We start from the raw sequence: 44,036 nt of genomic DNA, 5'->3' as shown, positions 1-44,036 counted from the left end.
GGGTAATGAGGTATGCGTGACAAGCACCAAAACATTGAGGAGCCGTGTGAAAAGAAATTTTCACGCACGGTTTTGAAGACCAGCGGGGTTGGTGACAGTCTCGCTGAGTTTAATTCTATTGGGTGGGCGTATGTTGATTCTCAAGGGAATCTCAAAGCCAAAGGGCAGATACCATTGCAGATGGGTTTACCAAGAAGCAAACAACAGGCTCAAATTGTTGATTCCTGTTTGCAACTAGCAATAAAAGCCACGGAATTTGAATGTCCCGTAGCTTGTGAGGAACTTGATTTCTCAACAAAAAAGCAGTCACTGGGAGAAAAAAGTAAAAAATATGCTCGGATGTTGTCGGGCTGGGCTTATAGTGAGTTCTACAAGCAACTGAGTTCTATTTTGTCGAATCGTGGCATTGAGTTAATTGCAGTCAATCCAGCTTATTCCAGCATTATCGGTTTGGTAAAATACCTGAGAATGTATGGCTTAGCTAGTGATGAAGCGGCCGCACTGGTAATTGCTCGCAGGGCTATGAAATTAAGTGAAAAGATACCTCGCTCCTTAACCGCCTATTCTGAAGTGAATTCAGAAAAGCACGAGGAGAGCGAGTGGAACCAACTGAATAAAAAAATCAAACGTTCCGCTGTAATATCACGTCGTTGTGATTATTATAGCGTTTCTAACTGGAGTTTCTTGGTCACGCCTCAAAACGAGGAAGCGCAAGCGCTAAGAAAGAATGTTTAAAGCTTATACCGTAGAGCTTACCCAGGTTTACCTAGGTTTTTATAAGCGGTTGGTTGCAAAGATACGGTAAAGATTGAGAATGACAACGCTGAGTTAGTAGACATTAGTAGACAATAGAGAAAGAGTCAGAAAATTTTCAACCACAGTAATACCAGTTCAAAAAAAGAACGCAACTGTAGGTAAACTCCCAACCCTTATTGAATAAGTCATTGGCCAGTCTCAAATCTCAAATAGTATAAGCTGGCAATAATTGCAATTTGTAACTTTTCGATCGCACAGCATAGGGGCCCAGCATCTTGATGAATTCGCAGATGACAGCAGAAGTCCACTCAACCAACCAATATCAAGTCGGAGGATATTTGCCTGCCGGTGCGCCCACCTATGTCAGGCGATCGGCAGACAGCGAACTCTACCAAGGACTCAAAGCCGGACAATTCTGCTACGTGCTGAGTTCGCCACAAATGGGAAAGTCCAGCCTGCTAGTGCAAACGGCCAAAAGGTTGCAAGCAGAAGGTACAGCTTTTGCCGCCGTCAACTTGAGAAGCATTAGCAGCCCAGAAATTTCCCTGGAAAAGTGGTATGGTGCGATCGTGCACCGCATCGCCAGCAGCTTGCGCCTCACAAATAGGTTTGATGCCCTCAAGTGGTGGAACGATCGCGAAGTGCTATCCCCGGTGCAGCGATTGGAGATATTTATCGAAAAAGTTTTGCTCAAGTCTCTGCGGCAAAATTTAGTCATTTTGATAGATGACATTGACACCACCAACATCCTCAATTTCAGTACCAGCGATTTTTTTGCCTTGATTCGACGTTGTTATTCCAAGCGGGCAGAGCAACCAGAGTACGATCGCCTGAATTTTGCGGTTTTCGGAGTAGCAGCCCCGTCACAATTGATCCGAGATCCAAGCTGCAACCCTTTTAATATTGGACGACCAATTCATTTAAGTCGATTGCAACTGGACGAAAGTGCGCCACTAGCAAAAGGATTGGCACTCAAAGCTTTTCGCCCCCAAAAAGTGCTCCAAGAAATATTTACTTGGACGGACGGTCAACCTTTTCTGACTCAAAGACTGTGCCAATTGGTGCTTGAATACGGGTCTTTTATTGGCAGAAATTGCGAAGCCGAGCAGGTGGAACAACTGCTCAAACACAGAATTATTAAAAATTGGGAAGACTGGGACGAACCCCCACATTTGACAGCAATTCGCGATCGCATTTTCTACAGCCGCTGCGATCTCACCAAGCTGTTAACACTGTACCAGAAAATTTTGCAACCGCCCGATCCCAAAAAACCGGAAGAAGTGCCAGGAGTTGCTGTCGATTATTCTCCCGAACAAATCGAATTGCAACTGTCAGGATTGGTGGTTAAATCTCATGGCAAATTAATAGTTTCTAACCTAATTTATCAATCTGTTTTCAATCAGTTCTGGGTGGAAAAAGAACTGGGAAATCTGGCTCCGTACCGCGAGGCATTGGCAGCATGGCTGGCTTCGGATCGCGAAGATAGCTCGCAGTTATTGACGGGAGAAGCTTTACAGTCAGCTTTGGATTGGGCGGCAAACAAACAATTAAGCCAAGAACACTATTGGTTCTTGAATCCCGAAACTTTTCAGAAAAAACCGACAGTCGCTGTCGCACAAGTCGTACAAAGCAGCCCAGATATCGGTGCAGAGAAAATTCTCACCCCGCCGGAAGATACTTTTCTATCGGGCAGCAACGAACAGATATTGTACGATCACATCGTCTCCTGCGTGGAACGAGAATCCCCCGCACATATAATCGAGCGGTTCCGCAAACTATTTATCGACGGTATGGGCTACCCCGATCGCGAAATAGAAGCAACTTTGTACAATATCATCTCCGTCAAGCGATCGGATCGCGAGTTTAAATATATCATCCACCGCTGCTGTTACATCCCGATCAACCGCTGGCAATTGCACTCACAGCACAAATTGAGTATTGCAGATTTAGTAGCTTTATTCAAACAGACTTCTCCCCGATTTGGGATGGAATTTTACATAGTCAAGCGCTTGCAAGAACAAATAGAATTTTTTACTAAAAGTGAAGAATTCCAGACCCTAGAGCGCTTAGTAAAAGCAGTAGAACAAGAGCCACAACCGCAGAAACAAGATAGTCATGCTCCTTTGGGCGAATTGATTTGTCGCTATCCTTATTTGTACGGGCATTCTTTGCTGAGCAAGGACAGCGTTGAAGAAGACCAGCAAACCATCAAAAAGCTAGAAATTCAAAGACAGCGACAATTTGAAAAAAACTTGTCTCAATATTTAAATTATTTGGTTGAGCCGAGAAATACAGAAATAGGAATTGTACAGCCGACGCCAAATCCCACACTTTTGAACGATGCGGAATTGCACTTGGCTGTTAGGGAATTTGCTGGAAAAATAACAGACGATCGCAGTTACAAAGAATCGGCTCAATTTTTTTTGAGAGATGCCAGGAAAACTCCATCCTACAGCTCATTTAAAGTGGATTTATATGAATATCTTATATCATCTGTAGAGCCAGAATATGGTGGTCGTCAATTTAATGACAAGTTGTACAAGTACATCAAAAATACATTTCCAGAAAACGACTCGGGGAAATTAAATAATATATTGTTAGCTCGGACTTGCAACCAGTTATTCAACTTTTTAGTAGTGGAAAATTCCCAACATCCCAACCACTACATTTTTTACGACTTAGTATACAACCTCGGCCCCAGCCGGACAATGGGTTTGCTGCTGAAAATATTACTGCTTTCTGGCAAAGTTAAACCTGAGTTGGAAAAGCGATTTTCTATTTTGTTCAATCACTATGAAGGTAAAGCTTCTGATGAAATTATGTGGTTTATAAAATCATTGGAAAATTTAAATGTGGCTTTGGTTGTGAATTTTGGGAAGACGGATTTGTCTTTGGTTAAACAGCATCTGATTTTGAATTGAAAAATAACAAAATTGCTCTGGAAGCGTTATATAATTGTATTAATACCAATTTAATGTGAAGTTGCACAGATCTCGATCCCCCTAAATCCCCCTTAAGAAGGGGGACTTTGAGAAGAATCTTGTTCCCCCCTTGTCAAGGGGGGCTAGGGGGGATCGGAATTCTACGGGGCCTCATAAAAAATCGGTATAAGTCAAAAAAATCAAGGAAAAATAAATGAAAGCCTTTGAAGTCACAGGAACGATCGACGAAAAAGGTCAATTATTGCTCGATCGACCTTTAACGCTAGATACTCCGGGCCCGGTGCGAGTCATCGTCCTTCTTTCGGAACCTACAGATGAAACTGAAGAAGACGCCGACGATACTCCAGTGGAAGAAGTAAAAGCCAGTCTCAAAAGAGCGTTGCAAGAAGCTAAAACTGGACAAACTCGACCAATCTCTGAACTGTGGGAGGGCATCGATGTCGAATGAATCGGAGCTTGTTAGCATCATTGCTGATTTTGATGAAAGCCAGTAGCGGTGTATTATTATTAATTTTATGATTAGCTATCTCAAAGGCACAGTCGCCAATATCGCCAAAGGCAGCAACCGCGTTATCCTGACTCTCGAAGTTAGTGGAATTGGCTATGACATCCAAATTTTGCCGCGCGTGACTGGCCAATTACCAGCATCCGGCGAAGTCGCCCAAATCTTTACCCACCAGCAAGTTAAGGAAGACCAAATCGTATTGTACGGTTTTGGCAGCACGGCCGAACGCGATTTGTTTCGGCAGTTGACGAGTGTTAGCGGTGTGGGTGCACAACTGGCGATCGCACTTCTCGACACTTTAGGAATGCAAGATTTAGTTCAGGCGATCGTCGGCGGTAACACCCGCATTCTCGCCAAAACCCCCGGCGTGGGCACAAAAACCGCCGAACGCCTTGCTTTGGAACTCAAAAGTAAACTCTCGGAATGGAGACAGGAGGCAGGTTTGACAACTTCCGTCGCCGCCGGAGTCCCCGCAGCGATTCAAGAAGAAGTCGAGATGATTTTGCTGGCGATGGGGTACACTGCGGCGGAAGTCTTGCAAGCGCTGCAAACCCTCAGTCAAGACAGCAACTTGTCAAACAAAGCTAATGCGGATGATTGGATTCGTGAGGCGATCGCCTATTTAAGCCGATAATCCCTACCAAATCCAGCAACCGGGGAATCCGAACCCAAATTCTGCCCGACGAACCAACCCATCTGCGGCGAAAATTTGCTCCTTCACCGTTCCGCTGTGATACTATATGGGATTGTGACAATCGTACAAAAAAAACTAAACTCAATTCATGGCTCTTACACAACAGCGCAAACAAGAAATCATGGGCGACTTTCAAACCCATGAAACCGATACAGGCTCAGCAGATGTCCAAATCGCCATGTTGAGCGATCGCATCAGCAAACTCAGCGCCCACCTGAAAATCAACCAAAAAGACTTCGCCTCCCGGCGCGGTTTGATGATGATGATCAGCCGCCGCAAGCGCCTGTTGGCTTACCTGCAAAAGGAAAATGTCGATCGCTACAAAGCATTAATTGCCCGTCTCGGCATTCGCGGCTAAACAGCAAAGCGAAAATTTGCGACAATATTCAAGAATCTTGGACAAACGCCAGCAGGATTTACGCACTGATCGCAAATCCGTTTCAAACCGTTGATTAACCATCAGAGTTGCGTAAACCCTCGCCAAGATTTATTGAATAATTGTTCGAGATTTCAGGTTAAAGAAAAAATATGTCCTCCGAACCACCCACCCAGCGCTTACCCTTTGAACCGGCTTCAAATCGGAAAAAAACCGCTAAAAAGCCCCCAGAAGCCGAAGCAAACCCAGTCACAGAAGAACCAAAATCAGACAAGCAGCCCAAAGCCACCAAAAAAACTGGCCCGCAGGCGCAATCCATCCCAGAAGCAGTCAGCAAACGCATGATCTCCCGCATCGCGGTATTCTGCGGCGCCCCGACACTCCTGGGAATTTCCACATTTTTTGTCAGTTATTTGATAGTCAGCAAAGGCTGGTTTGACTTGCCCAACACAGCAGTATTGTTGGTAAGCATGGGCTGTTTTGGTCTAGGCGTACTGGGATTAAGCTACGGAGTCCTCTCGGCTTCCTGGGATGAAGAAGCTTCAGGAAGCACTCTGGGGTGGGAAGAATTTAATACTAATTTTGGACGGATGCGACAAGCATGGCGCGATGCGAAATCTAAAAGTTAGTCAGTAGTTATTAGGCATCTGGCATAATTCTTGTGGAACAGGCATCTTGCCTGTTCTTGAAAGCCTTTTTAGGAAATATCTAATAGCTTTCTTCCGACGAAGATAATATCCGTTTTTATGCTTTGTCGGCGCGGGCTGTGGCGCAGGTAGAAACTTGGGGATCTGGCCCGCCGGTGACTCAGCCATCGAGTTCGGTCGTTGTCTGAAAGTATTTTTTTTAACACTTGACAACCAGAGAAATTTACCTTAATATGCCTTCATTGCTAGATTACAGTTGTAAATCTACACAAGCAAATACAAAATTGCTGTGTTAGTTACTACGCAAATCAAAGGCATCAGTACCTAGACAATTGAATAGATTAAAGTAGTGTTTTAGCAGTTCGATCATTGAGCGATCCGACCGATACGCCAAATGGCTAAAACATTGATTATCTCGTTGGATCGGTCGTTCCCTTATCCAGTAAGGATTTCAGCTATGTTTGAGACTTAGTTTTAGGCGTAGATAAATCAAAAAATCGTATCGGTCGGAAACGGGTTCTGGAGCCTTTACTGGGTAAGGCTTTCACAGCTAGGGGTCGCAATTCACTTTTCCCCGCAAGGGGATTGAAACTTGAGGAAGAATAAATGTAACTAAAGGGAGACTAGGGTGAGTCGCAATTCACTTTTCCCCGCAAGGGGATTGAAACTATTTTTTTGGTTGACATCTGCAGATATAAAGAGCGTCGCAATTCACTTTTCCCCGCAAGGGGATTGAAACTTGAGATCTTGCAGGCAGTTGGCGATTGTTGTGGTCAGTCGCAATTCACTTTTCCCCGCAAGGGGATTGAAACAAGGACAAACCTATAGATGTAACTAAGTTAGTAGATGTTAAGTCGCAATTCACTTTTCCCCGCAAGGGGATTGAAACAAGAGGAAGGTACCCATATTAGTTATAAGTGATCTACCACAGTCGCAATTCACTTTTCCCCGCAAGGGGATTGAAACCGTTAATCTTTGATTTAACTCTTCCGTTGAAGTATTGTCGCAATTCACTTTTCCCCGCAAGGGGATTGAAACAACATCCCGCGTGCCGGGTCCTTCTCCGATCGATATCGCAAGTCGCAATTCACTTTTCCCCGCAAGGGGATTGAAACCCAAAAAGTGGCTCTTTGGGACATCACAATTTTTCAAGTCGCAATTCACTTTTCCCCGCAAGGGGATTGAAACAAAGATTTGTCCAGAATAATTCTGGTACACATACTGATTGTCGCAATTCACTTTTCCCCGCAAGGGGATTGAAACATGAGCCAGTTGAAGAATAATACTTATCTTATTTATGTCGCAATTCACTTTTCCCCGCAAGGGGATTGAAACTCGGTATAATCCGATTACAAGTTTGCCATTTTGGTTAAGTCGCAATTCACTTTTCCCCGCAAGGGGATTGAAACCATATTCATTGCTGTTGTATGGGTTATCTTCAGTCGCAATTCACTTTTCCCCGCAAGGGGATTGAAACTCTTAGATATATCATAACCTTGAGCTTTAATAGCTGGTCGCAATTCACTTTTCCCCGCAAGGGGATTAAAACTCTGTTGTTGGGTTAATTCCAGAAGAAGCATCTACACCGTCGCAATTCACTTTTCCCCGCAAGGGGATTGAAACTTATATTATCTTGCCAAGCTCCTATTTTGATATAAGTACTATGAGTCGCAATTCACTTTTCCCCGCAAGGGGATTGAAACATTTGCCGACGTGCTTGGGCGCAGGCTTTGATGTATGGAGTCGCAATTCACTTTTCCCCGCAAGGGGATTAAAACTTGCAGGGCGAACATATCTAATTCGCGCTTTATCAGTGGTCGCAATTCACTTTTCCCGGCAAGGGGATTGAAACTCTCCACTTTGTGCACTGGCTGTTTGTGGATGTCGGAGTCGCAATTCACTTTTCCCCGCAAGGGGATTGAAACCTTAGTCCAAGAAATTTTAGTCCAAGAAACCGGGTTTCTATGGGAATTGACGCATCTTCACGAGATTTTACGCAGAAACCCGGTTTCTGAGTCCCTGCGCTGAGTCCGAGAAACCGGGTTTCTATGGGAATTGACGCATCTTCACGAGATTTTACGCAGAAACCCGGTTTCTGAGTCCCTGCGCTGAGTCCGAGAAACCGGGTTTCTATGGGAATTGACGCATCTTCACGAGATTTTACGCAGAAACCCGGTTTCTGAGTCCCTGCGCTGAGTCCGAGAAACCGGGTTTCTATGGGAATTGACGCATCTTCACGAGATTTTACGCAGAAACCCGGTTTCTGAGTCCCTGCGCTGAGTCCGAGAAACCGGGTTTCTATGGGAATTGACGCATCTTCACGAGATTTTACGCAGAAACCCGGTTTCTGAGTCCCTGCGCTGAGTCCAAGAAACCGGGTTTCTATGGGAATTGACGTATTTTCACGAGATTTTACGCAGAAACCCGGTTTCTGAGTCTCTCGCGCTGAGTCCGAGAAACCGGGTTTCTATGGGAATTGACGTATTTTCACGAGATTTTACGCAGAAACCCGGTTTCTGAGTCTCTCGCCCTTAGTAAAAAAAGTCCTTACGACAAACCAGCCGATCGCCCTTATATCTATATTTTCGGATTCCATCCGTGTCATAATGCGTGTCTTAGCGCAACACAACAGAAAATTATGATTATTGTAATGAAAGCCGGCACTCCAGAAGCCGAGATCGATCGCCTAGACGAAGAACTCCGCACTAGCTGGGGTTTGACACCAGAAAAAATCGTCGGGCGTTACAAAACCGTCATGGGTTTGGTGGGCGACACCGTTGAGCTCGAACCGATGCAACTGCGCGAAATGAGCACTTGGATTGAGGAAGTGCTGCGCGTCGAAAAACCCTACAAGCGCGCTTCCCTGGAATACCGCCAAGGTGAACCCAGCGCCGTACCAGTGGCTACTCCCTTGGGAACTGTGACAATTGGTCTAAATCACCCGATCGCAGTTGTAGCAGGCCCTTGCTCGGTCGAAAACGAAGAAATGATAATTGAGACCGCAATGCGCGTCAAAGCTGCTGGCGCTCAATTTTTGCGCGGTGGAGCCTACAAACCGAGAACTTCTCCCTACGCTTTCCAAGGCCACGGCGAGAGTGCTTTGGGATTGCTGGCGGCGGCCCGGCAAGCTAGCGGCTTGGGAATTATCACGGAAGTTATGGATGCGGCGGACTTAAGTGCGATCGTAGAAGTAGCCGACGTAATCCAAGTCGGAGCCCGAAATATGCAGAATTTCTCGCTGTTGAAGAAAGTCGGAGCTCAAGACAAACCGATTTTGCTGAAGCGCGGCATTTCCGCCACCATTGAAGAATGGTTGATGGCAGCCGAGTATATCATGGCTGCGGGCAATCCGAACGTGATTTTGTGCGAGCGCGGAATTCGCGGCTATGACAGGCAGTATACGCGGAATACGCTGGATTTGTCGGCGGTTCCTGTGCTGCGAACCTTGACTCACTTACCGGTGATGGTTGATCCCAGTCACGGGACTGGTTGGGCGCAGTTTGTACCTTCGATGGCGTTTGCGTCGATCGCCTCCGGTACAGATTCGCTGATGATAGAAGTGCACCCGAATCCCAAAAAAGCCTTGTCTGACGGGCCGCAATCGTTAACACCGGATCAGTTCGACAAGTTGATGGAAGAATTGGCTGTAATTGGTAAGGTCATGAACCGTTGGCCGCAACCAGTGCCAGTTTTGGCATAGAAAGATCGATCGGTAGGTTATCAAAAACCGTAGTATCTACAAGGTACTACGGTTTTTTTTTCATTTAGCCCCTACTCATTGAGTTATGTTGTTTCTAGTTGCATCGGAATGTTTTAACCACAGAGGGCGCAGAGGACGCAGAGGAAGAGAAGAGAGAGAAATGAATAATTCCGATGAAGAGCAGACGTGATATTAGCGATCGCTTGGATTTAAGATTGTTTCAAATGGAGTTTTTGATGGGATGTTGCTTAATATATAATCAGTATAAGAGGGCTAAAGCCCAACAACGTACCTCGTTTTTGAGAACCGCTATATCTCTAATTCTGCGTGTTTTAATCGCTCCTGAATTGACATAGCCTGCAATTTTTCACTCATTTTATATAAATCGACTTTCGGATAATCGCCCTGAAATAGCGGAATTAGAGACTGAACAACCGCAGCGATTCCCTCTGGCGGTACAGCATTCCCAATCTGTCTCCGCACTTCGGTGACTGAACCTTCAAATACAAAATCATCGGGAAAAGTTTGCAGTCTCGCCCTCTCCCGATTTGTCAGTGCACGGGGTTCTGGATAATGATAACCCCAGGTTCCGCCGCCTCCGCCAGCAATGATTGTAGATGATGGTTTCTCGGGATTAATTCGCCGATAAACGTGGCTGATCATGCCTTTTACATAGTAGGGACTGTCTTTGGGAATATCTGAAAAATTTCCTCCGGCTTTGATTCGATTCAAAATTTCAACCGTGCGATCGCGAATTTGATGCTTTTCGTTATTTTCTACAACTTTCTCGACATCTTGGAGTGCTTCGCCCGCTGTGCGATAAGGATGTTGGCGATTGGGCCCGTATTCTGCTTGAGGATGCACGAAATCAAATCCTGTATCCATCCGAATACCGACTAATAATACTCTTTGTCGAAATTGCGGAACTCCGTAATCGGCAAAGTTGTAAAGTTTGGGCTTGACTAAATAACCCGGTGCGATAGTTTCAAAGTCGGAAATTATTTGTTTGATTGCTTGGTAATTATTGGCGCTTAATAAACCTTTGACATTTTCTGCGACAAAAGCTTTGGGCTTTTTCTTGTTGACAAAATCTAGGAAGTATGTATATAAATTGCCTCTGGTTCCTTCAAGTCCGGGGCGCTTCCAAATTAGGGAGAAGTCTTGACAGGGGAAGCCTCCTATACATATTTCGGCTTCGGGAACTTGTGCAATGTCTATGTTTTCTATGCTGTCGTTGATGATGACAGCGGCAATGTTTTTGCTGAAAGTTTTGCAGGCGTATGGATTGGAGTCGATCGCCCAAACTACATCAAACCCAGCTTTGTGAAATGGCAAATCCATACCGCCGCAACCGGAAAACAAGGATATCAGTTGCGGTTTTGCTTTCCAGGTGATGTCTTTGAGACGTTCGAGTGACATATTAGTTCGCAGTGGGACAATAGCCGGCTCAATGCCCGCAACACCAGAGTGTGATTATACCAAATAGTCGTCAGGTGCGCTGTGCAAAAGGTACTAAGAAATGAGAATTAAATAACTTACAATTTTTATTGTTCTTGTGGGATGGGCGTCCCGCCCGTCCTTTATAGACGGGCGGGACGCCCATCCCACAAGCTTATGTAAATTATTTAATTCGCGATCCTAAGGCTCGATCGCGTTTAAATTTTCACTCTTCGTCATCTAATACGAGCCCGGCTTGACGCAATTTTTCTGCTAGTCTTTGGGCCCGGAGACTTTCGCGATCGGCCCGCTGACGTTCTTGTTCGGCCCGCTGACGTTCTAGTTCTAGTCTTTCCTCAGACCACAACAATAACTCGCCTGCTGCATTCCACCACCTCAACCAACAGCCTGTTCTCCCTTCGTGGGTTCCCTCCCAAACTCCTAAAAATAAGTCTAATCCCGGTATCCAATAACGTCCATTTTCATCGGGTTTTTGCAAGTTATAGTGCTCTGATTCTAAAGCGTAAACTTCTAAACGAGCTGTTTTCGCTCGGAATATAACGTATGTGGGAACTTTGATTACGTGTTCGTAAAAAAACCACTTGCCCACCCGCGATGTAAACTCAACAGAGTATTCTTCTCCGTAGGTTTCCGAGAGAAATTCCATCACAATTTGGGGAATTGTCCCTTCTGTGTGTGGCGTGTAACTGCGGCGGATTTGCGAGACATTTTGGGGATTGACGGGTTTCACGTACATCCAGTCTGGCGCTTTGCAAATAGTTCGCTGTTCGTCGGTGGCTGCTTCCGGCAAACTTATCCCGGCACAAAGGGCAAAGTTGGAAACAATTAAAGCATCCTGGATTAATTCGGGAAATTCTGTTAGGGGCTGGCGTAAAGCTGCGGCTAACAATGGTTGGCTTTCGTCTTCCACGGGGTCGTCTGGTAGTTGGAAATCTTCTGGTAGTAGCGGCCAGGTGATTGTGAGTTGGGTTTTTGGGTTTTTAGTTGCTACAGTCATAGTTTATCAGATGTTAAATGTTTTAATGCTTAAATTATATCTCTTGATTTTGGGATTAATGTTAATATTGTTCGTAGTAAGGACTTTAGTCCTTATCTTCAGAGATTGAAGGACTAAAGTCCTTACTACGAACCTGATTGAAGGACTTTAGTCTTTACTGCGAACCTTAGGAGTTTACTTTTCGAGACGATCGCCCTACGCAGATTTTATCTTTTGTTTTAGCTCATCTGTCATGGCTAGCAGTTCAGATTGGCCGATCGCACTTTGTTCGCCACTCGCCAACCACTTCAATTGTACCGTCTCGCTTTCAGCTTCCGCATCCCCCAAAACCAAACACGCAACTGCACCACTTCTGTCAGCTCTTTTAAACTGTTTCCCAAAAGCACTGCCGCTCAAATCTATCTCTACACTAAAGCCCGCACTCCGCAATTTTTGAGCCAACAATATTGATTGTTGTTCGGCTTTATCGCCCCTCGATACCAAATAGAAATCCAACTGCGGAACGGGCAAAGGTTGCAACTTTTGCAGCAGGATAATCAGCCTTTCAATACCCATAGCCCAACCGACTGCCGCGGTATCCGGGCCGCCCAATTCCTTGACTAAACCGTCGTATCTTCCCCCGCCGCAAACTGTGGCTTGCGCGCCCAAATCGTCGGAGATAATTTCAAAAGCGGTGTAAGTATAATAATCTAAACCGCGCACTAATCTTGGATTTAACTGATAGCTAATTCCTAAACTTGTCAGCATTTGCTGTACTTGCTCAAAGTGCGATCGCGATTCATCACCCAAATACTCCAAAATACTCGGCGCACCAGCGACAATTTCTTGAGTGCGCTGATTTTTGCTGTCCAAAATCCGCAGCGGATTGCGAGTCAATCGGTCTTGGGAATCCGCATCTAATTCATCTTTGTACGGTGTAAAATAATCAATCAACGCTTGTCGGTAATTTTGTCTGTCTTGCTTGTTTCCGACAGAATTGATATCGAGGCGCAAATTTTTTAAGCCGATCGCTTGCAGGATATCACAGGCGATCGCAATTACCTCCACATCTGCCCGGGGATCTGCACTTCCCAACACTTCCACCCCAATTTGAGTGAACTGTCGCTGTCTGCCTGCTTGGGTGCGTTCGTAGCGAAACATCGGCCCAGTATACCACAGACGCTGCACGTCACCAGCGGCGTACAAACTGTTTTCAATAAAAGCTCGCACAACTCCCGCGGTGCCTTCCGGGCGCAAAGTAGTCGATCGATCGCCCTTATCTTTAAAAGTATACATTTCTTTGCCCACAACATCGGTAGCTTCGCCGATGCCGCGTTCAAATAAAGATGTTTGTTCAAAAATTGGCGTCCGAATTTCTCGATAAGCCGCTTTTCTCAAAATTGTTCTAGCGACTTCCTCTATATTTTGCCAATATTGAATCTCAGCGGGCAAAATATCCCGCGTTCCCGGTAAAGTTTTAATTGCACTCATTTTTTTAGTCAGTCTTTATTTCTTAGTCCGCGTAGGCGGACTTCGTTTGTGTAGTAGCGATTTCAATCGCCGAATCATCGAAGGGTTAACTAATAACTAATGATTCCCAAGCTCCGTAGCGATCGCCATAATAAGCCAAAATGCGATCTACCCGCTCGCGGCAGGCCAAATCGAACCCATCAGGATACTTTATCCACAAACCCCCAACTTGGCTGTCGCTGTAATCAAAGCGCTGCGACTGCTGCGGAATCAAACCGGTTTCCACCCCTTCAACTTGACGCAAATGGGCTGCCACTTCGCGATACACCGCCAGCGGCAATCCCGGGCATTGAATTTGATAGCGGAGTTGTTTTTCTTGTGCCGTTTGCATCATTTCTTTGCCTGTCCCCAACCATAACCCCTATTTAAGATACTTCTTTATCGATCGGCCCCGGTAGAGGGCAGCAGTTAATATTCTCCATACATACCTTCCCCCACTGCAAAGCCCAGCGCACCAGCGAAACTCGATTGTCAGCGGGCGTCTTGTTCAAGATATTGCTAATGTGGTTGTCAACAGTACGCTTGCTAATCTCTAACTTCTCAGCAATTTTCTCATTGGTCAATCCCGCCGCTACTAACTCTACCACTTGCAATTCTCTGTCCGACAGGGTGACAGGGGTGCCAGAGACGCTCCCGTTCATAAATTTTTCCTATGTGTGCATATTTACCTATATACAATTCTAGAGGATGAGGGATCTAGATATGAAGAGAAAATTAAATTGGCTGGGGCACGGGAGCGCCCAAGGAGTGACAACTTAAGACTAAAACCCTTGATAAATCTCGTTTATATGCCGAGCCTAGATCCCCCTAAATCCCCCTTAAGAAGGGGGACTTTGAGAAGATTCCGGTTCCCCCCTTGTAGGGGCGGTGGATGGTGCGTGCCCGCCCTCTTGGCTCGTTCGGATCTAAATTTAATAGTTAAGCAGCAGTCTGTGGATGGGTTTGAACTTAAGTTGACACTCCTTGGGGAGCCCCAACTCCCTTGCAGAATCGCTGCTTGCAAACTCAGCACCAACACCGCTGGCGCGTGGGGTGGCGGATGCTGGCTTTACCTGGGTGCATCCGAACATCTGGCCCAAAAACCCGCAGAAGTTGGCACGTAAAACTACTGCTGATAAGCCTGCACTGCGACTTGTACGTTGATGGTGTAAGTGTCGGTATCAGTAAGTCTGATATTATGGGAGGAACCCTTAAAAAATAGATGGCAATTTTTCTGGGACGAGTTAAAAATAATTATTGCCTTATTTACTGCTGCTCTTAGATCTAAAATCTAAAATCTAAAATCTAAAATCAATATGACTTATCCTCGCGTTCTGTGTCTGGGTGAAATTTTATTTGATTGTTTAGCAGACAAACCAGGAGTATCTCTAGAAGAGGTAGAATCTTGGACGGCATATGCTGGTGGTGCTCCTGCTAATGTTGCCTGTGCTCTAGCTAAATTGGGGACGGCGGTGGGATTTATCGGTGCTGTAGGTGGGGATGAATTGGGGGATTCTCTGGTACAGGTATTGCAAGAATCAGGGGTTGATATCGCTGGAGTGCAACGCCATCCGAGTGCGCCGACGCGACAAGTTTATGTCTTGCGAAATGAAGCGGGCGATCGATCTTTTGCCGGTTTTGGTAAAATGGATACTGCGGATTTTGCCGACACCCGCTTCCAGGCTGCCCAAATACCCGAGGTGCTGTTTGAAAATGCGGAGTTTTTAGTGCTCGGCACTTTAGAATTAGCTTATCCTGAAAGTCGAGAGGCGATCGCAAGAGCGATCGAACTAGCAGAACGTTACGACGTTAAAATTATAGTTGACATCAATTGGCGTCCGGTATTTTGGCCAAATCCCGACGAAGCAAAAGCGCCCATCTTACAACTATTAAAAAAAGTAGATTTTCTCAAGTTATCTCACGAAGAAGCCGATTGGTTGTTTGGAACTAGCGACGCTGGAGCTATTACCTACCGTCTCGATTCTGTAGAAGGCGTTTTGGTGACGGCGGGCGATAAAGGTTGCTCCTATTGTATATCGGAAAATGAAGGAAAAATCCCCGCCTTTGCAGTAGACGTTGAGGATACAACAGGTGCCGGCGATGGGTTTGTTGCTGGTTTTGTGCGGCAGTTGTGCAAGTATGGAATTAAGAATTTAGCAGATCCAAAAATTGCCCAAAACATTGTAATCTATGCCAGCGCCGTGGGTGCGATGACAACAATGAAGCCTGGGGCAATTGCAGCACAACCAACTGCGGCTGAAGTAGAAGCTTTCTTGTATTTGTACAACAAAAATTAGCTAACTAAACCTCTATAGGTTCGTAGTGAGGACTTTAGTCCTCTTCAAATAAGATAGGACTAAAGTCATCACTACAAACCTGTTTTATTTAGGTTCGTAGTGAGGACTTTAGTCCTCTTCAAATAAGATAGGACTAAAGTCCTCACTACAAACCTGTTTGATTTAGGTTCGTAGTGAGGACTTTAGTCCTCTTGAAACAAGATAGGACTAAAGTCCTCACTACAAACCTGAAACAAGATAGGACTAAAGTCCTCACTACAAACCTGTTGTATTGTGGGCAATTAAGCGCAAATCAGATGGTTTTTAATTTGGCGTAGCATTAGCTCTAGCTGCTGCGAAGCATCTATAATAATTGCATTTTCAGGTTCTTCGAGAGTAGCGAACTGACTTAACAGCAAGTCCACTTTCATGTAGTGATTTTCGCGAGTTTTTAGCCTGGGTGCGAATAGCTCAAAATCACCTTTGAGATAAACTATTTTCATTCGCTGCTTGTCTCGAAAGAGCATTTCGCGGTAAGATGCTTTGAGGGCAGAACAAGCTAACACGACATTTTTATTTTCTAACAGCCACCTGTCTATTGTACCTTGCAACTGCAACAACCAAGGCAGGCGATCGCCATCTTCTAAAGGAATGCCCCGACTCATTTTCTCTATGTTTCCTGGCGGGTGAAAATCGTCGGCATCGCTAAAATCCCAATTGAGAGATTCCGCTAGCAACTTGCCAACAGTAGTTTTGCCCGAACCGGAGACTCCCATCACCATAACGCTCTTTCGTCACTCTCGTCATATAAAAACCTGGAACTTTTACACCGAGAGACTTTCCCCTTTTGAGCTTGAGGTATGGGTTCCTATCAGTTTGCGATCGCCAGATTGCCCATTGAGTATAAGTTTCATCAGTTGGCTGCAATTTTTATTTTTCTGGAGTGACAAAAGAGCGATAACAATCATCGCGACTTAAATTCATCCCGTAGGGTATGCCACAAGCACCTTCTGCGGTTGTGGCACACCATAAACCAACTACTTTCTAACGCAGGAATTCGCGCGGATCCGTTACGTGTCCAGTCAGCGCAGAAGCCGCCGCCGTATAAGGCGAAGCGAGATAAACTTGTGCTTCCTTGTTCCCCATCCGGCCGGGGAAATTGCGGTTAGTTGTAGACACGCAAATCTCGGGTTCGTTCATCCGCCCGAAAGTATCTTTTGGCCCGCCCAAACAAGCGGCGCAAGAAGGCGCTGCGGGTTCGATGCAACCGGAAGCTAAGAAGATTTCCGACAGCGTTTGACCGTCGTATTTAGTAACAAACAAATCTTCGTAAACCTTCTGAGTTGCTGGTACTAAATACGTCGGAACTTTGACTTGATTTCCCTTAAGAATTCGGGCTGCATTCAAAAAGTCCGAGGTTTTGCCGCCGGTGCAGGAACCGATGTAAACTCGATCGATCTTGACATCGCGGCAATTGCGGGCTAAGTCGCGGTTGTCGGGGGAGTGTGGTTTAGCGACAACTGGTTCTAGTTTGCTGACATCGTAGGTGCGATCGCTATAAAACTGAGCACCCTCATCAGTGTAAAATGCCTCAAACGGCACATTAGTGCGAGGATTAACGTAATCAAAGGTAGTTTTGTCCGGCGCAACGGTGCCGTTTTTGCCGCCAGCTTCAATTACCATATTGCACAGCGTCATCCGTTCTTCCATTGTCAAACGTTCCACTGTATCGCCCGCAAATTCCATCGATCGATAGTTAGCACCGGCAACGCTGATATCGCCTATAATTTGTAAAATCAAATCTTTTGCTAACAAATAATCTGGTAGTTCGCCGTTGAGTACAAAGCGCATCGTCGCCGGCACTTTAATCAGCAATTTGCCGGTTCCCATGATAAATGCGGCGTCGGTATTGCCGATACCGGTGGCAAATTGTCCGAAAGCGCCGGCATTGCAGGTGTGGGAATCTGTGCCGAAAAGCACTTCGCCCGGGCGCGTGTGGCCTTCTTGGGCGAGGGCGATGTGACAAACTCCTTTATAGTCGGGGTTGGCTTTAAAGTTCGATCGATCCGTGATGTCGTAAAAGTATTTTATCCCTTGTTCCTTGGCAAAATCGCGGAGAATATCGACGTTGCGGTTAGCGCGTTCGTCGTTAGTGAAAATGTAGTGGTCGGGAATTAAGACGATTTTGTCGGGATTCCAGACTTTAGCATTATCGCCGAATTCCTTTTTGAATACGCCAATGGTGCCCGGCCCGCAGACATCGTGGGTCATCAACACATCTGTTTCCACCCAGATGTTGTCTCCGGGCTCGACTTTAGTGCGGCCCGATGCTTTGGCCAAGATTTTTTCGGTGATGGTCATTCCCATAGTGCGATCGCTCTTTTTGCTTAGATGCTACAAGTGTATTGTATGCGAAATATTCCCTGTTACCGAGGATACAGAGGTATGGAAATGCCTCGAATCGTTCGTTTCAACTTAAGACTGAAACTCACAAGCGTCATATTCAACGATTTTTGACAAGGAAAAATTAGCCAAGATTAAGGAAGTCATAGAGAGGTTTTTAGGAATTGTGTATGCCTTGTGCGGTTATCCTCACGGCTCTTCGTGTAGAGTATATGGCTGCACCCATCTTGCCGACCTCCGATAAGAAAGCCACATCCCCATAAATAGGAGATGCGACATTTTTTGCCAGATGACGGGTACTACTTCTTAGAACCTGACTTGAGTACGTGAATTAGTAAGGCAATTGAGCGGATCAAAATTGCGATCGCCAAGAGGGTTTCAGGTACACTGCCTGTATGAGATTGCGGTGGCATATTGGGTTCGAGATGAGTTGGTACAGAAATGACTGGTTCGCTAGTGTAAGTCGTGGGTTGTGTTTGAGACATGGAGTTATTTGTCCTGTAAAACTCTACACTCCAATAGTCTGAAAAGGCTGAGTGAGGTCGAATCTGAGGGATACCTGACTTGATAACTGAGTTCGTAACTGAGCTGCGACCTAATTACTTTGTCCACATATCCGGAATTACCAGTACCAACTGTGTAATATCAGAGATAAGTACATCTTGTGGGATGAGCCATGCCAAGATCCGTCAAAATTCACCCAGACCGCAAGCAGCAAGTTATATCAGCTATTGAACGCAATGGGTTTCTGACTCAGGGAGACTTAGCCGCAAATCTAGGAATAGTCTTATCCACCGTCAGCAACTTTATCAACAGCAAATCGGTATCTATATCGACATTTGAACGGATTTGCGAAAAATTGAACTTAGATAAACGAGAAATTCTTAAACCTATTAACTCAGATAGTGATACTTCGCCCGAAGATTCTACTTCTCCACAAGGTTTTTATGCCTATGACAATGCTTGGGTAGGTCGAGAAAAGCTTGTAGCCGAACTAAGTCAGAAGCTTCGCGGGTCATGTCGGCTATTGCTAATCCTGGGACTCACGGGAATTGGTAAAACTGCTCTGGCTGAAAGATTAGCAGTGCAATTGCAAGACTGGTTCTCTGGAGATTGGAAGAACAAGTTGCGACGAGCGAATTTTGACTATGAGGACAAAGCCACAGACTTTGCCAGTGTTGCTGCTAGATGGCTGGAAGAGTGGGGAGAGAGACTGTCAGCAGAGGATAAAAAACCAGAAAAATTGTTACATAGATTAGTCAAACACCTACGTGAAAATCAGGTGTTGGTGCTGATTGATTCTCTCGAAAAACTGTTAACCGGAAATGAAGAGGATGGTTGGGGTGATTTTGCTGATGAGTGGTGGGAAAAATTCTTTTTGAGCTTATTGTCAGCAGAATCTTGCCAAAGTCGGTTAATCATCACTTCACAGGATTTGCCTGTGAAGTTGGTAGACTTCCGTTACAAAAATTTCTGGCATCGGGAAGTCTTGTATGGATTAAACGAATCAGAACAGGAAGCATTGTTCGAGACAACTGGATTAGAGGTAAACCAGGATTCACCTGATAAACCCCTCTTGTTACGAATTGGGAAAGCTTACAAGGGTCATCCTCTAGTTTTGCGAGTAATTATTGGGGAAATCTGTGAATCTTTTGATGCGAATGTCCAAGCTTATTGGAATGATATCAACAGCAAAATAGAGGAGGTAGAAACAGCTATTGCTGAGGCAGAGCAAGGAAATATATTAGGAGGAAAAGATGAATGGAGTCTGCATAAACTAACGTTGAAAGTGCAAAGAGAAGTCAACAAACAACGTTTGGAAGTTACATTTGACCGATTAGAAAAGCAGGTGAAGGATGCTTACATCTTAATTTGTGCGGCTTCAGTGTATCGCGCTCCAGTACAAGCAGAAGGGTGGCTGATGCAATTAGTCAATTTGGTGAAGCGTATAGAGAATAACCAGTGTAACGAGGAGCGTCAAGAGAGGGCATTAAAGGAATTGTGCGATCGCTTCCTCGCTGAGGGATCAGTTAACCACAATAATAAGCCCGTTTTGGGACAACACAATTTAGTTCGCAGTGTGGCGCTGGCTAACTATCAAAAGTTATTAACAAGTCTAAAAAATCAATCACAATCAGCATGATCTCTAACGAATCAACACCTGGTCAATTGCTATTTGCAAGGCTGGACATCGATTTGGATGAAGTTCCGATCGAGCAACTTACTGCTTATACGGCAGTGAAATATTACCTCACAGTTGAGGATGAGTCACCGCCTGATGCAGAGAATTTAGAGAAGGTAAAGCGGTACTTGGAATCATTTGAACATCTCAGCGATGTGGAAGATTGGGAAAAAGCCAGCGCCATCCTTTTTATTCACCTAGATACGCCGACAAAAGACGAATTACACAATCAACTAGAAACCTGGGGCTATTACCCGGAACTAAATTCTGTTTATATTAAAGTTTTGGGCAAATTAAACTCTAGAATAGACATTATTTGCCTCAAAGGACTGGGTAATAGTTACTACTTGCTGAGCAACTATCCCCAGGCAAAAAAGTATTGGCAGCAAAGTTTGACCATCGCTCGCCAAATTAGCGATCGTCAAAGTGAGGGAAGGGTTTTGGGTAATCTGGGACTTCTATATGACCAACAGGGTTATTATCTTAAAGCAATTGAATATCATCAGCAGCATTTGATTATTGCACGAGAAATTGGTGACTCTCAGCAACAAGGAAATGCTTTGGGAAATCTTGGTAGAACTTATGATTTTCTAGGTAACTATATCCAGGCTATTGAATACCATCAGCAGCATTTAATTATTGCACACGAAATTGGAGACTTTAAGGGAAAAGCGAGCGCTTTGGGAAATCTTGCTATTGCTCACGATTCATTGGGTAACTATCCGCAAGCCATTGATTACCAGCAACAAAGTTTGAATCTCACCCGCAAAATTGGTCATCGTGAAGGGGAAGCAACTGCCGTGGGAAATTTAGGTGCTACCTACTATGCTCTGGGCAACTATTCTAAAGCAATTGAATACTTTCATCAACTTTTGAAAATTACCCGTGAAATTGGCAATCGTGCAGGGGAAGGGAGAGCACTAGGCAATCTAGGTAGTGCTTACAAAGGTTTAGGTAACTTTGTTGAGGCGATTAAATACCAGCAGCAAAGTTTAACCATTAAGCAAGAAATTGGTGATCGTTACGGCGAAAGGATCGCACTGAACAATTTGGGAGAGGCTCTAATCCAAACAGAGCAATATTCAGAAGCTATGGATAATCTACAAGCAGCTCTGAAAATTTCGAGAGAGGCTGGTGCTCGTTCTAGTGAGGCTTATAACCTCAAGAACTTGGCAGAGATTCATCTCAAGTTAGGTAATAGCACTCTAGCTCTTGAGTATTGCGATCATGCTTTGTCCATTGCTACAGAATTAGGCATTCCGTTAGTGAAAGAGTGTCAAAAACTGAAGGAAAAATTGCTGAGTGAAAAAGTTTATAAGGAAGCAAATATGACAACTAACTCACAAACTCGTGGTCAATCACTTTTTGCCAGCCTGAAAATAGATCTGGATGAGGTTCCAATTGAGGAACTTGCTGACTACACAGCGGTAGAATACTATCTCATGATTGAAGACGAGCCACCATCTGATACAACTAATTTAGAGAAAGTGCGACGCTACTTAGATTCCTTGTATCATGTTTGTAAAGTGAGAGAATGGAACCTACTCAAGGCAATTTTTTCTATACCTATATGCATAAGCCAAGAAGAAAAAAATTTAGCGTTGTCTTTGGATGAATATTTAATATGGCAAGCACTTACTAATAGCCTACTAGAAATCATTCAAAATGCAATCTTTTGTTTTCAAGGAAACATTGACGATCTCAATTATATATTAATGTTAAAAGCTAGAGCATTATCTGGAAATAATAGAGCGGCAGCTCATAATATTTTTTCACAAATCATTGCAGAATCACCAGAGAATTCAGAAAATCATATAGAAGCTAATGCTCGTCTAGGAATATCTCTAATTTATTCTGCTGGTTATCAAGAAGGTATAGTATCTTCTCAAAAATCATTGACAATGATTGAAAACTTCATTAATTATAATTCTGAACTTAATATTCAAGTAAAAATGCTGGAATTAAAAACAGAATTACTTGAGACTATAGCTCTTTATGAAATGAGCCATAGTAAATTTAAACAGGCGATTGAGTTATATACACAAGCTTTGAATCTGAGAATACAAAATAAGATTATGCATAAAGTTATTAGCCCATTAGTCTATCTTGGCATTCTACATCGAAGAATGGGTGAATACAATCGCGCCATATCTTATTTGACCGAGGCTAAGCCGTTAGCAGAAAAATTTCAAGATGATAACGCCCTAGCTTGGATACCGCATCATCTAGCCTGGGTTTTTCTTAATCAAGGCAAACCTCTTTTAGCAGAAGAGCAATCCAATATATCTCTTGAAGGATATAAGAAAATGGAGTCTCAAAGTGGACAGGGCGGTATGGCTGATGTCTATGAACAATTAGGTTTTATTCATCTTGCTAAGAATGAAATTGATGAGGCATATGAAAAATTTGAGATGGCACTTAAGATCAGAATAGCTATTGAAAACCGTCATGGTGTTGCGAGTTGTATGATGGGATTAGCACTTGCTTCATGGCATAAAAGGCAGTATTTAAAGTTTATAAAATTTTCATTAGAAGGTTTTAATAAATATTACAAAATTGGGGTGTTAAATCGAGTGAGAATTTTCAGGATGATTAAGTTGGCGTATATTTGGACTGTAGGTAAACTAAATTGGACTATGTAAATATCAACACATAATAAACCGTAATTCTCATACCTCGAATACAATGTTTACCGCCTCGCTTACCAAGTTAGAGCGCAATTATCTTAGGGATATCTTGTTCAGACATCGCACTTTTCCTTTAAATTCCGGCGGACTGCTAACCTATGGTTTAAGAAAGCAACACAACTTTCTGGAGAAGATGTTTTACCTGGATTTGTGCTGGAGGTTCCATTATTTACAGATTGAACGAAATGTCGATCGCACTTAATTTTACGAAATTATACGTAATGTAATGTGTTGTTAAATAATCGTAGTTTATTCTCAGAATGTCAAGTATATTGGACATCTCCACAAATTAAACATTCAGTTTGGACAAAACCACTGTTTTGTAATAATTTGTGGATAGGTCGAATTGAGAACTACCATGATTTGCCAAAAGATTCAAAATTTCAAAGTGCATCTATTACAAAGACAGCGCACTCCCGAACGCGCAAAGCCGATCGCCCAAAAAACCCGATCGCCCAAAACATCCGCTGCGGGAATTGCGATCGCCACTCTGCTAATCCTATTAGCACCGCCAGTTCAAGCTGCTAATCTGACATTTGTGAGCGATCGCGCTACATTAGGAGCTACAGATCGCCTTGATTGGTCGGTTTTAGGGCCAGTGCAACCGCCGTTTAGAGTATTGCCCAACTCCTTCTCAGTCACCTCCGAACAAGGACTCGGAATTAATGTCAGCATTCCCCGCGCTGCAACTGGCGGAGTGACGCCTCCCTTACTTTTTCAAACCTTACCATCACCAGGTATTGCCACCAACTTTGCTAGTGGCGATTTCATTTTGTTGACAGGTTTAAAGCCAGGCCCGCCGCCAGCAGTCGGAAATCCAGGCCCGCTGACAATTACCTTCGATCGCCCTGTGGCCGCCGCCGGAACGCAAATAGCCGTAGATGATGTATTTTTATTCACTGCATCGATCTCGGCATTTGACAGTGCTAATAATTTGTTAGCCAGTTTCTCAACCCAAGGAACATCCTCATTAGCACTGGATAATTCGGCGCAGTTTCTCGGCGTTCGCAGCGATGTTGCTAACATCTCGCGGCTTGTTTATAGCAGTTCTGAGAATAATCGCGCTTTGGGAATCAACGCGCTCAGCATTGCCGAAGCAGTGCCAGAACCCAGCAATATTGCTGCCACGGCTGTTGCAGGTGCAGGACTGGCTTTATTTGCTTTCAAACTTAAAAGGAGCTCGCTCTCATTGAACAAATAATTGCACTCAGCCCGATTGGCGATCGCGATCGGGTTTTATCATTCTATTTTAAAATAATATAAATTGCAAAAAGCATCGCATTTTCTTGAGTTAAGTAGATCGTTGCCAAAAAACCATAGTATCTTTTAGGGGCGGGTGCCGCCTAATAATCTACGATTGAAGCGAGAAGATCGAGGCAAAACCCGCCCGACTTTGCTTTTTTATATCCAGCGTTAGTCTCGACATAAACCTAGAATGTAGCTAACACAACACAAAAAAAAGTGCAAGTCACTCGAACGTGCGACTGTTAACTCACAGCTAGCCAGTGTTATCAATTAAAAAAGAAACTTAAATCGTTCACAGTCAAAACAATCTCAGAGTGCATTTCTACAGCTGTAGAAATTAATGATAGTGAAATGAGCGAGATAGCCGGAGGTTGTGGCTATCTAGTTTCGCCATTCTCATCGTTTATGCAAATGGAGATTTTCCAGTGAATTCACAGAAACAAAGTCGGCAGCTCGAAGTTATTTTGACATCTCAAAATCTTGATAAACTCCCACCAGCAAAAGCTGAAGCTCAAAATTACGAACATAGCGACACACATTATACTATCGAAGTCACAGGCGATCGCAGCGGCTCAGCTCCAGATACTTTAGCACCGGTGGTACCCAAGAAGGCGATCGCCAAAGATGGTTGTGTCCTCAATCCGAGGATGCTGCACCAGATTCAGGCAGAGGCAAATAACCCAGGATTTAGCAAAATCTACCAAATACTCACACAATTCCAGCAAATGTTCGATCGCTTAGGTGCGATCGTTTTGGCTGTAGACGGACAAGTGCACTTCATCGCTCAACGCGCCGAACAACTGTTGAGCCAGTATTTTTTATCCCGCGCCCCGCACTCATTGCCAGAACTCTTACAACATTGGTTCAAGCAACAGATTTCGAGACTTAAATTCAACGGCAATGTTCCATCTAGCTGTTTACCATTGCACGTTCAGCAAGCAGGAAAACAGTTGAGCGTCCGTCTGATTCCCGAACCCATCGGCGAGCAATATCTCTTGCTGTTGGAGGAAAAAGAACTGCAAAGATTCTCTATTTCTGGTCTGGAATTGCTAGGACTCACCAAACGCGAAGCAGAGGTTCTTTTCTGGATTTCCCAAGATAAAAGCAATGCTCAGATTGCTAAAGTTCTCGGTTGCACTGAAGGAACAGTGCGAAAACATTTGGAGCACCTTCACTGCAAACTCGGCGTACAAACCCGAACGGCTGCTGTGATGGTTGCTCTGGAAAAATTGGGGATGCTGCCCGAGTAATTTGTTGCATTTTATTTACAATCCTATACGCGGATCGTCGTATTGTTGCCCAAGTTTAAGTTGAAGAGAATTAGAGCATACACAAAGCAAACAGCTTCAATGTAGTTGCTGTTAAAGCTGAGGTATTTAATTGACAACAATTCAACCTTAAATTCAGGAGACAAGATGATGGCAAACCATGAAATGATTGAACTCGACCACGATCCCTTGGAATTCCTAGATGGGGAAGGACTAGCCACCATGGTTAGTTCAGAAGGTGGAGCGGCAGCAGCGGAAGTAGCCGCAGCAGATGAGCAGATGGTAGCAACTTTAGAGCTTCATGAAGCCCTGGCTGGTTGCTTTAGTATAGTTGGCCCGATCGCAATTTGCTATACCAAAGTTGGGGCAGGCTTTAAAGTCTGCTTGAAACTAGCAGGAATTGAAGCAGCCTGCGCCAATATAGGTCTCAATAAGTGCCAGACACTTCAAGCCAATATCCTTTTAGCGAAGGCATCAATTAAAGTGTGCTTGCAAGGTAGCTGTCTCAAGTATGAGGCAAAGGCTTGTTATCGCACGACTCCTTTCTCCTCGTGGAAATGTGTTTCTAAGAGCGGCACGATTATCTGCGTGTAGCTAACTTTTTCGACGTAAATTCTGGGCGTGGAGTGTCAGGAGAAACTGCCTAAAAAATCTATTCCGTGTTTGAGTCTCTGGACAAAAATCGCGCGCTATAAATGCTAGCTGCTATCTTGTTCTAAGACCGAGCCAGAATCAAAAAAGCTACCCCTGACCTCTACCTTAAAAATTATCGGTCGAATAAGTAATCGAAGTCTTCTAGATGACTAGGAGACTTTTTTTAATAGCATATTCCCAGACGACGTGAGCCAGAGAATAAAAGGGTGCTTTAGTAAATATGTTTGTAGGGGCGAAGCATGACCGTAGTCAATATGGGATTATAACTAATAACTTATATGCGGTCATGCTTCGCCCTCTTCAAAAACCAGATGCACCCGAATACAACTTGTTATGCAAGCCATATTTATACTGCAATACGGTTCACTTAAAACAGATTCCTAACCCCCCTTAAAAAGCAAGGCCGTTTTATAGTCGGAAGGAGAAATCCCAAATTACAGAAAGCATCGCTCACAGCTTTGGTGGCGTATTAGACGCAACTATCATATTAATAAAAAAAGGTACGTAGTTGGGCCCCGGCCCTCTTTAGATCGAGACAAAGGTACGTAGTTGGGCTTGAACTCTCTTTAGACCAAGACAAAGGTACGTAGTTGGGCTTTAGCCCTCTTTAGACCAAGACAAAGGTACGTAGTTGGGCTTTAGCCCTCTTTAGACCAATACAGTTGACTTAAAAACAATCTGACTTGCAAAAAATGCCTGTATTGCCTATAAAATTGTGAGATGACATTTGTGAGATGATATTCGTCAAAAAGCGTTAAGTCAACCGTATTGCTCTTTAGACGTGTAGATAAAGGAGGCTCAAGCCCAACTACGTACCTATAAAACAAATCTGATTACCAAGGATTGCCAATCATTCTAAAAGCCGCCCAATAGTAGGGATGAGAAAAATTCCGAGTCCCTGTTTTTGTCATTTCCGGAGGTAGCTGCACATTACCCACAGAAGTCCGCAATATCCCCCCTTCAATGCGCACCTCTTGGCGCAACATCTCTAATTGCGCTTGCCGCAAGGCCTCAGCCTTCATCGGAGCAGTTTTCAACTGGCCGTAAAAGTCCGCCATCAATCCCAAACTGCCCTCGTCGCTGACATACCAGAGAGTCGCTAGAGCCGATTTAACCCCTGCTTGCACGGCTAACCCGCCAAAGCCCAACTCGGCTTCTCGATCGCCCACAGCAGTCCTGCAAGCACTCAAAACCAACATATCAACCTGCGGACTGCCCCATCCCATGTCCCGCAACTGATTCAAACGCAATTTAGTATCCCACAACTGAATGAAGGATTCGCTGGGGTTTCCCGATCGAAATTCGGCGTGAGTAGCCAAGTGAATTCTCCCAAAAGGGTACTGCTGGCGCTGCGATTTCAAATTTGCCAGAGTGAAAGCTTGGTTCAAGAAAGACTTACTGGGCGACTCCTGCGGGATAATTGTCGAAACTTCTATTTCCACCGCAGGTAAAGGACTCATATTGGGAAATTGTGACGCCCCCATTGCCAAAACTTGTGTATTTGGCAACTTAGTGGTGCTGGTATCTGTCAAACTCAGACTCGGCATTGAGCCGACGCTGTAACGCTCTATCAGAAAGCCTTTTCCGTCATGTAGCGCCGCCATCGGTATCGATCGCAACCCCATATCCGCAATAAAAGATAGATTCTGAATACCTTTGGCTTGTAACTCTGCCTCGATCGGCGCTATCATCCACTGGTAAAGCTGCTGAGCTAAAGGTAAATAAGTTTTAGTGTTGCGCTTTACCGGATTAGTCAGTTCGTTGCGAAATTTCCGAATAGTTTCCATTACCTCGGCGCGAGAGGTTCCAGCGATCCGCACGCGAAAGGGCGCGCTATCGGGGGCGATTACCATTACTTCGAGTTCGTCAGAGCTTTTAATTTGCTGTTCTACGCGCAACAGCGGCGAACTGTTGTAAGGTCGATCGAATGTAGAACCATTGGGTACAAAGCTCATATATACGAGAGCTGGTTTGATACCTGTGCCTTGTGCGACGCTGCGAAGAATTTTTTGAGACTCTTCCAGGGTGGCGCGTTTATTTGTTTGTGGCAAATTCAGGTAATCGACAAACTCCCTGGTAAATCTGTTTTCTACCGGAAAAATAATGGCGCTGGGGTTAACTGGCAAGCTGGAAACGTCAATAATATTCGAGGTTTCGCGACGTGAATTAGGCTGTTGCAAGGAATTAGATATCTGGTTTTGCTCTTGCAAGCTGGCAGAAAATAAAGGATTTGTGCTGGGAAGCCCGTTGCTGGAGAGCGCCGGAGCGAGTTCCGGTGTCGGTATGGGCGCGAGATTGATTGGTGCGGGAGCAGGGAGAATTTGAGTAATTGTTGGCGCTGGTGACAAATTTGAGTTCGGCGCTGGATTTTGAGCAATCGTTGGTGCTGGTGACAAATTCGAGTTCGGCGCTGAATTTTGAGCAATCGTTGGTGCGATCGGCAAATTCGAGTTCGGCGCTGGATTTTGAGCAATCGTTGGTGCGATCGGCAAATTCGAGTTCGGCGCTGGATTTTGAGCAATCGTTGGTGCGATCGGCAAATTCGAGTTCGGCGCTGGATTTTGAGTAATTGTGGGCGCTGGTGACAAATTCGAGTTCGGCGCTGGATTTTGAGTAATTGTGGGCGCTGGTGACAAATTCGAGTTCGGCGCTGGATTTTGAGTAATTGTGGGCGCTGGTGACAAATTCGAGTTCGGCGCTGGATTTTGAGCAATCGTTGGTGCGATCGGCAAATTCGAGTTCGGCGCTGGATTTTGAGCAATCGTTGGTGCGATCGGCAAATTTGATACTGGTACGCTGGGTTCAGTAATTGTCTGCCCAGGTGCAGGTGCTGGTGCAGGTGCGGTTGCTGGCGCAGGTGCTGGTGCTGGTGCTGGTGCTGGTGCTGGTGCTGGCGCGGGTGTCGGTGCAGGTGCTGGTGCTGGTGCTGGTGCTGGCGCTGGTGTCGGTGCTGGTGCTGGTGCAGGTGCGGGTGTCGGTGCAGGTGCAGGAGTTCGCCTGGGTGCTGGCGGAGGGTTGGGAGTCGGTGCAGGAGTCGGTGCAGGTGCTGGCGCCGGAGTTGGTGCGGGAGTCGGTGCAGGTGCTGGCGCCGGAGTTGGTTCGGGAGTCGGTGCGGGCGTCGGTGCAGGTGCTGGCGCCGGAGTTGGTGCTGGCGCGGGAGTCGGTGCAGGAGTCGGTGCAGGAGTCGGTGCAGGAGTCGGTGCAGGAGTCGGTGCAGGAGTCGGTGCAGGAGTCGGTGCAGGAGTCGGTGCAGGGGTTGGTGCCGGAGTTGGTGCCGGAGTCGGTGCAGGAGTCGGAGTCGGCGTCGGTGCCGGAGTCGGCGTCGGCGAGGTTGAAGAAGTTGTGATATTAATTTGCGTCGGCTGTACGATCTGAGTCTTTGAGCTGGGAAAACTTCCGGATGCAATAACATTTTCCTTCTTGTCGCTCCCAGTGGCAATGCTGCCAGCAGTACCGTTCAAGCTGTTATAGTTGGGCCCGACGCCGAAAATAGTGTTTGAGGCTTGGCCACCGTGGCTAATGGTGATATCTCCACCATTGGCGCTACCAGTCGCGGCGGCGGCAATGCTACAACCTTGCACCAAGCAGGTAAAAGTGCCTGTAGCTCGGAAATAACGGCCGGCTGCAATGTTAATATTTCCTCCGGCTGTTCGCCCTTGGGTGTTGATACGGGTTACTTCTATGTCATTGCTGGCCTTGAGGGTGACTTGACCGCCTTTTTTTTCTTCGGAGTTGGCGTCTATGAAGCCTGTTTGAATGCTGCTTGAGGCTGCAATACTAACATCTCCGGCGTTGCTGGTTTTGTCACTTGAGCCTGCGTTGATATTGCCTGTTTCTACTTTTCCTGTACGGCTGGTGACGCTGATGTTGCCGCCTGCTGCGGTGGTGGAGTTGGAGTTGAGAGCGAGTGTGCTAATGTCGCTGCTGGCTTGTAGGACGATCGCACCTTGGGTACTCGTCAGGTTGCCGCCGGCTGCAAGGGTGTTGGCTGCTTGAATTTCGATCGCCCGAGCGCTGGCACCTTTGACTGCAACATCCCCCGCAGCTACTACTCGGTTAGACGCTGTAAGTACCAATTGACCGCTAGCATTGACGCTGATGCCTGTAGCATTGGTTTGACCGACCCCTGTCAGCAGTTCCGGCAAGGATGCGACTGCTGTTCCAGGGCTGCTTGTCGCTGGCGACGGCTGGATGTCCAAACTCAGCAAACTGTCTGCTTGACTGATTCGCACTAAATTTGTCCCAGTGACTGACGCAACGGTAACTTTACCGCCCGGTGCCGAAAGATTTCCTGTGCTGACAACGGTGCCGCCGAGCAAAGTTAAGCTCTGCCCTGACTTGACTGCTAAGTCGGCTGTGTTGATAATTGCCCCAGCTCGATCGGCTCCAAAAGCAAAGGAAGTGGGCGCGCCCGTCAGAGATGTGTAGGTGTTAGTACCGACTGCGTTAAACGAATTAGAACCAAATCCAATACCGGTGGCCGTGGTTGCTGTAAAAGAAGCCGGCACATTTAAGCTGGCACTGTTGCCAAATATGATGCCCGAGGGATTCATCAGAAACAAGTTAGCATTACCGCCGGTTAATTGAATTGAGCCGTTAATAATCGAAGGGCTGCCGCCGTTAATGCGACCTAAAATGTTGCGAATGCTGGGATTTGAGATAAAGTTGGCTATCTGATTTGGCGACAAACCGAATTGTGTAAAACTGTGGAATAGATTTTGTTTGTCGTTCGATAATTGTCCGCCTTCAATGTCGAAGCGAGTTTGGGGTGTAGGAGTTCCGCTTGGGGTGGGAGTGACTTTAGTGCCAGTTCCATCGTTCGCTGGCACAATTTGAGCTTCGGCTTTTGCTTGCAAAAAGTAAATATTTATCAAGACTATTTGCACAGAAAGTGCCAGTTTGCTAATTCTTTGTTTTGACATGAATTTAGCCGATATTTGAAGATTTTTGGGGGTTTTCATAGTTTTAAAGGGTTTAATTTTTAATAAATCACAAAAATAACGTATCTTCTCCACACTCTCAATATAACTCGCAATGCCTAGACTCTGCATCTTTCGCCTGACACATTCAAAAAAATGGCATTTTAGACCCACTCCGACGCCGAGCAACTGATTTTTTTTTACTATTATTGAGACTTTAACGAAGGATGGGGTTAAAAATCCGGTTGTGCGTCCAAGAGCGATCGGGAAAATTTCTGGTCAAACATCTTTCCTTTCCTGGGTTCAAAAACAACAAAGCTATCTCCACGATAGCCTGTAACAAAAATTATGACAAGAAAAAGTATAGCCTTTCTCAAAAAGATGAGGTATGACTCATAGCTTATATAACCAGTTCCAGTAAGAGGGCTGAAGCCCAACAACGTACCTCATCTTAAGGTTTGAAGGTTGGTGTGTGTCCCGGACTGTTATTGCTTCTTCCTTCTTCCCTGGGCTACAAGCCAAATTTTTAGAGGTTGCTGCAACCCGGTTTTTTTTATAAACCGGGTTTGGCGGTTTCTTGGTGTGAGGTTTGGTGGCGTAAAACAACTTAAATCCGGCTCACTTTTCCTCTCAAAATCAAATCCGCTATTGTCGGTTTCGAGCTGCTGCTTTTCGGTTTTAATCGATCGCCATTTTGCTGTTTAAGGGGCTGTCATAGCGGATTTTTGGCAGGATTTAAGAGTTAATTCGGTGAAGTTTGGACGGTGGGCGAGGGACTGGGTGAATCAGGGCTTGGTGACGATGAACTCGGTGAAGGTGAACTCGGTGAAGGTGAACTCGGTGACGATGAACTCGGTGAAGGTGAACTCGGTGACGATGAACTCGGTGAAGATGAACTTGGTGAAGATGAACTCGGTGAAGATGAACTCGGTAAAGATGGATTCGGTGAGGGCTTGGGTGAAGGAGTCGATTGGTCAGATTTTTTGAGACCGACAAAAGCGTCGTAGCGGGTGGTACGATCGCCAATCACGGCCGCTGTAATGCCGATCGACCGCGTGGCATCTATCCAGATTTTTTGGTTGGGAGGAAACTCCGGCAAAGCGAGGTTTTTCGGGTTAAACGCACTCTCGGTGTCGATGAAAAAATTGCCGTTGTGAGGCTTAAGTTGCGATCGTACAGTTTTTTGGAACAATTCGCTACTTAAAAGCGGACTTGTCGGCGCCGGAACGATCGAGTCTACCACGGGTGCTCCTACTGTCATAAACATTACATCCTTCATCCAGCCGCGAGTTACAGTAATCCCTCCAAACGGCGATTTCCATTGAGTCGCAGGTTGCCCCCCCACTTGAATTTCCTCAACTCTAAACCCTTTAGTTTTCATCATTTCATCAAGCTGTTTCAGGGATTTGTTGGCGGCGCCGCGGTTGTTTGTTTCCACCATAAATACAAATCCAGCAGCAAATTTATCTTTCGGATTCTGCGCGGGGGCTGGTATTAATGATAGAGAAAATTCTCCCGCCATCCAGTTGATGAAATCTTTATCTAAATCCTGGCCAGTAGTCGATTTTAAACCAGTACGCAAAACTTGAGGATTAATCGGTGCAAGCGGGTTAGCATCGGCTCCCAATACGTAGTCTTGCCACAAACGCTGCAAGTTACCGCCCGATACCATCATGATTGTATTGTTTGGCAGGCGGTTAGCCATTTTTAGAGCATTATTTTCCACTGCTATACGAGTAGTAGAATCTGGTTTTAGCCAAGAGATTGATTTGAATCCAATTCCGTCTGCATCCAGCGTCGCTGTGGTGGCAAATCCTTGATTTTGTTGCAGTTTTTCCAGGTTTTCTACCGAAATTTCGCGGGATGAGTTGGCGGCTGTAAAGGCTGCTGCAACCGGCATATTCACGTAGATTTGACCGAAGGCACCGGCATCCTTAATTTGTTGGATGGCGTCTCCATAGCCCGGGGTTTTGGCGAGGGATGGTTCGCCTTTGTAGGTGTCAATTATTCTGTCTGTCGCGGTGGGATCTGTGGTGACTGCTATATAGTTGGTACCGAGTACCGCGACGGAGAAATTGCGATCGGGTATACCTTGAGTTTCTGTAACTTGCACTCCTTTGTAATTGCGCTCAACCATTTTTCCTTGGTTGAGGGGTCTGGGTTTTGCTAATAATTCTTTGGCTTTAATCGGGTTAGAAATCGGCAGGATAATTGCGACTGACTGCTGAATTGGCTGAGGTGGGGGCGCGTTGGGCGCGCGCGGAGGGACTGGTATCGCTGTTTTGTTGCGGAGAAACGCCACCATTACGGTGTTACCCACCCAAGGCTGAATGTCTTGCTGATAGGCGTAACCGTTGCTTGTGAGGATGCGATCGCGCAATTCGCTTAAAAACCTTTCAAACGAAGCTTTCGACTCCGGCGTACCAAATTGTCGCAGCCTATTCCACTGCGATTCATCGGTAGTGATGGATAGAGCCATCATCGCATCTTGGGGAACAACGACGGCTCCCGCTGGCAAATCTTTGGCAGGGCCTCGGGAAATGACGATCGAGTATGCGAGGATACCTAAACCGATCAGAAGTGTGGCGGCTCCGATCGTAAACAGCAGGGAAGATTTATCTTTCTTGAACATTATTCGTAAAGTTCTGGTACTCGCAATATCATAGATTATATTGGTTTGTAGTGAGGACTTTAGTCCTCCGATTTATGAGGACTAAAGTCCTCACTACAAACCTATTTTATTCAAGACTACACTAACCTATTCCCAATTCCCACGCGCCATACCCATATTTTAGTTTCTCGCCTTAAAGTCTTTAAAGATAGTTTGAAATGAGTACATCAGCCTGTGAACATCGTTTGTGGCTCTAGGAAAGATGTTGTGTTCCCATTTTTTGCGCGCAGTAGTCAGTAATTTTGCCACTGGTTGCGAGTAACTATTAGAAATGAAATAGCTGCCGCCTTCGTAGCGAATATCTGACGCCAATCCGATAAAAGCACCAGCCATTTCTAGTTGAAGCTCCGAGGTGCAATGTTCGGATTTTACTGCTAAAATTACCTGCGAGTGTCGGGGTTCCCGGTTGAGCAAACGGCACATATTCGCTTCTTTTTGGTACAGAATTAAAACGTTGCAGTTGTGCAGAACTCCGGCTCTACCTTGGACTTTGACTCCGAGGTGAATTTCCAGCGCAGGTTTGTCAGGAAATTCCACCACAGCATGAGTGTATGGATGTGCTGTTCCGTGGATTTTTCCGGCTGTTTTTCTAAACGTTAAATATTTCGGTGTTTCGTCGTCTAAAACATTGTTATAATAGATATTGCCGCCTTCGTTAGCAACTGCTTTGAGCAGGATGGTGAAGAGGTAAGCATCAAAAATTCTGGCTTGTTCTGCCACTCCGTTGAAATCTGGATCGATCGCGCTTTTCAACTTGCTCTTGATTTCGGAATTGAGGGCGTAGTTGCTCGGCCCGGAGGGCAGTTTTTCGAGTAATTGCTTGAGGGCGATCGCCTGTTTGTGGCGTGGGGCTGTTAAAGTGGACGTAAACTCGATGGTTTGGGCTGTTTTTGCGCCGGAATTGGCAAAGACAATTTTTGTGCCGAGGGGAGAGGTTTCCGATTCTACTTTCAAGAAATAAGCAATTTCGTCTTCCATTTCGGAAGTGTTCACCGTCGCTTGTTCGACAGCAGCAATTAACAGCAAAAGTTGTTCTTTCGCGGTATAATCTTCTATCTTGAGCAGCGGTGTCTTTCGTTTGAGCGATCGCTCTTCAATTACTTTACCTATCTCTACAGTATCGGCGACTTGTTGAACTACCCAACCTAAGTTAAACTCATTCAGAATCGCCGCCAATTCTTGACACAGTTTGGCGTACTCTATCTCATCCATAATTGGTTCTGGGTTGCACACTATATCTCATTATACAAGCTAGTTGATTTTTTTGTCAATGTGCTGTGTTTGCCGATCGATTAAGTAAAACTACCAACACAGGTAAAGATATGTTAAGAAATTTGACTCTTCCTTCTTCCTTCTTCCTTCTTTCTTCTTCCTTCGATAGAGAGTAAGCTATTGTACGACATTGAGAGCGATCGCACTATGGCAACTATCAACGACAACTACCTCAAACTCAAAGCCGGCTACCTGTTTCCCGAAATCGGGCGCAGAGTGAAAGCCTACGCAGACGCGAATCCCGGTGCACCCATCATCCGGCTGGGGATTGGCGACGTGACGGAACCGCTACCGGAAGCTTGCCGCGCGGCGATGGTGAAAGCAGTAGAAGACATGGGCGTGCGGGATACATTTAAAGGATACGGCCCGGAACAAGGTTATGAGTGGCTGAGAGAAAAAATTGCCCAGCACGACTTCAAGTCGCGGGGATGCGATATTGATGCTTCGGAAATCTTTATTTCTGACGGTTCTAAGTGCGATTGCGGCAACATTCTGGATATCTTTGGTGACAACAATACGATCGCCGTTACCGATCCAGTTTACCCGGTTTACGTAGACACGAACGTGATGGCCGGACACACCGGAGACGCCAACGAAAAGGGCGAATACGACGGATTTGTTTACCTGCCAATTACCGCCGAAAACAACTTTACCGCCCAAATTCCCACCGACAAAAAAGTCGATTTAATTTACCTGTGTTTCCCCAACAACCCGACGGGCGCGACTGCCACCAAGGAACACTTGCAAGCTTGGGTAAACTATGCTAAGGTGAACGGTTCGATTATCTTCTTCGACGCCGCCTACGAAGCGTATATTACCGATCCGAGCCTACCACACTCGATCTACGAAATTGAAGGGGCGCGCGATTGTGCGATCGAATTTCGTTCATTCTCCAAGAATGCCGGTTTCACGGGTACTCGCTGCGCCTTAACAGTCGTACCGAAAACTTTGACAGGAAAAGCAGCAGACGGTTCCGATGTCGAAATTTGGAAATTGTGGAACCGCCGCCAATCTACTAAATTTAACGGCGTTTCTTACATCGTGCAGCGCGGTGCTGAAGCGGTTTATTCCGAGGAAGGCAAATCACAAATTCAGGCATTAGTCAATTTTTACATGGAAAATGCGGCGATTATCCGCGAGAAATTGACAGCAGCCGGAATCGAAGTTTTTGGCGGCGAAAATGCACCTTATGTGTGGGTGAAAACGCCTCACGGTTTGTCGAGTTGGGATTTCTTTCAGAAGTTGCTGGAAACTTGCAATGTGGTGGGAACTCCTGGTTCTGGTTTTGGTGCGGCGGGCGAGGGTTATTTCCGTATTTCGGCCTTTAATAGTCGGGAGAATGTGGAGGAAGCAATGAGACGGATTGTGGAGAAGTTTAAGGTTTAATAGGGCGATCGATCGGTCTTTTTTGGCGATCGTATGTACTATTCGTGTCACAATAAATGTCGCTTGTAGTTGGGTTTCGATCCCCCTAAATCCCCCTTAAAAAGGGGGACTTTGAATGAAGTTTATTGCACTTCCCTTATGCAGGAATCACGGGGACTTTAAATGAAGTCTCTTGTCCCCCCCTTATTAAGGGGGGCTAGGGGGGATCGAGACTATACTACAGGCGTGTAGAACTCATATCTTTCAGAAAGATGTGAGTTATAATCTAATCCAGCCAACATTATTCTGAGCGTGAAAAGCAATGCCATATAGTGAATTCACCCTCAAAAAAGTCAAACAAGACTTTCAACTAACCCTAATAGAAGTACCTACTTTTATTGTTTCAGCGCCGCCGATTCAGCCGAGTCCAGCCCTAGCTGAGTTTATTGAAAAACGCCTACCTCTAGCCCTAGCCCTGAATACCGAAAAAGCTCGATCGGAAATGATTATCTGTCCGATCCTGCTAGAATTAAAAGATATTTTTAAACAAAAAATCAGCCTTTTTTCAGGCAATGAATTTACCGTCGATCAATCCATGGGACTTAACGGTGTCTGCGACTTCCTCATCAGCAAATCGCCCGAACAACTTTTTATCGAAGCTCCTGCTATGATTGTAGTGGAAGCTAAAAAAGAAGACATCAACGGCGGACTTGGACAATGTATTGCTGAGATGATTGCGGCTCAGAAATTCAATGAAAGAAATGGCGAGTTTGTCAACAAGCTTTATGGTTGTGTTACGACGGGTAACTTGTGGAAGTTTATCAAACTTGAAGAGCAAACTGTTACAATTGCTTTAAGAGAATACTCGCTACCGCCAGTTGATGAAATTTTGGGAATTTTAGTTAGCTTTATTACTTGATTCGCGCCAATACTAGGAGTTGATTATGCACTTACTACGAGTTCAAGTTCCTGATTTTCGGGGTTTAAAAAATATAGACATCACTTTTGAGAAAGATTTTTCTCCTAGTATTTTTCCGCTGGGCAGTCAAAATGGCGGTGGCAAAAGTACGCTGTTGCAGTTGATTTTTGTATTGCTGCACTGTTCTGTTGATGAGGATAAAAAACAGTTTTTACAAAATATGCTTGAGGGATTTAAAATTTGTGATGGGCAAGAAAAAAGAGTATTAGCAATTGTTGACATTTGGGATGGAGAAAAAATTGTCAAAATTGATTTTTTTTCTTATAACAATGATTTTTCACTCAAGCAAATATTAGCTTTAGAAAGTAAAAAATCAAATATCGATGAAGACTATTTCGATTTTTCGGTTCCGACATATTCGACACAATTAAAATCCGTTAAAAATAAAATTTCAAATTTGGAGGCACAAAAAAATAATTTAGTAAAAATTCTTAGGCGATTAGATATGATTACAGAAATTGAAGATAATGAAGAAAGAAGGCAGCGCATTAAAAGGGAAATCATCAACATTCAACAGTTGGGTTTAATTGCAGGATTTCCTGAATTAGTATCTGTCATGCGCCCCAGCGAGATTCTTTCTATTAAAGACGTTAAACAACTTCAACATCAAATTACACAAAGACTGGAATCATCCGAAATAAATCTTAGAAGATACCACAAAGAATGCAAGATAATTGAGGAGATTTGGAAGAAAAGTATTGAATATTTACAGTCTGAAAACATGAGACATATATGTAACTATTCAATTGACAGGAGTTCAAATGATAAGCGATATGAAGCTTTACTCTGTCATCTCAATAATATTGATAGCACAGAAATAGAAAATTTTTTGACACAAATATCATATAAAATATTTTTGGCAGCTCCGTCCACGCAAATTTTTCTATTTCTTCCGCCGGATTCTAGAAAACTATTATTTAGAAACTCAAGTAACGGGAATAGGAATTATTACGGGATACTCGAAGCTGCAAGATCTGAATTGCCAGGCTTGTTTACCTATGACTTTCTTGCTGTAGAGCTACTTATTGAATCATTTAAAGATGCTCGCGATCGCGATTTCAGAGAAGCGATAAAAACAGGTAGCTACGGGAACAGCTATCAATCTCTAATTAATGACTTAAATCTGCTGTTGGGAAATAAAAGGATAAATTTAAATGAAGATTTTTCTGGGGTCAATTTTCAATTGGATAATAATGGTGAAACTATAGAACTATATCCCGAAGATTTAAGTCACGGCGAACTCAAAAGACTTAGCATTTATATATGGCTCAAATCCCGCAACATAAAAGATGCTATTGTGTTGATGGATGAAGTTGAAATTGCTTTTCATCCAGATTGGCAATATCAAATTATATCAGACCTCAAAGAGTGGGCGCCCAGCAATCAATATATTCTGGCAACTCACTCCTACGCATTGTGTGAAGCTTTGACACCTGCTCATGTTAAAGAAATTGAGCCAAAACTAATCAAATCAGAATCTAATATTACAAATGAGTCTTAATACAGAACAACTAAAAGAACACTGCAAGATGATTCTTGAATCTCGCAGAATTAAGAATAAAATTGTGGTGCTATGCGAGGGTGTTATTTCAACAATCGATGGTATAAAATCGCCTCAAGCTTATAAAAACATGGAGAAAATGCCGGATGCAAACTTTTATAATGCTTGCGTTCCAAAATGGTGGACGCAACAACGACCACAATTTTTCAACTGTGGCGATCGCGCAACTGTAATCAATACTTATTTGAATCTTTTAACATTACACGAACAGGATACCACTAACTCGTATTTAGATCCAGATCGACTTTTTGCAATGATAGATTTAGACTTGCACTTGCAAGAGATTGATAATTACAGTTTTCCCGATACAGAAGCAATTTTTTGCAATCTTTACGAAAAATCGCAGGTGAAAGCACAAAATGCAAAACAGCACCGGATATGGATTACAGGTTTGATTCATAAAGAAGCTTATTTTATCACACCTGAGCTTCAATCAATATTTGATGATTATCCTAATTCTCCTATGTATCAGGATAATCCTGTTCAACTGAATAGTATTTATATGGATATGGGTGATAAAATTAGTAGCGATCCAGACTTGAAGAATAACCTTAACATACAGAGATCGCTCCAGCGCATAAATCATTGTTTAAATTGTACAGATTTAGATAAATTACAAGATTCATGGAAAACTGAGTTTCAAAATACGTCTGATGAAACACGGAAGCATCAGTTAATTAGGGCTTTGCTCACAATTAAAAAAGTTAAGAATGAGAAACAACCTGAGCATGATTATTGGGAAAAAATTAAGCCAGCCGGTGACTTTAGCCGGGGCGAGCGAGTATTTAGAGAGCAACTATCACTCAAGATTGGAGAATTTTATTCACACCAAAGTAGCGATGTTAATTGTCATATTCCTTTTTTTTTCAAAACATTGCATGAGTTCGTTTGAATAAAACACTTCAATTATAATTTTGCAAAATATCACATTACACCAAACCAGCTTGAAAAATCTGATTAGCAGTCAAGCTCAAATCGGGAAAAGTTTGCGACACAATCCGATCGCACTCCCGAAACTTGGATATTTGATATTCACCATCAACCAAGTTACACACAGAAATCGTCGGTTGTTTGGGATTGCCAATAAAATTACGTCCACCCAACGCAGCATAATCGACAATCCAATATTCAGGGATACCCATCTCCTCATAATCAGCATATTTCAAATAGTAATCATCGCGCCAATTGGTTGACACAACTTCGATCGCCAAAGGTATCGATGCACCTAAACTGAGGATAGACTCTTTTTGCCACAATGGTTCATTCACCAGGTTTGCACGATTCAGCACCAATAAGTCGGGGAAATAACCAGAATCTTTTTCAGGAGGTCTAACTATCACTTGGTTTGGGATACCATAGGGTAATCCCAAACGTTTGATTTGAACAGCAATTTCGATTGTCAGAAAACCTGTAACTTCCTGATGTTCGCCTACTGGTTGTACAATTTCAATAATATTTCTATTATGCAGTTCATACCGTACCGCCGAATTTTCTGGCAGCCACTCCACAAATTCCTCGAAGTTTACGAGCTTGGGTAAAGTTTGAGTCATAGGTTTTCAGAATGACTGATAATACTAATTATATCAGATATAGCTTTGATATCTAGCGATCGTAAATTGCGATCGCCCATCTCTTCTCCTTGCCCGTGCTACACTCAACAGATATCTTCAAAAACTCTTGTGGGGTAGGCATCCTGCCTATCTTTGGCACAAACTTAACAACTAGCTCTCAATTCAGCTTATGATTGTTATCGCTCCCGTCCTCAAACCTATTAGCCAGATTCAGCTTACTCCCGGCAGTGTCGTAACTATTCCCAATATAACTTGGCTGGAATTCGAGTCAATTTTGGAGGAATTGGGAGAAAAGCGAAGAAGCAGAATTGCCTACAGCAACAGTACCTTAGAAATTACGCTTCCCTTACTAGAACATGAAAGGCCGAAAGATTTAATCTCTGATATTGTCAAAATTTTACTCAAGTCTGCGGGTAGAAGATACGAACCATTTGGTTCTACTACTTTCAAGCGGGAAGGTGCAGCGGGAATTGAACCTGATGCTTGCTTTTATATTCTCAATTATCAGCGGATGATTAGCCGCCGCCGACTTTTGCCGGACGATCCGCCGCCGGATTTAGGAATTGAAACCGATGTAGCTTCTAAAACTACGATCGATGCTTATCTAGCTATTGGAGTTCCTGAAGTCTGGGTTTACGACAGCGGCAGACTTCGCATCTATTTGCTGCAAGAAGGAGAGTATGTAGAATCGGATATTAGTCCGAATTTTCCGGGAATTGCGATCGCCCAGATGATTCCTGCTACAGTGGAACGTGCTTGGCAGGTTGGAAGTTGTCAGGCGCTGGAAGAATTTGAAAGTGCGATCGGCTAAACTGGTAGGATGCGTTACGCTCTTCGCACTTCGCATCCTAAAATTTATACAATTACAGCTAAATTGTCAACCCCCATAGGTCGATAAATTGTATCCCTTTGCTGATAACTCCGGCCCAAAGAAGTAATCGCATTTTGCAAATCTTCTACCGATTGACAACCGCCACCAACCGCACCGGCCATTGTAGTAATGTGTTCTTCCATCAATGTGCCGCCGATGTCGTTGCAACCCCATTTCAGAGCCTCTGTAGCTCCTACTAAACCCAATTTAACCCAACTCGGCTGGTGATTGGGAATCGTATTTCCCAAGAAGATTCTCGATACAGCGGTGAGCAATAATGTATCTGCTAAAACTGGTTGATCGCGGCCGACTCGACTGCGTAAAGGAGCTGGTGCTTCTTGCCCGACAAAGGGCAGTAAAATGAATTCTGTGATGCGAGCTGGATAGTTGTTGTTAATGGCACTTTGTTGGAGCGATCGCACTTTTTCTAAATGCAAAACCTGCTGCCCTGCCGCCTCAATATGCCCGCAAAGCATCGTGCTCGTTGTCGGCAAACCTAAGCTGTGAGCAGTTCCTACGATTTCTAGCCAAGTTGCCGAATCTAGTTTTTCCGGGCAAATCACCCGTCGCACTGCATCGTCGAGAACCTCCGCCGCAGTACCGGGCATCGAACCGACTCCCGCATCCTGCAATGCCGAAATTACATAGCTGAAACTAAGACGATCTTGTCTGGCAATAAATTCTATTTCTTGGGGCGAAAAAGCGTGCAAGTGCAACTGCGGAAACTTATCCTTAATTGTTTTCACTAATTGCAGATAATAAGGCAAAGATTCACCGTTGAGCTTAGCTTGCAGATTTAAGCCGCCCTGCATACAAATTTCCGTCGCACCCCGCTGCACTGCATCTGTTGCCTTCTCTAGAATTTGGGCTGTATCTAACCAAAAAGCGCCCTCATCTCCGTCGTCGCGGCGGAACGCACAGAAACTGCAATGCTGCTCGCAAATATTGGTGAAATTAATATTTCGATTGATAACATAAGTAACAATATCGCCTGATTGTCGGCGGCGGAGCAAGTCAGCGGTTGTTTGAATAGAAGCGATCGCATCTGGCTCTCTTTGCTGCAAAAGTACCAATGCCTCTGCGCTAGAGATGTTATAAAGTTGTAAAGCGCGATCGAGAATTGCATCAACAGTTTTATTTTCCGATTCAGTCACAAAATCCACCACTAAAATTAACGGCTTTTTATATCTTAACAAATCAACTATGGACGAAACAGATTCTAAAGTATAAAGTCGTAAAAAAACATCTTTTCATTTTAAGAAACGGTAACTATGAGCGTCAACGAAGCAAATCACCTGTTGCCAGTGCCGTCTGGGCCTTTGCAAATTCCTGCTGTAGGGACTTGTGGTTCAACTTTTGCAGAAGATACACAGCCAATTTATTTTTCCTTGGTGATTCCCACCTACAACGAGTGCAAGAATGTCAAAAGTATTGTGGAACAATTGAGCAAGTTGCTTGATGGCAGCATTCCCGGCAACTACGAATTAATTGTAGTCGATGACAACAGCCCCGATCGCACCTGGGAAGTTGCCCAGTCGCTAACAGCCGACTATCCGCAATTGCGGGTGATGCGGCGCGAGCACGAGCGGGGACTTTCCACAGCCGTGATTCGCGGGTGGCAGGCTGCTCGGGGCGAGGTTTTGGGTGTCATCGATGCCGACTTGCAGCATCCGCCGGAGACGCTATTGCAGCTTTTAGCAGAAATTCAGCGGGGGGCAGATTTGGCCGCTGCCAGCCGCCACGTTGCTGAGGGTGGTGTGAGCGACTGGAGCGTTGTCAGGAGATTTTTGTCGCGGGGCGCTCAAACTGTTGGATTGATTATACTGCCTGGAGTCGTCGGCAGAGTTTCCGATCCAATGAGCGGCTATTTTATGGTGCGTCGCAGTTGCATTGCCGGCCAAACCATGAATCCTGCGGGTTACAAAATCTTGATTGAAGTGCTCGGTAGGGGAAATATCCGCTGGATTGGAGAAGTTGGTTATGTATTTCAGGAGCGGAAAGAAGGCGAAAGCAAAGTTACGGGGAAACAGTATATTGAGTATTTGCGACATTTGTTCATATTGCGGTTTGCCCGCTGGCCAGTGGGTAAGTTTCTGCGATTTGGCATCGTGGGTTTCAGCGGTGTGTTTGTCAACATGGGGGTTTTGTACGTCCTGCGAAATAGTCTGCATTTGGAGCTGACTCGCAGTCTAATTATTGCTGCTGAATTAGCAATTATTAGTAATTTTTTGTGGAATGATTTGTGGACTTTTGGGGACATTTCTAAGCGGCAACCGGGAAATCGCCAGCGCTTCAAACGCCTGTTGAAGTTTAATACAATTTGCTTGATGGGTTTGATTTTGAATGTGCTGCTGGTTAATTTGATGTTTAATGTTTTTGGGATGAATGAATATTTGGCTAACTTAATTGCGATCGTGGCTGTGACTCTGTGGAATTTCTGGATCAACATGAAGCTAAGCTGGCGGGTAACGGAAGTTGATTAGGGAATTGGGAATTGGGCATGGGGCAGTGGGCAGTGGGCGGTCAACTGACAACACATAACTGACAAC

At 44.8% G+C, this 44,036-nt stretch carries 33 protein-coding genes, 1 pseudogene and 1 CRISPR repeat array; of the genes and pseudogenes, 20 read left to right on the top strand and 14 right to left on the bottom strand.

Features of this window, described 5'->3' with window-relative positions; genetic code table 11:
• Positions 1-12 precede the first annotated feature (12 nt).
• The 7 genes from QZW82_RS15265 to aroF all read left to right on the top strand — a co-directional run bounded on the left by QZW82_RS15265 (position 13) and on the right by aroF (position 9,620).
• On the top strand, positions 13-735 hold the full coding sequence (locus QZW82_RS15265) for a hypothetical protein (protein WP_366665026.1): 723 nt from the start codon (positions 13-15) through the stop codon (positions 733-735).
• Between the two features lie 311 nt (positions 736-1,046).
• Positions 1,047-3,677 carry an AAA-like domain-containing protein gene (locus tag QZW82_RS15260; protein ID WP_293149497.1) on the top strand — a complete coding sequence of 877 codons (2,631 nt, stop codon included), beginning with the start codon at positions 1,047-1,049 and terminating at the stop codon, positions 3,675-3,677.
• Between the two features lie 214 nt (positions 3,678-3,891).
• The gene (locus QZW82_RS15255; RefSeq protein WP_293149495.1) at positions 3,892-4,146 is read left to right on the top strand and encodes a hypothetical protein; all 255 of its coding nucleotides are present in this window, start codon (positions 3,892-3,894) and stop codon (positions 4,144-4,146) included.
• 67 nt (positions 4,147-4,213) lie between these two features.
• Positions 4,214-4,837, top strand: coding sequence for a Holliday junction branch migration protein RuvA (gene ruvA / locus QZW82_RS15250; protein WP_293149493.1), 624 nt, complete (start codon positions 4,214-4,216; stop codon positions 4,835-4,837).
• A gap of 148 nt (positions 4,838-4,985) precedes the next feature.
• Entirely contained in the window at positions 4,986-5,255 is a 270-nt protein-coding gene (gene rpsO, locus QZW82_RS15245) for a 30S ribosomal protein S15 (RefSeq protein WP_293134126.1), read from the top strand.
• A gap of 170 nt (positions 5,256-5,425) precedes the next feature.
• Positions 5,426-5,902 carry a PAM68 family protein gene (locus tag QZW82_RS15240; RefSeq protein WP_293149491.1) on the top strand — a complete coding sequence of 159 codons (477 nt, stop codon included), beginning with the start codon at positions 5,426-5,428 and terminating at the stop codon, positions 5,900-5,902.
• 574 nt (positions 5,903-6,476) lie between these two features.
• Positions 6,477-7,845: direct repeats of the CRISPR family, unit length 36 nt; unit sequence GTCGCAATTCACTTTTCCCCGCAAGGGGATTGAAAC.
• A 713-nt stretch (positions 7,846-8,558) separates the two neighbouring features.
• Positions 8,559-9,620, top strand: a complete 1,062-nt coding sequence (gene aroF / locus QZW82_RS15235; protein ID WP_293149489.1) for a 3-deoxy-7-phosphoheptulonate synthase — start codon at positions 8,559-8,561, stop codon at positions 9,618-9,620.
• Between the two features lie 309 nt (positions 9,621-9,929).
• On the opposite strand, the gene QZW82_RS15230 is transcribed toward aroF, so the two are convergent.
• The 5 genes from QZW82_RS15230 to QZW82_RS15210 all read right to left on the bottom strand — a co-directional run bounded on the left by QZW82_RS15230 (position 9,930) and on the right by QZW82_RS15210 (position 14,225).
• On the bottom strand, positions 9,930-11,039 hold the full coding sequence (locus tag QZW82_RS15230; protein ID WP_293149487.1) for a DNA cytosine methyltransferase: 1,110 nt from the start codon (positions 11,037-11,039) through the stop codon (positions 9,930-9,932).
• Between the two features lie 244 nt (positions 11,040-11,283).
• On the bottom strand, positions 11,284-12,075 hold the full coding sequence (locus tag QZW82_RS15225; protein WP_293149485.1) for a Uma2 family endonuclease: 792 nt from the start codon (positions 12,073-12,075) through the stop codon (positions 11,284-11,286).
• A 195-nt stretch (positions 12,076-12,270) separates the two neighbouring features.
• Entirely contained in the window at positions 12,271-13,545 is a 1,275-nt protein-coding gene (gene hisS / locus QZW82_RS15220) for a histidine--tRNA ligase (RefSeq protein ID WP_293149483.1), read from the bottom strand.
• 85 nt (positions 13,546-13,630) lie between these two features.
• The gene (locus QZW82_RS15215) at positions 13,631-13,915 is read right to left on the bottom strand and encodes a hypothetical protein (protein WP_293149507.1); all 285 of its coding nucleotides are present in this window, start codon (positions 13,913-13,915) and stop codon (positions 13,631-13,633) included.
• Positions 13,916-13,949: 34 nt separating this feature from the next.
• The gene (locus QZW82_RS15210; RefSeq protein WP_293149481.1) at positions 13,950-14,225 is read right to left on the bottom strand and encodes a helix-turn-helix transcriptional regulator; all 276 of its coding nucleotides are present in this window, start codon (positions 14,223-14,225) and stop codon (positions 13,950-13,952) included.
• Positions 14,226-14,581: 356 nt separating this feature from the next.
• On the opposite strand from QZW82_RS15210, the gene QZW82_RS15205 reads away from it, so the two are divergent.
• Positions 14,582-14,785 (top strand): hypothetical protein, encoded by a 204-nt coding sequence (locus tag QZW82_RS15205; protein ID WP_293149479.1) that lies wholly within the window; start codon positions 14,582-14,584, stop codon positions 14,783-14,785.
• A gap of 94 nt (positions 14,786-14,879) precedes the next feature.
• A complete protein-coding gene (locus tag QZW82_RS15200) occupies positions 14,880-15,860 on the top strand; it encodes a carbohydrate kinase (RefSeq protein WP_293149477.1) in 981 nt (326 codons plus the stop codon).
• A 281-nt stretch (positions 15,861-16,141) separates the two neighbouring features.
• On the opposite strand, the gene QZW82_RS15195 is transcribed toward QZW82_RS15200, so the two are convergent.
• From QZW82_RS15195 to QZW82_RS15185, 3 genes are all read right to left on the bottom strand, one after another.
• The gene (locus QZW82_RS15195) at positions 16,142-16,621 is read right to left on the bottom strand and encodes a gluconokinase (RefSeq protein WP_366665025.1); all 480 of its coding nucleotides are present in this window, start codon (positions 16,619-16,621) and stop codon (positions 16,142-16,144) included.
• A gap of 262 nt (positions 16,622-16,883) precedes the next feature.
• Positions 16,884-18,206 carry a 3-isopropylmalate dehydratase large subunit gene (locus QZW82_RS15190; protein WP_293360575.1) on the bottom strand — a complete coding sequence of 441 codons (1,323 nt, stop codon included), beginning with the start codon at positions 18,204-18,206 and terminating at the stop codon, positions 16,884-16,886.
• Positions 18,207-18,541: 335 nt separating this feature from the next.
• Positions 18,542-18,727 (bottom strand): hypothetical protein, encoded by a 186-nt coding sequence (locus tag QZW82_RS15185; protein ID WP_293149473.1) that lies wholly within the window; start codon positions 18,725-18,727, stop codon positions 18,542-18,544.
• 191 nt (positions 18,728-18,918) lie between these two features.
• Here QZW82_RS15185 and QZW82_RS15180 point away from each other — a divergent pair, with 191 nt between their 5' ends.
• A complete protein-coding gene (locus tag QZW82_RS15180) occupies positions 18,919-20,385 on the top strand; it encodes a helix-turn-helix transcriptional regulator (RefSeq protein WP_293149471.1) in 1,467 nt (488 codons plus the stop codon).
• Positions 20,382-23,066, top strand: a complete 2,685-nt coding sequence (locus QZW82_RS15175) for a tetratricopeptide repeat protein (protein WP_293149469.1) — start codon at positions 20,382-20,384, stop codon at positions 23,064-23,066. Before QZW82_RS15180 ends, QZW82_RS15175 begins: the two co-directional genes overlap by 4 nt.
• Here the strand turns inward: QZW82_RS15175 and QZW82_RS15170 are convergent.
• Positions 23,059-23,127, bottom strand: a pseudogene (locus QZW82_RS15170) (DUF433 domain-containing protein); the annotation flags it as partial. The gene QZW82_RS15175 and the pseudogene QZW82_RS15170 sit on opposite strands and share 8 nt — an antisense overlap.
• Before the next feature lie 342 nt (positions 23,128-23,469).
• Between QZW82_RS15170 and QZW82_RS15165 the strand changes: the two are divergent.
• The 3 genes from QZW82_RS15165 to QZW82_RS15155 all read left to right on the top strand — a co-directional run bounded on the left by QZW82_RS15165 (position 23,470) and on the right by QZW82_RS15155 (position 26,218).
• Positions 23,470-24,312 carry a hypothetical protein gene (locus QZW82_RS15165; protein WP_293149468.1) on the top strand — a complete coding sequence of 281 codons (843 nt, stop codon included), beginning with the start codon at positions 23,470-23,472 and terminating at the stop codon, positions 24,310-24,312.
• A gap of 469 nt (positions 24,313-24,781) precedes the next feature.
• Entirely contained in the window at positions 24,782-25,606 is an 825-nt protein-coding gene (locus tag QZW82_RS15160; protein WP_293149466.1) for a helix-turn-helix transcriptional regulator, read from the top strand.
• A gap of 165 nt (positions 25,607-25,771) precedes the next feature.
• Positions 25,772-26,218, top strand: coding sequence for a hypothetical protein (locus tag QZW82_RS15155; protein WP_293149464.1), 447 nt, complete (start codon positions 25,772-25,774; stop codon positions 26,216-26,218).
• A gap of 893 nt (positions 26,219-27,111) precedes the next feature.
• On the opposite strand, the gene QZW82_RS15150 is transcribed toward QZW82_RS15155, so the two are convergent.
• From QZW82_RS15150 to QZW82_RS15140, 3 genes are all read right to left on the bottom strand, one after another.
• Positions 27,112-31,200: a CHAT domain-containing protein gene (locus QZW82_RS15150; protein ID WP_293149462.1), complete on the bottom strand. Its 4,089-nt coding sequence runs from the start codon at positions 31,198-31,200 to the stop codon at positions 27,112-27,114.
• A gap of 739 nt (positions 31,201-31,939) precedes the next feature.
• Complete coding sequence (locus QZW82_RS15145) at positions 31,940-33,829, bottom strand: DUF3352 domain-containing protein (protein ID WP_293149460.1); 1,890 nt, start codon at positions 33,827-33,829, stop codon at positions 31,940-31,942.
• Positions 33,830-33,988: 159 nt separating this feature from the next.
• A complete protein-coding gene (locus QZW82_RS15140) occupies positions 33,989-35,080 on the bottom strand; it encodes a hypothetical protein (protein WP_293149458.1) in 1,092 nt (363 codons plus the stop codon).
• Between the two features lie 207 nt (positions 35,081-35,287).
• Between QZW82_RS15140 and QZW82_RS15135 the strand changes: the two genes are divergently transcribed.
• From QZW82_RS15135 to QZW82_RS15120, 4 genes are all read left to right on the top strand, one after another.
• Positions 35,288-36,526, top strand: coding sequence for an LL-diaminopimelate aminotransferase (locus QZW82_RS15135; RefSeq protein WP_293149503.1), 1,239 nt, complete (start codon positions 35,288-35,290; stop codon positions 36,524-36,526).
• 301 nt (positions 36,527-36,827) lie between these two features.
• Positions 36,828-37,424 carry a hypothetical protein gene (locus QZW82_RS15130; protein WP_293149456.1) on the top strand — a complete coding sequence of 199 codons (597 nt, stop codon included), beginning with the start codon at positions 36,828-36,830 and terminating at the stop codon, positions 37,422-37,424.
• A gap of 25 nt (positions 37,425-37,449) precedes the next feature.
• On the top strand, positions 37,450-38,985 hold the full coding sequence (locus QZW82_RS15125) for an AAA family ATPase (protein WP_293149454.1): 1,536 nt from the start codon (positions 37,450-37,452) through the stop codon (positions 38,983-38,985).
• Positions 38,975-39,937 carry a hypothetical protein gene (locus tag QZW82_RS15120; RefSeq protein ID WP_293149452.1) on the top strand — a complete coding sequence of 321 codons (963 nt, stop codon included), beginning with the start codon at positions 38,975-38,977 and terminating at the stop codon, positions 39,935-39,937. The genes QZW82_RS15125 and QZW82_RS15120 overlap by 11 nt, the downstream gene beginning before the upstream one ends.
• 37 nt (positions 39,938-39,974) lie before the next feature.
• Here the strand turns inward: QZW82_RS15120 and QZW82_RS15115 are convergent, their stop codons facing one another.
• Positions 39,975-40,595, bottom strand: a complete 621-nt coding sequence (locus QZW82_RS15115) for a Uma2 family endonuclease (protein WP_293149450.1) — start codon at positions 40,593-40,595, stop codon at positions 39,975-39,977.
• 190 nt (positions 40,596-40,785) lie between these two features.
• Between QZW82_RS15115 and QZW82_RS15110 the strand changes: the two genes are divergently transcribed.
• On the top strand, positions 40,786-41,427 hold the full coding sequence (locus QZW82_RS15110) for a Uma2 family endonuclease (protein ID WP_293149448.1): 642 nt from the start codon (positions 40,786-40,788) through the stop codon (positions 41,425-41,427).
• A gap of 44 nt (positions 41,428-41,471) precedes the next feature.
• Here QZW82_RS15110 and cofH read toward each other — a convergent pair whose 3' ends face one another.
• The gene (gene cofH, locus QZW82_RS15105) at positions 41,472-42,641 is read right to left on the bottom strand and encodes a 7,8-didemethyl-8-hydroxy-5-deazariboflavin synthase subunit CofH (RefSeq protein ID WP_293149501.1); all 1,170 of its coding nucleotides are present in this window, start codon (positions 42,639-42,641) and stop codon (positions 41,472-41,474) included.
• A 117-nt stretch (positions 42,642-42,758) separates the two neighbouring features.
• Between cofH and QZW82_RS15100 the strand changes: the two genes are divergently transcribed.
• Positions 42,759-43,970, top strand: coding sequence for a glycosyltransferase (locus tag QZW82_RS15100; RefSeq protein WP_293149446.1), 1,212 nt, complete (start codon positions 42,759-42,761; stop codon positions 43,968-43,970).
• Positions 43,971-44,036: the final 66 nt, after the last annotated feature.

The organism is Microcoleus sp. bin48.metabat.b7b8b9.023 (assembly GCF_013299185.1).
Classification (GTDB): domain Bacteria; phylum Cyanobacteriota; class Cyanobacteriia; order Cyanobacteriales; family Microcoleaceae; genus Microcoleus.
This window is presented reverse-complemented; position numbering and strand designations above follow the sequence as displayed.

Coding starts and splice junctions, on each gene's coding strand:
- QZW82_RS15265 (WP_366665026.1), top strand. CDS start 13: ATGCGTGACAAGCACCAAAACATTGAGGAGCCGTGTGAAAAGAAATTT.
- QZW82_RS15260 (WP_293149497.1), top strand. CDS start 1,047: ATGACAGCAGAAGTCCACTCAACCAACCAATATCAAGTCGGAGGATAT.
- QZW82_RS15255 (WP_293149495.1), top strand. CDS start 3,892: ATGAAAGCCTTTGAAGTCACAGGAACGATCGACGAAAAAGGTCAATTA.
- ruvA (WP_293149493.1), top strand. CDS start 4,214: ATGATTAGCTATCTCAAAGGCACAGTCGCCAATATCGCCAAAGGCAGC.
- rpsO (WP_293134126.1), top strand. CDS start 4,986: ATGGCTCTTACACAACAGCGCAAACAAGAAATCATGGGCGACTTTCAA.
- QZW82_RS15240 (WP_293149491.1), top strand. CDS start 5,426: ATGTCCTCCGAACCACCCACCCAGCGCTTACCCTTTGAACCGGCTTCA.
- aroF (WP_293149489.1), top strand. CDS start 8,559: ATGATTATTGTAATGAAAGCCGGCACTCCAGAAGCCGAGATCGATCGC.
- QZW82_RS15230 (WP_293149487.1), bottom strand. CDS start 11,039: ATGTCACTCGAACGTCTCAAAGACATCACCTGGAAAGCAAAACCGCAA.
- QZW82_RS15225 (WP_293149485.1), bottom strand. CDS start 12,075: ATGACTGTAGCAACTAAAAACCCAAAAACCCAACTCACAATCACCTGG.
- hisS (WP_293149483.1), bottom strand. CDS start 13,545: ATGAGTGCAATTAAAACTTTACCGGGAACGCGGGATATTTTGCCCGCT.
- QZW82_RS15215 (WP_293149507.1), bottom strand. CDS start 13,915: ATGCAAACGGCACAAGAAAAACAACTCCGCTATCAAATTCAATGCCCG.
- QZW82_RS15210 (WP_293149481.1), bottom strand. CDS start 14,225: ATGAACGGGAGCGTCTCTGGCACCCCTGTCACCCTGTCGGACAGAGAA.
- QZW82_RS15200 (WP_293149477.1), top strand. CDS start 14,880: ATGACTTATCCTCGCGTTCTGTGTCTGGGTGAAATTTTATTTGATTGT.
- QZW82_RS15195 (WP_366665025.1), bottom strand. CDS start 16,621: ATGGTGATGGGAGTCTCCGGTTCGGGCAAAACTACTGTTGGCAAGTTG.
- QZW82_RS15190 (WP_293360575.1), bottom strand. CDS start 18,206: ATGGGAATGACCATCACCGAAAAAATCTTGGCCAAAGCATCGGGCCGC.
- QZW82_RS15185 (WP_293149473.1), bottom strand. CDS start 18,727: ATGTCTCAAACACAACCCACGACTTACACTAGCGAACCAGTCATTTCT.
- QZW82_RS15180 (WP_293149471.1), top strand. CDS start 18,919: ATGCCAAGATCCGTCAAAATTCACCCAGACCGCAAGCAGCAAGTTATA.
- QZW82_RS15175 (WP_293149469.1), top strand. CDS start 20,382: ATGATCTCTAACGAATCAACACCTGGTCAATTGCTATTTGCAAGGCTG.
- QZW82_RS15165 (WP_293149468.1), top strand. CDS start 23,470: ATGATTTGCCAAAAGATTCAAAATTTCAAAGTGCATCTATTACAAAGA.
- QZW82_RS15155 (WP_293149464.1), top strand. CDS start 25,772: ATGATGGCAAACCATGAAATGATTGAACTCGACCACGATCCCTTGGAA.
- QZW82_RS15150 (WP_293149462.1), bottom strand. CDS start 31,200: ATGTCAAAACAAAGAATTAGCAAACTGGCACTTTCTGTGCAAATAGTC.
- QZW82_RS15145 (WP_293149460.1), bottom strand. CDS start 33,829: ATGTTCAAGAAAGATAAATCTTCCCTGCTGTTTACGATCGGAGCCGCC.
- QZW82_RS15140 (WP_293149458.1), bottom strand. CDS start 35,080: ATGGATGAGATAGAGTACGCCAAACTGTGTCAAGAATTGGCGGCGATT.
- QZW82_RS15135 (WP_293149503.1), top strand. CDS start 35,288: ATGGCAACTATCAACGACAACTACCTCAAACTCAAAGCCGGCTACCTG.
- QZW82_RS15130 (WP_293149456.1), top strand. CDS start 36,828: ATGCCATATAGTGAATTCACCCTCAAAAAAGTCAAACAAGACTTTCAA.
- QZW82_RS15125 (WP_293149454.1), top strand. CDS start 37,450: ATGCACTTACTACGAGTTCAAGTTCCTGATTTTCGGGGTTTAAAAAAT.
- QZW82_RS15120 (WP_293149452.1), top strand. CDS start 38,975: ATGAGTCTTAATACAGAACAACTAAAAGAACACTGCAAGATGATTCTT.
- QZW82_RS15115 (WP_293149450.1), bottom strand. CDS start 40,595: ATGACTCAAACTTTACCCAAGCTCGTAAACTTCGAGGAATTTGTGGAG.
- QZW82_RS15110 (WP_293149448.1), top strand. CDS start 40,786: ATGATTGTTATCGCTCCCGTCCTCAAACCTATTAGCCAGATTCAGCTT.
- QZW82_RS15100 (WP_293149446.1), top strand. CDS start 42,759: ATGAGCGTCAACGAAGCAAATCACCTGTTGCCAGTGCCGTCTGGGCCT.